The sequence below is a fragment of the Vibrio sp. RM-41-2B genome (assembly GCF_024744415.1).
Classification (GTDB): Bacteria; Pseudomonadota; Gammaproteobacteria; order Enterobacterales; family Vibrionaceae; genus Vibrio; species Vibrio diabolicus.
In genome coordinates this window covers 1-52,041 of the sequence record NZ_JAMQWD010000028.1, presented here as the reverse complement: position 1 = coordinate 52,041, position 52,041 = coordinate 1, and the positions used below count along the sequence as shown (strand labels likewise).

The following is a 52,041-nucleotide window of genomic DNA, read 5'->3' as shown; positions in this document are numbered from 1 at the left end:
ACCGAAGTATCTAATTGGATTATCATCAACGAGTGCCCACACAGATTGATAGGTCTATATTGTTAAAGAGCAACTCTTCTTTGTGATTAACATCACTTCGGAAGAGGCGGCCATTCTAGCGAGATAATCTATTGTGTCAAACACTTTTTTTAAATTATTTCGTTTTTCTTTTCAGCCTTATCAACTTCGCTTAAACCCTTGTGAGCCCTTGCCCTGTCGACGAGGAGGCATTATAGAGATCGCGCTCACATTGGCAAGCGTTATTTTTCAAAAATTGCAAAAATAATGGTTAAGCGATGAGTTTTCGATCAAAGCTTTATTTATTCAACTTTACCCCAAGAACTCGCACAACTTACCCACAGAGTTATTCTATAAAGCGTGTTTTTCAAGTGCTGTAAATGAAGAAAGCTGCAATAAAGCAGCTTTCTTTATTTACTCTAAACTCGATTTAAAGGTCATTATGGTTATATGCCGGACCCATCTTGTTCTGAACCATCATCTTCATGTAAACCACACTCTCGTTTTAAACCAAAGAATCGAGTTTCTTCCTCTGACATTCCCGGCTCCCATTTACGAGTGGTATGTGTATCACCAACTGAAAGGTAACCTTCATCCCACAATGGGTGGTATTTAAGGCCGTGTTGTTCTAAGTAGTAATGGACGTCTTTATTAGTCCAGTCAATTACTGGCAAAAACTTAAACACACCGTTCTGAATTGATAGTATCGGTAAACCTGCTCGTGATTTACTTTGCTCTCGACGCAGTCCAGAAAACCACGTTCCAACATTAAGCTCTTTTAACGCTCGACGCATCGGCTCCACTTTATTGAGCTTGTTGTATTTTTCAATTCCCTCTACGCCCTGCTCCCATAATTTTCCATATCGAGCTTCTTGCCAATTCGCACTTTCTTTGGCTCGATAAACTTTTAAATTTAGGTTGAGAGCATCTGTCAGCTCATCGATAAATCGGTACGTCTCAGCAAATAGGTAACCGGTATCGGTTAGAATGATGGGGATGTCCGCTTTGACTTGAGTCACTAAATGAAGCATAACCGCGGCTTGAATACCAAAACTAGAAGAAACCGCGAACTCGCCTTCTAGATTATCTAAAGCCCACGCTACTCTCTCTTGTGCTGAAAGCTTTTCGAGCTCGACATTAATTTGAGCAAGACGGAGGATTTGCTCCGTCTTTGTTAATGTCAGTAACTCTGTGAGCTCCAGCTTGGATGCTACAGAATCAAGCATGAAAGTCCCTCTTTGATACGAGCACTTCTTGGATAATGCCAGCACGAATAGTGAAATCGCCGAAGGCTTCGCCTTCTTCACGCTCTTTCGACCATCGAGCCACCAGCAGATCAATCTCTTCTAATATTTGCTTATCCGTGATGTTCTCTTTGTACATTTTTGGTACTCGAGTACCAGCACGGTTACCACCTAAATGTAGGTTGTAACGACCTGGCGCTTTACCAACTAAACCAATTTCAGCCAACATGGCACGACCACAACCGTTTGGACACCCAGTTACACGCAAAATGATGTTGTCATTTTCTGGTAGGTTGTGCTTTTCCAAAATCCCCTCCACATCAGTAACAAACTGAGGAAGGAAACGCTCTGCCTCTGCCATCGCTAGCGGACACGTTGGAAAGGCAACACACGCCATTGAGTTTTTGCGCTGCTCACTGATATTGTCATCCATCAAGCCATGTTCACGAGCGATCTTTTCGATCTTCGCTTTTTCGCTTTTAGGTACCCCCGCAACAATTAAGTTCTGGTTGGCAGTCATACGGAAATCGCCTTTATGGATTTTGGCAATTTCAGCAACACCCGTTTTAAGTGGTTTACCTGGGAAGTCCAGCAGACGACCATTTTCGATGAAAAGTGCTAAGTGATGTTTACCATCAATTCCTTCTACCCAACCAATACGGTCACCACGTTCCGTGAACTCATATGGACGACTTTGCTCAAACTTAACACCAGCACGTTTCTCGACTTCCGCTTTAAAGACATCGCTACCTACACGATCCAATGTGTATTTGGTTTTTGCGTTCTTACGGTTTGAACGGTTACCCCAGTCGCGCTGAGTTGTGACAACCGCAGCCGCCACATCAAGTGTTTTTTCTAGTGGGATGAAACCGAAATCGTCAGCGCGGCGTGGGTAGGTTGACGTATCGCCATGCGTCATCGCTAAGCCGCCGCCGACCAGGACGTTAAAACCAACCAGCTTGCCGTTATCTGCAATCGCTACGAAGTTGAGATCGTTAGCGTGTACATCTACGTCATTTTGCGGTGGGATCACCACTGTGGTTTTAAACTTACGCGGTAAATAGTTTTTACCCAGAATAGGTTCATCTTCTTCAGTGCTTTCTACTTTCTCACCGTCCAGCCAAATCTCAGCGTAAGCACGTGTTTTTGGAAGCAGGTGTTCACTGATCTTCTTCGCCCATTCATAAGCTTCTTGATGAAGTTCTGATTCGACCGGGTTAGTGGTACACAACACGTTTCGGTTTACATCACCCGCGGTTGCAATCGAATCAATGCCAATACTGTTGAGCGTTTGATGCATCAACTTAATATTCGGTTTCAATACTCCATGAAACTGGAACGTTTGGCGCGTCGTTAGACGAATACTTCCATATAAAGAGTGCTCCGTTGCGAACTTGTCGATCGCTAACCATTGCGTTGGCGTGATGATGCCTCCAGGCATGCGAGCACGAAGCATCACATTATGTAATGGTTCCAGTTTTTGCTTTGTGCGTTCATTACGGATATCACGATCGTCTTGTTGATACATACCGTGGAAACGAATTAACTGGAAGTTGTCGGCAGTAAAGCCACCAGTAATACGGTCCTGTAAATCTTGCTCAATGGTGCCACGTAATAAGTTACTTTCTCGCTTCAGGCGCTCGTTATCAGATAGCGGCCCTAACTCTTCACCTAATACAACCTGCTTATTATTGTCCGTAGAAAAAGTCATTAGTACACATCCCTCTGATAACGTTTCGCTTTACGTAGGTCATTAATAAATTGTTCCGCATCGTCACGCGGCATCTTGCCTTCTTGTTCAGCAACGATAACCAGTGCGTCGTGCACATCTTTTGCCATACGAGTGGCATCACCGCAGACATAGATATAAGCGCCTTCTTGGATCCACTGCCACACTTGAGCTGCGTTTTCTAAGATGCGATGTTGTACGTAAACTTTTTCTACTTGGTCACGACTAAAAGCAACATCCAATCGGCTTAGTACTCCTGACTTGAGGTACTTTTGCCATTCAACTTGGTATAAGAAGTCTTGAGTGAAAGTACGATCACCAAAGAACAACCAGTTTTTGCCTTCAGCATCGAGGTTTTCACGTTCCTGAATAAAGCTACGGAATGGTGCGATCCCTGTGCCTGGACCAACCATGATAATTGGAGTGCTATCATCTTCCGGCAGTTTAAAGTTGTTGTTATGCTCAACAAATACTTTAACTTCATCTCCCTCTTCGAGACGCTGTGCTAAGAAGCTCGACGCACCACCATATCGTTTTTCGTCGTTTTGTTCGTACTCAACCAAAGCAACCGTTAGGTGTACTTCTTCATCGACCTCTTCTTGGCTTGATGCAATAGAGTAAAGGCGAGGAGTAAGACGACGAAGCAAACTAATCAACTCATCTGCGGTTAACTTGGTTTTCTTCTCTGCCAATACATCAACAATTTGAGTATTTGCAGAGTACTCGCGAAGTTTATCTTTATCGTCAACCAGCTTTTGTAGCTTCTTGCTACCGGATAACTCGGCAAACTTTGTAATGAGCTGAGGGTTAGATGTTGTGATTTCATATTTACTCACGAGAGCACTATGGATTGACAAGCTTTCACCATCAACATCAACGGTTTCAACCCCAGACAAACCGACCTTACCAAGAATGGCATTAGCAAGTTCTGAACTATTTTCAAACCACACACCTAGCGCATCACCAGGCTGATACGTTAACCCCGAACCTTCCAAGTCAATTTCTATATGACGAACATCCTTTCCAGAATCACGACCCGTGATTTTTTGACTGGTCAGTAACGTCGCTGTGTATGGGTTTTGTTTATTGTAAGGAGAGTGCGCGGTCGCCGCCTGACCCACTGGAAGTTGAACCACATCCGCTTCAGTGCCAGAAGAAAGCGTATCTTTTACCTTACCTAACGCATTCTTACGCCATTCAGCTGCTGGTGCTTCATAATCCACATCGCAATCAAGACGATCGATAAATGGGGTCGCGCCTAACTTTGATAGGTAAGCGTCGAAGTCTTTACCGGTTTGGCAGAAGAATTCGTAGCTCGAGTCACCCAGAGCAATAACGCCATATTGAAGGTTTGACAGCTTAGGAGCTTTCTTAGATTGCAAAAACTCGTGTAGCTCTATAGCGTTATCTGGTGCTTCGCCTTCGCCATTCGTCGATGCCACAATAATGACATGTGTTTCTTTGGCTAAGTTTTTACCTTTGTAATCACTTGCATCAAAAAGTTCGACAGCAATTCCTTCTGCTTTTGCTTCCTGTTCTAGAGCTTCAGCAACGCCTTTAGCGTTGCCAGTTTGGGAAGCAAAAATAATACTCAACTTACCTGCAGGCTTCGCTGATACGGCTGCCGTCGCTTGTGCAATTGGCGTTACCGCTGTATTTGGTTGATTTTGAGCTAATCCCCAAAAATACCCACTGACCCAAGCAAGTTGCTGTGAAGACAACTCAGAGACAGTTTGTTGGAGTGAGCTAATTTGTTGGTCATTCAGAGGGCTTGCGATTGGAGGATTTCCTCCTTGCCCATTATTATCTTCAGACACATTCTTGTGAGAATACTCATTCTTTTGAAAAGACATTATCACGACATCCCTATTCATTGCGTGACGATAGAGTACCCACTCTCCTTAATAACAAGAAAGAATAGAAGTGAATGTTTTATAACTTTTTGGAAGTAAGAACGGCTTACTTTTTGCTCATCGATCTTCAATGCGGACTTGTTGAAAGCCTACTGCCATTGCCGATTTTGACGCTGCATCCAAATCTTCATAAAGACATTCTTCACCATGACTGTCCGTCAGAAAAACAAAACCACCGCGCGCATGTCTGAACTCCACAACCCAACCACCCTCTTGGATTGCAGGTTCAATAATCGCTTCGACAAGCTGGTTTTCACGGAATAGATGTCTTAGTTCGTTTATTGTCATCGCTATCCCTGCTTTAACTTTCACATTGCTCCTAGGTAAGCATGGTCTAAGTCAGCAAAATAGGCAGAAAATTCGATTGGATATAATGAAGTGATATAAAAAAACGCCGCTTATAAAGCGACGTTTTAAAAAATCGAGTATCTAATCTGGCTGCATTTAGAATGCGTATTCTGCACTCACAAAAAAGCCGTTAGCAAAAATAAACTCTTTCCCTAGATCCGACATGAATTTCTCGGACTCCAAATCAATCACGCGGTAACCACCACGAAAAGCCAGTTGAGCTTTTTCGAGCGGTACATGGTATTGAACACCGGCCATGAAATCAGTGCTTTTGATACCTTTGTTGTCACCAAAGTTTATCTCACCAATCACATCAAAATTTGTGTCCGGAACTTGAATCTCTGCGTAACCGTACCAAGCCCAAATCAGCTCATCAAACTCTTCTATACGCTTGTTTGAGCCAGCATCAATGTATTTAGTGTCACTTAAATTACTGAATGTAACACCCGCATCAAAATGCAATAAATCATGCTCCAGAACTTGGTAGTACATGGTGAAATCGAGCTTATCGAACCCCATGTAATCCGCATCAATGCTCGAGTAACGAAAACGCGCATTAGGAACGTATTTCACATCATGCTCAATCGCCGCGTAAAATGCGCCTGTTGTGCTGCTATCTCGTCTTACTTCATTTACTTTAGTGTCAGCAGCCCAGATCTCTGCGCCGACTTTCGTCGATACAGAATATTCTGCAAAAACAGGAAAAGATACTGCCAACGATAATGCTGTTAAAGCGATGGTCGCTTTATTTGTCATGTAGTGTGTACTCCGAGATAGCTGATGTTCACGTTGAAGACGTGAGAGGAAATATACCATACTCTCACGTCTCTCTATCAACTAAATCATGTCACTCGTTATTTATAGCGGGGCTGGGCAACGTAATTCTTGAAGAACCAAACACCCAATGCAATCACGATTAACCATGGCAATAGTTTGAGTACCGCTCCGACCATTCCTAGTAAAAACATCACAACTAACGCGATACCGGTTGCTGCGAATACGGTCATCATTGTGATACCGGTAACCAATAGGGTCGCCGCAAAGACTAAAATAAAGATTAGCTCCAACATAATCACTTCTCCATTTGTTTTTAATAAACACAGCAGTTTCCATACCAACTTGCCAAGATGACGATAACACATTGATTTTATTCAAAAATAAAGCCAGAGGCATTTCTGCGCTCTGGCTTTATCATTCTTTAGTTGGCAATTTTAGCCAACCACTGGTGAATTTTACACATTCAATTCTTTTGGAATCTTCGCTAACGCGTCTTGCAGCACTTCTAAACCAGAACCCGGCTTGTGCGCATTTTCACTGATATGACGACGCCATTGACGAGCACCTGGCATGCTTTGGAATAAACCTAACATATGACGGGTAATATGACCAAGGTACGCACCTTTCGCTAATTGCGCTTCAATGTATGGGTACATTTCTTCAACAATTTCGCTGCGTTTCTTCACTGGAGCATTAGAGCCAAATAACTCTTGATCTACCGATGCCAGTAGATATGGGCTTTGGTAAGCCTCACGACCAATCATCACACCGTCAAGATGCTGAAGATGTACTTTTGCTTCTTCTAATGATTTCACGCCACCGTTAATCGCAATGGTTAAGTGAGAAAAATCTTGCTTCAATTGGTAAGCTCGTGGGTAATCCAATGGTGGGATCTCGCGGTTTTCTTTTGGGCTTAAACCACTTAACCAAGCTTTACGAGCATGGATAGTGAACTGCTCACAGCCACCCTTTTCTGAAACAATAGAAATGAAATCCGTTAGGAACTCGTAAGAATCTTGATCATCAATACCAATACGAGTCTTGACTGTCACAGGAATATCAACCACGTCCTTCATTGCAGCGACACAATCCGCAACCAACTGTGGTTCCGCCATTAGGCAAGCACCAAAGCGACCGTTTTGTACACGGTCAGACGGGCAACCCACATTGAGGTTAACCTCATCATAGCCACGCTCTTGAGCCAGTTTGGCACACTTTGCCAAGTCTTCTGGGTTTGAACCACCCAACTGAAGGGCCAACGGATGCTCTTCTTCGTTGTAAGCTAGGAAATCTCCTTTTCCATGAATGATCGCACCTGTCGTCACCATTTCAGTGTACAGCAGGGTTTCTTTGGTCATTAAGCGATGGAAGTAGCGACAATGACGATCGGTCCAGTCGAGCATTGGTGCTACGGAGAGCCTGCAAGAATGAGTCATGATATAAACACCCGTTTTTATGTTGCCAAGGTCGAGCGCAGCAGTACGCTCAAAAAATAAGTCGGGTATTGTATACCCAAGCACCTCTAGGTGCTAGTTTCAGCGAGAATGATTTGGTTGGCTGGCTAGCCAAATGCTTAAGAATATGCAGCAGTAATACGAATTCGTCACTCGTTGATTCATTCTGTGATGACTATTCCGACTTCACACCACCACCGACTTGCTTTAATTCATGATTTTCGTTCTGATAGTGGGTAAAATGAAGCATTTCTAAACGAACTTCGTATAGAAATGATTTATCATAGAGCACGTCCGATAGTTATGGTGAAAGGTTTGAACCCAACAATCATTGAACAAATTGAAAGTATCTGCGCAGAGCGTGGAGTACGATTGACTCCGCAACGCCGACGCGTATTTGAACTCATTTGTTCTAATCGCCGCGCCTCAAGTGCGTATGAGCTATTGGAGCAACTAAAAGAGAGTGAGCCTCAGGCTAAGCCTCCCACTGTTTATCGAGCATTAGATTTTCTCCTAGAGCAAGGCTTCATCCACCGAGTGGAATCGACAAATAGCTTTATTACTTGTTGTTCTTTCAATACTCAGCAGCACTTTTTCCAATTACTAATTTGCGATAAATGTGGTGATGTCGTTGAACTCGAAGATGAGACGCTGATATCCTTGTTAGCCGAAAACGCCGAGAAGCATGGATTCAAACTGACCAACCAAGTTATTGAAACTCATGGTGAATGCCAGGCCTGTTCCTCCGAGACGAAAGAAAAAGTATAGAAGAACGTTATGCGCGCTGAATTTGTAAACCCGTTTTTAGCTTCTTTAATGAACGTGCTAAAAACCATGGCTTCTCTTGAGCTGAAGCCACAAAAACCGCGAATCAAAAAAGATGAGATCGCACGAGGTGACGTTTCTGGTCTGATTGGCATGGTAGGTCCACAAACTCGTGGTTCAATGTCGATTACCTTTGATGAAGCGCTAGCTCTAGAAATCATGCAGAACATGCTTGGTGAGCGTCCAAATGGACTCAATGAAGAGGTCACCGATATGGTGGGTGAGATCACCAACATGGTTACTGGTGGTGCGAAACGCATTCTGGCGGAAAGTGGTTTTGATTTTGATATGGCAACACCGGTAGTGGTTTCTGGCCGAGGCCATACCATTCGCCACAAATGTGAGGGCTCAATCATCATCATGCCTTTCTCTTCCCAGTGGGGAAATGCCTTTATCGAAATTTGCTTCGAATAAAAGAGAAAAAATAGGTTGGCACTGGCCAACCTATTTTGTTTTTGCCTCAGGCAATAAAAAAGGTCAGCATTTGCTGACCTTTTCTTTATCTATTCAAACCAAACATTAAGCTTTGAACGCTTTAAATGCGTTGATTAGACCATTTGTTGAGCTGTCATGCGAGCTGATTTGAGACTCGTCTGCAAGCTCAGGTAGGATTTGGTTAGCCAGTTGTTTACCTAGCTCCACGCCCCATTGGTCAAAGCTGAAGATGTTCCAGATAACACCTTGTACGAAGATTTTGTGTTCGTACATTGCGATCAAGTTACCTAGCGTACGAGGCGTGATTTGCTTCACTAGAATAGAGTTTGTTGGACGGTTACCTTCAAACACTTTGAATGGCGCAATCGCTGCCACTTCTTCAGCATTCTTACCTACTTTCACCAACTCTTCTTTCACGGTTTCTTCATTTTTACCAAACGCTAGAGCTTCAGTTTGCGCGAAGAAGTTAGACATCAGTTTTTGGTGATGATCGCTAGCTGGGTTGTGGCTGATTGCAGGTGCAATGAAGTCACATGGGATCAACTTAGTGCCTTGGTGAATTAGCTGGTAGAACGCGTGCTGACCGTTGGTACCTGGTTCCCCCCAAATAATAGGGCCCGTTTGGTAATTCACGGCATTGCCTTCACGGTCAACGTATTTACCGTTTGATTCCATGTTACCTTGTTGGAAGTACGCCGCGAAACGGTGCATGTACTGATCGTAAGGTAAGATAGCTTCTGATTCCGCACCGTGGAAGTTGTTGTACCAAATACCGATAAGCGCAAGGATCACAGGGATGTTGCTTTCTAGGTCTGTTGATACGAAGTGCTTGTCCATCTCGTGAGCACCTTCAAGCAGCTCAACGAAGTTGTCGTAACCTACCGCTAATGCGATTGATAAACCGATTGCAGACCATAGTGAGTAACGGCCACCAACCCAGTCCCAGAATTCGAACATGTTCGCGGTATCGATACCGAATTCAGACACGGCTGTCGCGTTCGTTGAAAGCGCAGCAAAGTGCTTAGCCACGTGCGCTTGATCACCCGCAGACTCTAGGAACCAATCACGAGCAGTGTGCGCGTTAGTCATGGTTTCTTGCGTTGTGAACGTCTTAGACGCGATCAAGAATAGCGTCGTTTCTGGGTTAACTTTCTTCAACGTTTCAACGATGTGAGTACCATCAACGTTAGATACGAAGTGAAGGTTTAGATGATTTTTGTATGGTGCTAAAGCTTCCGTCACCATGTAAGGACCAAGGTCAGAACCACCGATACCGATGTTCACGATATCTGTAATTGCTTTACCTGTGTAACCTTTCCACTCACCGCCGATAACGCGTTCAGTGAATGATTTCATTTTTTCTAGAACCGCGTTCACTGCTGGCATTACGTCTTCGCCGTCTACCATTACTGGTGTATTCGCGCGGTTACGTAGTGCAGTGTGAAGAACAGCGCGACCTTCTGTTTGGTTGATCGCTTCGCCACTGAACATCGCTTCAATTGCAGATTTCAGCTCAGTCTCGTTCGCAAGAGCGAACAGGTGCTTCAGAGTTTCCTCATTGATGAGGTTCTTTGAGTAATCGACTAGGATGTCTGAGCCGAAACGTGCAGAGTATTTGTCGAAACGCGCTGCGTCTTGAGCAAATAACTCTTTAAGATCCATATCTTGTGCAGATTCGAAATGCGCAGTTAGCGCTTTCCAAGCTTGTGTTTGCGTTGGATTGATATTTTTCAACATGGTCTTTATCCCGATGTTACAGTAGGTTCCATTCCTTACAGTCTAGCGAAAACTGTGGAATCCCCGATTTAGCAAATAGAATATTAATTAGATGTTTGGGCGAATTGCCACAAAACAAGTCTTTGTAATTTTTTTTCAGGTGCCAATTATGACTGAGAGATTTTACACTCACATTGAGTTAGGTCACGTTCCCTGCCCTGAAAATGAACAATTCATTTACGATGACAAGAATCATATCACTTACTAATGACAGGCTCTAATTGGAATAGGATAGACGCCAATTTATAAATTTCCAAAGGAACACGTATGTGGGCACAAAAAACACGGCAATTAAAAGCGAGAAGCCGCGGTTTTCACCTAATAACTGATGAAATTGAACAACAATTACCACAAATAAACGAGCTTTCAGTAGGTTTATTACACCTATTTATTCAACATACCTCCGCCAGTTTGACCTTAAATGAGAATGCTGATCCAACCGTGCGTATGGATATGGAAGCGCACTTCAATAAGTTTGTGCCAGAGCGTGCTCCTTATTATCAGCATACCTATGAAGGTGATGACGACATGCCAGCACACATTAAAGCATCCCTACTTGGCAGTAGTGTGACGATACCAATCCAAAATGGTCGATTAGCTTTAGGAACATGGCAGGGCATTTACTTGGGTGAGCACCGAGACTTTGGCGGCGGCCGCCGCGTTATTGCTACGATTAACGGTGAGTAGATAAAACAAAGGCTAACCTTAGGTTAGCCTTTCGCTGTTTATTTTGAGTACTCCATCTCGACGCGAGGCGTTAGCTTAGTCACGAGTTCATACGCAATGGTACCAATGTGACCCGCCACTTCTTCTACTGGGAGCTCTTTCCCCCAAAGAATCGCTTCGTCGCTGACTTTATCCGTTGCATCTGGTCCCAAATCGACCGTCAGCATATCCATAGAGACTCGACCTGCGATAGGTACTTTACGACCATTTACCCAAACCGGAGTGCCGTTCGGGGCACTTCTTGGGTAACCGTCGCCATACCCTACTGCGATGACACCGACTTTTGTATCTCGCTCACTGGTCCACATACCGCCGTAGCCAACACTTTCGCCCTTCTTAACTTCACGTACCGCAATAAGATGGGATTTAAGTGTCATCACGGGTTGATACCCCAGATCTTGTGCGGTCTTGTCATCAAATGGCGATACACCATACATGATGATGCCCGGACGAACCCAATCCAAATGGCTTTGAGGCCATGCCAACAACCCCGCAGATGCCGCAAGTGAACGCTCCCCCTGACAACCAGAGGTCAACGACTTAAACAACTCAATCTGTTGGGGAGTAATATGGCTATCCAGCTCATCTGCACAACCAAAGTGACTCATGTAACGTAACGGCTTGGCTACGTTTGGACACTCTTTCAACCGCGTGACAAACTCATCATATTGCTCAGGGCGAACGCCAAGACGGTGCATCCCACTGTCAATCTTAAGCCACACGACAACCGGAGTTTCAAGGTCGGCTTGCTCCAAAGCGATAAGCTGCTCTTCACAATGCACCACGGTTTGGATGTTGTTCGTCACAAGAACAGGTAAGTCACCTGGAGAGTAAAAACCTTCTAGCAATAGAATTGGCTTTACCACGCCACAAGCGCGCAGTTGCAACGCTTCTTCAATGCGCGCAACACCAAAGGCATCCGCATGGTTGGCATGTTTTGCAACGTGACGTAATCCGTGACCATAACCATTGGCCTTCACTACAGCCATCACTTTACTTTGGGGCGCTTGCGCTTTCACGCGCTGTAAGTTGTGCTGCAACGCAGACAAATCAATGCACGCCTTGGCCGCTTTCATATAGCTCATGGTGTTACTCATCATCAATATCGAATGCAGGACCCGCGTAGTTGTCAAAGCGCGAGTGTTGACCTTGGAAGGTGAGACGTACAGAGCCGATAGGGCCGTTACGTTGCTTACCAATGATGATTTCTGCCGTGCCTTTGTACGGGCTATCTGGGTGATACACCTCGTCACGGTAGATGAACATGATCAAGTCGGCATCCTGCTCGATAGAGCCCGACTCACGCAAGTCCGAGTTTACTGGGCGTTTATCTGAACGTTGCTCTAGGGAACGGTTAAGCTGAGACAGCGCCACGACGGGCACATTCAGCTCTTTTGCCAGCGCTTTCAGAGAGCGCGATATCTCCGCAATTTCCAGCGTACGGTTATCAGAGAGTGCAGGCACGCGCATAAGCTGAAGGTAGTCGACCATGATCATCGACAGACCGCCATGTTCACGTGCGATACGGCGAGCGCGTGAACGCACTTCGGTCGGAGTTAGACCGGAACTGTCATCAATGTACATGTTTTTCTTCTGCATCAAGATACCCATAGTAGAAGAAATACGCGCCCAGTCTTCGTCATCCAACTGACCCGTACGGATCTTGGTTTGGTCAACGCGAGACAAAGAGGCCAACATACGCATCATCAACTGCTCGGCCGGCATCTCTAGCGAGAAAATAAGCACAGGTTTCTCTTGTTGCATGGCCGCATTTTCACACAAGTTCATCGCAAAGGTCGTTTTACCCATCGATGGACGCGCCGCGACAATCACCAAATCAGAACCTTGCAAACCTGCGGTTTTCTTATTGAGGTCAGTGAAACCTGTGTCGACACCCGTTACACCATCTTGCGGTGTTTTATACAACAACTCGATACGTTCTAACGTCTTTTCGAGGATGTTGTCGACGTTTTGTGGCCCTTCGTTTTCACTGGTTCGTGACTCAGCGATGGCGAAAACTTTGCTCTCCGCCATATCAATCAGATCTTCCGAACTTCGACCTTGAGGATCGTAACCCGCATCCGCAATCTCATTCGCGACACCGATCAAACCACGGACAATCGCACGTTCGGCAACAATATCAGCGTACGCATTAATGTTAGCGGCGCTTGGCGTGTTTTTCGCCAAATCTGCAAGGTAAGCAAAACCGCCCACATCTTCTAATTGCTCGTGACGCTCCAGGTATTCCGATAAAGTAATAAGATCGAGAGGCTTGCCCGCTTCAAGAATGGTTTTTACACCTTCAAAAATTAGGCGATGCGGACGACTATAGAAATCACTGCTTACAACACGTTCGGCAACTGTGTCCCAACGTTCATTGTCCAGTAAAAGACCACCAATTACTGATTGCTCGGCTTCTAGTGAGTGAGGTGGCACTTTGATTGCGTCGACCTGACTGTCTGAAGGTTTGCGATTTCTGTTTTCCGCCATGACTTTGCTCGATAACTACTATTGACCCACGATTATAACCTTAACCTAACTGAGATGCTTCCCCGAAGCGACAATTACTTGTTAAGAAATCAACATGCGAACCGCACAAGTAATAGCCTGGTTCTTCCGCCCAGCTCTAATAAAAATTAACCTACCATTGACCCAACAAAATATCTGTATCAGTATCATGCCCCTCCTTTTTAAATACGTTCGAGGTTGATGTGTCCCGATACTGGTTACTTAGCTTTAGCTTACTATGCGCTAGTGCATCGTATGCTGACGAATCAGTACAGCCAGAGCAAAATATTGATGTGCCCGACCCATTAAAAACCGAGGTGGAGTTCGGCTATCAAGCTCACACAGGTAACACGGACTCTCGTTCCCTGAATGCTCGTTTGAGTGCTGAATATACGTCAGGTCGACACCGTTCTAATGGTGAATGGAAGTACTACAACTTGTACAAAGACGGTGAAGAAGACAAACGCTCATCCACCTACGCCCTACAGAGTGACTACAAGTTAGGTCCTAAAACGTATTTGTATGGCAGCTTTAAAGGGGTGGATTCTCGTTACAGTGCCTATTTTAAAGACTACACCTTATCAGGTGGTTTGGGTTACCAGTTTTCCTACACTGAAAACTTCATTTTAGAGGTAGAAGTCGGTCCTGGTTTTCGTTATCAAGAACCAAATTTAGATGAGATAGATGATGACGACATTGTCTTTCCCGATATCGTTCGAGAAGGCATTTTTCGAGGGAATATCAATACGACTTGGCACGCACTAGATAATCTGAGTTTCGCGGCTGATATTACGTTGGTAACAGGTAAAAGTAATACACGGGCCGATAGTGAGCTCAGCGTGACCAATGATATTACTGAAGATATCGCACTAAAGCTGGCACACTCTCGTCAGTATCACGATAAAGTGCCTGAAGGCTTAAGCAAAGCGGATAGCGTATTTTCCGTTAATTTACTCTTCGCTTTTTAACCCGTTTTTTTCCCCAGTTTTAGAAATAAAAAAAGCACCTCCGAAGAGGTGCTTTTTAGTATTTCGTCTTGATACTGAATTACTCAGCAGCAACAACTTGTAGGTTCACAGTTGCGAAAACTTCAGAGTGAAGTTGAACGCTGATCTCGAACTCACCAGTTGTACGTAGAGCACCTTCAGGAAGGCGAACTTCGCTCTTAGCAACTTCAACGCCTGCAGCTGTGATAGCGTCAGCGATGTCACGAGTACCGATAGAACCGAATAGTTTGCCTTCGTCACCAGCTTTAGAAGCGATAACTACAGCTTCTAGAGCGTTAACTTTCTCTGCGCGAGCTTCTGCAGCAGCTAGTTGCTCAGCAACTTTAGCTTCTAGTTCAGCACGACGAGCTTCAAACATTTCAACGTTAGCTTTAGTTGCCATAACTGCTTTACCTTGTGGGATAAGGAAGTTACGAGCGTAGCCAGATTTAACGTTTGCAGTATCGCCAAGACCACCTAGGTTACCAATTTTATCAAGTAGAATAACTTGCATTGCTTAATCCTCTTTCTTAATAAAATGAACCGATTACTGATGCTTGTCAGTGTACGGTAGTAGAGCTAGGTAGCGTGAACGCTTGATAGCACGTGCTAGTTGACGCTGGTACTTAGCGCTTGTACCAGTGATACGGCTAGGTACGATTTTACCAGCTTCAGTGATGTAGTTTTTAAGAGTTGCTACGTCTTTGTAATCAATCTCTTGTACGCCTTCTGCAGTGAAACGGCAGAATTTACGACGACGGAAGAAACGAGCCATGGGCTATCTCCTGATCTTAAATTTGAGTAATGTTGTCGGCGTGTAACACTAATTTTCCCACGCCATTTCGGCCGGTTTGATAAGTGACAAAACCACTTACCTTAATGTTACTGCCTTGAACTAAATTCTGAGTTAGTGCTTGTGACCCAAGCCCGCTGACGACTACCGGCATACGACAATAAACTTGTCGAGGTAAGTCAGCTTCGATAATAGTAGAGCGATGCTCCAGCCAAAACCGACAGTGTTCAATGCCACCAGGGCTTTTACTACGAATGGGCGGTTTGGCTATGGTGCCGCTCAGCTCCATTCGATTGGCCATAAGAAAACTTACTCAGCAGCTTCTGACTTAGCTTCAGGCTTAGCTTCAGAACGCTCTTCACGACGTGGAGCACGCTCTTCTTTTTGCTTAAGCATGATAGATTGCTCAGTGATCGCTGCTTTAGTACGCATGATCATGTTACGTAGAACTGCATCGTTGAAACGGAAAGCAGTTTCTAGCTCATCAATTACAGCTTGGTCAGCTTCAACGTTCATAAGAACGTAGTGAGCTTTGTGAAGCTTGTTGATTGGGTAAGCCAGTTGACGACGGCCCCAGTCTTCTAGACGGTGGATTTTACCGCCAGCTTCAGTGATTGAACCAGTGTAACGCTCGATCATGCCAGCAACTTGCTCGCTTTGATCTGGGTGCACCATGAATACGATTTCGTAATGACGCATTGGTTGCTCCTTACGGATTATTCAGCTTCCACAAATGGCTCAGTCGTCCAGAGGAAGCAAGGAACTAAAGATAATTGACTGAGTTTAAGGAGCACGAATAGTACAGAAAGGGCGCAAAATAGGCAAGTGATTATTTGCTCAACGCAGGGGATATTTTATTTCATCCAACGCTAGAAATAACAAAGGCTGCCAATAAAGTGACAGCCTTTAAAATCAGGGCATTATCGCGCGTATATCGGGACTTATTTTACTTCAGCCAGTTCCGTGCGCATTTGGTCGATCACTTGTTTGTAATCTGGCTGACCGAAAATCGCCGAGCCTGCAACAAACATGTCTGCGCCCGCTTCTGCGATTTCACGAATGTTGTCAACCTTCACACCGCCATCAATTTCTAAACGGATATCGCGACCAGACTCATCGATCATCTTACGAACTGCACGCAGCTTATCTAGTGTGTGAGGAATGAATGATTGACCACCAAAGCCAGGATTAACCGACATCAGTAGAATCATGTCGACTTTGTCCATGATGAACTCAAGGCTCGCAAGTGGCGTTGCTGGGTTTAGTACCACACCAGCCTGACAGCCGTGCTCTTTAATTAACTGCAGTGTACGGTCTACATGATCAGAAGCTTCCACATGGAATGTAATCATCGACGCACCCGCTTTTGCGAAATCAGGAATAATGCGGTCAACCGGTTTCACCATTAGGTGAACATCGATTGGTGCTGTGATGCCGTAATCGCGTAGTGCTTTACACACAGGTGCACCAAAAGTCAGGTTTGGTACATAGTGGTTATCCATAACGTCGAAATGCACCACATCCGCACCCGCTGCGAGTACTTTCTCAACATCTTCACCGAGACGAGCAAAATCTGCCGATAAAATGGATGGAGCAATAAGAAAATCTTTCATACCTGACCTCAGTAGTAATGAGCAAACAATCTGCGCGCAATTCTACCGAAGCCAGTGGGGAGATCCACTATTTAGATTTAATAGTGTGAGAACTAAGAGCTTGGTTTATCCATCTCAGGGGCATGAAAAAGCGCAAGCAGCTCATCGACTTTATTACGACCGCTGCCATTGCGGCTAATGGTGCGCTTTACTTTTACTACATTGAGATCCGCACCGTGATACAACCGACGCGTCAGCGTAGTGTCGTGGTTAGAAATCAGAACCGGAATACCACGCTCAGTCGCCGTTCTTTCAGCAATGTCGGCTAATGCAGCCTGATCATCCAACGTGAAACCATTACCTGCGTATGAGGTGAAATTTGCCGTGTTTGAAAGCGGTGCATAAGGAGGATCGCAATACACCACACTCCCCTTACGTGCTCGACGAAAAGTTTCTGGATAACCTTCACAAACGAACGTGGCTTTCTTGGCTTTTTCGGCAAAAAACTCCAATTCCGCCTCTGGGAAGTAAGGCTTTTTATATGAACCGAACGGAACGTTAAAACCGCCTTTTTTGTTGTAACGGCATAAACCATTAAAACCAAAGCGGTTCATGTACAAAAACGCTAAAGAGCGGTACATCACGTCATCGGTTTTATTAAACTCAGCGCGAATGTGTAAGTAGGCTTCTTTACGGTTATTCTCGGCAACAAACCAACGCTTCGCTTCAGAGATGTACTCTTCCGGGCGCTCTTTTAGTAGGTTGTACAGATTGATCAAATCTGGATTGATATCTGCCAGTAGGTAATGGTCATAGTCGGTATTCAGAAACACTGAGCCCGCACCAACAAAAGGTTCAACTAGCTTTCGAGCCGGTGGTAAATGACGTTGGATGTCTTCAACCAGTCCGTATTTTCCTCCTGCCCATTTAAGAAAGGCTCGTTGCTTTTTCATCTACTGCTCTATCTATCGACCAAAAATTAAGGCTGCGGAATGTAACATATTTTTCAGCGAAGCTCAGGTTTATTTCACGCGATCAATTTCGCGATGAACCTGACGGAGTGATTTTGCCCAAGGACTCACCGACTTAACCGAATCAGGCAAGCTTGCAACGGCATCGCGAGCCATTTGAATTGTCGGATAGTCTTGGTATGTGATGATATACCACTCGGTGTCATTGCGAACGGTAGGATAAATTCGTACTTGATCATTCAGCTGATGCTCATCGAGGAAGGCTTGTACATCGTCCATTGACGTCATAGCAGCAAGCTGCAGTGTATAGGCTCTTGGTGATAGTGCTTTTAATTCTTCGCGAGCAAATGAAAACTTAACCACAGACAGCTTCGCACCGTCTTCTTCTGGCTGAGCAGAAGTTTGCGTCATACCTTGATTTGGTTTTACGACTTTTATTAGGGGTGAGCTGGTTTCATCAGTGGCGTCTTGATTCTCAACGCCCACGACATCATCAATCGCTTTTGTGTCTGCTGAATCAGCTTTACCTTCAAGCAATGCATCGACCACATTCGACTCAATCACCACTCTCTGTTGATTGTCATCACTGCCAACGCTCGCCACTTCTTCCGTTACTGCTGGCGGTAATGAATCAGAATCATCAATCTCGCCAGAGCCATCAAGGCCACTGCTAGTGTCATCAGTCACAGATTGTAGTGAAGACTGCGCAGCACTGATTCCTGACTCTTCAAAAGTTGGAATAGCCGTTTGCTCTAAACTACCAGCAATTTGCTGCGCTTTATCATCAGGGCTTGGTTGATTATACATCCACCAATAGCCACCAGCAGCAAGCAACAGTAATGCTAATACCACTAACGCAATATTCAGCGGTGAACCGACAATCGAGCGGATAATGATCCTTTTTTCCACTTTCATCTCTCCTAACGCCATGATGTCACCCGGTACTGGGTCAACTTTTTTAAATGCATCTCGAACCCGCTTCTCCGCCTCATCATCAACATAGCGCGCAACAAGTGATTCAAAGAAACGACGGGCTTCCACTTCGGACAACATATCAATATCAAGCTCAACAGGCTTTATCTCTTGTCCGTAACTGAGACGTGACAGCAATCCTTCTAAGCGCCCAGACTGCGTAAATAATAAGACATTGATGGTCCAATTCGGCTTATGATGCGCCTCTAAAACCAGCATCCAAAGCTCAGAAACGAGCGTCTCACTTAATAAATGCGCATCATCAACCACAATCGCGATATCACAAGGCTCATCACCCAATAGTCTTTCGAGGCTATCAAGTAAAGGCTCTTGCTGATTAAACAATGCGTCCGAAACTAGTTGACTCAAAATAAGGATGCGGCGCTGCACATCATCTTGATTAGAATGACAAAGTAACAAACATTGATTCTTGTTACTGGCACCCACTTCAAGGTATCGCTGCGCTAACCAAGATTTTCCATAACCATCATGACCATTAATCGCAATGAAATTGGAACCAAAATTAGTCAGCAATCCTAACCTATCAAGCAACTCGATTTGAGAACCTAATTCCAGAACGTGAGCAACACTCATCTAATAACCTTAATACACTACAAGAATGACGCCCAAAGGCGCCATTACAAGGTTAAATATCGCGACCGAAGTCTATCGCCTGTTTGAGTACGTCTTGTGTCGTATCAGCAATGACCTCGGCACTACCAATGCCTGTAGGTAGAACTAATCTTAATTGACCAGAGAGGACTTTTTTATCTCGCATCATATGTTTGAGGAAGTCATCGAAGCTCATACTTTCTGGAGTATGAACAGGCAGTTTGGCACGACGCAAAATCGCAACAATACGCTCAAATTGCTCTGCTGAGATAAGACCGCGCAGATGCGAAGTTTTGGCCGCCATAACCGTGCCAGCAGAAACCGCTTCACCATGCAGCCAATTGCCGTAGCCAAGCTCAGCTTCAATCGCATGACCAAAGGTGTGACCTAAGTTGAGCAGAGCGCGGATGCCCGATTCTTTCTCATCCTGAGCCACCACTTCCGCTTTTATTTCACAGCAACGTGCAATGGCATAAGTTAGCGCTTCTTCATCCAACGCGTACAAGCGTTCAAGGTTTTCTTCCAACCATACAAAAAAGTCTGCATCGTAAATGATGCCGTACTTAATGACTTCTGCGATACCTGCTGCGAATTCACGCTCAGGCAACGTCGATAAACAGTTGGTATCGATGATCACGGCTTTAGGTTGGTAAAACGCACCTATCATGTTCTTACCCAACGGATGGTTAACCGCGGTTTTTCCACCCACCGAAGAATCCACTTGAGATAGTAATGTCGTTGGTATTTGAATAAAGTCGACCCCACGCTGGTAACAGGCAGAAGCAAAACCCACAAGGTCGCCAATAACGCCACCACCTAACGCGATGATCACAACATCACGAGCGTAATTCCCCTCGAGGAGGAAGTTCATCACTTGGTTAAACACATCCAAGTTTTTGTACTGTTCGCCGTCAGGCAATTCTAACAAGGATGCACTACAACCGAGCTGCTCGAGTTGCTTTAAAATTTTGTCAGCATACAAAGGCGCCACTGTGACATTACTGATCACAACAACTTTTTGTTTTGCATTTTTGTTTGAGAGAACTTGAGAGAGGTACGCCGGGTCCTCAAATAACCCGGCGCCAATAGAGATTGGGTAGCTACGCTCAGCTAGGTTGACCGTAATCCGTTCCATCGGTTTGCTCCAATTAAAAAAAAGATAAAAACTTATCTCTCTTCTAGCATTTTTACGATCTGGTTGGCTACCACTTTTGCACTCTGATCGTCAGTGCGAACAGTGTAATCCGCTACTTCTTCATACAGAGGATTACGTTCTTCAGCTAATTGCTCCAATACTTCGCGAGGGTTGTCCGTTTGAAGTAGAGGACGCTTCTTGTCACGGTTTGTGCGCGCAAGTTGCTTTTCAATCGTCGTTTCTAAGTAAACAACAACACCACGTGCCGAAAGACGATTACGGTTTTCTTTGCTCTTAACAGAGCCACCGCCAGTCGCAAGCACGATGCCTTGCTCTTGTGTTAGGTCTTCAAGTACCGCTTCTTCACGCTTGCGGAAGCCTTCTTCACCTTCTACATCAAAAACCCAAGAGATGTCTGCACCAGTGCGTTCTTCGATCACTGTATCGGAGTCAACAAACTCCATATGCAGTTGCTGTGCTAGATGTCTACCAATTGTACTTTTGCCGGCGCCCATTGGGCCAACAAGGAAAATATTACGTTTCTCAGCCATGTTTAGCAGTAATTTACAACATTGATTCAATAAGATCGCCACAAGAAAACACAGCTAAATCGCTGTTCTACAAGGCTTGTGGCACCAGTTCCTCACAGATAATTCGTGATAAGACCCGAAATTATCCAAGCATGGTGCCACTATTGCAACTTTATTTTTGATTTAATCAGTTTTTCACGAGGTAGAACTACTGAATCACCACCTTAGGGGTGACGAAAATTAACAGCTCACTTTTGCCAACATTTTCATAACTTCGACGGAAAAGCGCACCTAATAGTGGCAGATCGCCTAACAAAGGCACTTTGTCCACCGAGTTAGTAATGCTGTGCTGGAAAATACCACCAAGAACGACGGTTTCACCGTTATTTACTAACACTTGCGTCCCGATACGCTGAGTATCAATCGCAACGGCTTCACCAGTACCTGTTTTCACGACTTGTCCAGGTCTATCTTGCGTAACGCTTAAGTCCAACACAAGACGGTTATCCGGTGTAATTTGTGGCGTCACCTTCAAACTCAATACTGCTTTTTTGAACGTTACCGTCGTAGCACCACTTGATGAGGACTCTAGATAAGGTATCTCGGTACCTTGCTCAATATAGGCAGGCTTCTTATTAGTAGTGATCAAACGTGGGCTTGAGATAATCTCAGCTTTGGACTCTTGTTGCAGCGCAGAAAGCTCGAGGTCTAACAAGGTGTCTGAGCCTAATTTTGCAACCTGAAAAGCAATGCTGGTCGCGTTTGGACTGGTTGCAGCTAAGTTTACGTTTAGGAAGTCATCGATACCTACTCCATCACCGTCACCACCGTCTTCTCCTTCACCACCACCGTTATATAAACCGATCGTGGCAAGGTTGTTTTCGATAGAGCCACCAACCGTGTTATTGCCATTAATAGAGGTAAAGCCCCAGCGAATTCCCAACTCGTCCATGTTGCCTTCATTAATGGTCACAATACGCGCTTCAATTTGAACCTGCTTCACCGGGATATCCAAAGATTCAATAATTTCTCGAATCACTTCAATGTTTTCAGGTAGCTCACGAATCAATAACGAGTTAGTCCGCTCATCAATGGTCATACTGCCTCGCTCAGACAACATACTGATGTTCCCCTCTCCGTTGATCATTTCTGCAATATCTGATGCTTTGGCGAAGTTTACCTTGATAATTTCAGACGAGAGCTCTCCCATCGTTTGTTCTAGCTGCTGCTTTTCGAGTTGCTGTTTTTCGCGCAGATCAAGCTCATCTGTTGGAGCAACCAGAATCACGTTGCCATCAACACGCTTATCTAACCCCTTAACTTGCAAAATAATATCCAACACTTGCTGCCACGGAACACCATCAAGACGAAGTGTGAGGTTACCTTCTACGGAGTCTGAGACAACCAAGTTGAACTGGTTGTAGTCAGCAATCAGCTGTAACACGTTACGTACAGGAATATCTTGGAAGTTAATTGAAATGAGCTTGCCTTCTTTTTCTAGAATGCTTTTATCCGGGGCTTTCTCATTGGGTTTGATCTTAGCCACTTTGATTTCCAAGAATCGCCCCGTTAAACGGTAATCATGCGTATATTCTTCATTAATGTGCGCAACCAAGCGCGTAGTTGAGGTATCGCGAAACACCTCTACACTTTCAACCACAGTCGAGAAATCTTTTACGTCTAGGAGATACAGTTGCTCGTCTTTTACCGAAGTATTAAGCAAATCGATACTTAACCCTTCCTGTACGCGTTTGACATCAACAATCGCGGCAGGTGACGCCAGTTCAACGACAATAACGGCGTCTTTATCTTTATTAGTGCGAAAATCGATACTCTTTAAGGCATTAGACGATACTTCTTCTGCTGCCACTAAAGGGGCTAAAAATACAAACAACCATAAGGAGAAGAGCCCAGTTAGTATCCTTGGTGTACGTGTTAATCCTTGTCTCATTTTCATTACTCAATATCAAAAATAAATGGGGCTATCTCAAAGCCAACTTAACTTTACGCTTCTGCCAACACCCTAAGCCGTCGGGCAACGTTTCATTAATTAACAAATAGGAATGGCTGACATGGGTCACTTTGCCATTGTTGCGTCCGAGGTATTGCCCCGGCTTCACTTTATAAACGGTGCCGTTGGGTGCCTGAACGAGACCAGAAACCGTATTACCCATGCCCATAACTCCTTTCAAACGCAATTGGCTTAATGGGAATTTTTCTAATTTGCCAGTGCGCCCTCTTGAAGGCGGTTGCCAGCAATCTTTTCTTGCAACGGGCTGAGTGGCGATCGTGGCTTCTTTTGGTAACTCAAAGGGCGCACGCTGTACTTCAGGTGCGTACGTGACGGCAACATACTTATCTGCAGGCTTAAGTTTCTCGACATCTCGACGCGCCTTACTCTCCACCCCTCGAATAAAATCCGTTAATGACTCATCATTCGCCTGACATCCAAGTAGCAGAGACCCCATCAGTACCAGTAACAAATGCTTACTTGTCATTGTTCGTCTCCTCTGGCTTAAACTGATAGGTATTGGCTCGTACCCTAAAGTGCAGAGTTTCACTTTCTTGGCTGACACGCTGCCAAGTCACATCTTTAAACGTGATGATTCGAGGTAGCGTTGCTATCGCCTGAGAAAAATGTCCGATGTCATGAAAATCTCCCGTTAACTCAATGTTTAAAGGAAGACGATAGAGGAAATGCTCTGATTGCTTTTCACCCCAGTCGATACGGGTAAAGGTCAACTTATTGTCGATACCGAGTTCATTCACCGAAGCGAGCATCGTAGCCAACTCTTTTTGCGCGGGCAGTTGTTGTAGCAATAACTCGTAACGCGTGGTGAGTTCATCCAATTGAGATTGAAGCTGAGGCAATGCAGCTACTTTGTTCGCTTTGATCTTCAGTGCTACCTTGAGCGTCTGCTCCTGCTGGACCAAGTTATTCAATTGCTCTTCTTTTGGCTTAAGGTAAAACCAATAGCCAAAACCTTGAATGAGGAAAATCAGCAGCGCGATAACCACAAGCTGAGGCAACAATGGCCACTCTGCCATTTCATCTATTTCGAGATCCTGCCAATCAACCATGCTGGGCCTCCGCTTTCTTCTCCGGCACTTTGAACATGAAAGACACTTTGAACGTTTGGAACTCTTTTCCAAAACGCGCTTTTCCGTGAACGATGGAGTGCATTTCTACATCATTCAACTTGGCCGAACGCTCCATGTTGTCCAGCATCGTGGCAAGTTTTGGTGTGCTATCAGAGATCCCTGAGATCTCAATTTCCAGATCATTCATTTTGATCTTGTCGACATATACACCTTCAGGAATGACGGCTGGCATCAAGTTCATAAACTCGGTCGTTTTGTTTCTACCGTTTTGTAACCCTTCAACCACTTTTAAACGTTCGAGGATTTTGCTGTGCTCTTGCTCGGCGATTTTCATTGCTTCAATACGCTGGTCGAGCTCAGCAATGTAGTGAGTAAGGTAATCAAGCCGCTCCTGCTGCTGATCTTGTTGGTACTCAAAAAACTTTCCAATACCCCATTGAATACCAATGGCAACCAACATGCCTAACGCGACCAAGCTAATGAAACGACGTCGGTGCTCTTCTCTTTGGTTCTCTCTCCAAGGAAGTAAATTAATGCGATAAAGCACGCGCACCTCCTAGCCAATGAATGCCACAAATCGCGAGTCCTGCGGCTGTAGAGAAATGCTGCCAATCCGCGGCACGACGTTTACGTTTGGACACCTTCATCTCAAATAGCCCTAGCGGGTTTAGCAATTCACACTCTAGTGACAGTTGCTGAGATAACTCTTCCGCGAGCATTGGTGTCGAAGCTCCTTCCCCTGATAACCAGATACCTTTGATATTTTGCGAGCCATTAATTGAAGTGTAGAGCTGCATCTGACGTTTCACCCGTTCCACGATTTGGCGATTAAACAGCTCTGTTTTCTCCTGAGCATCATCGGACATCAAATCATCTTGAACAGGGCTGTTTGCTCCTCGAGTGCCGCAAGCAAACTCTTTGTGAAACAGCTCACCTTGTTCGGTAAACATGGTAAAGGAGCTCGATGAGGTGCCAATATCGAGTAAGCAGTACTTATTTTTGTCAGGAAAGCGATCGGCGGTGAGCTTCCAGATATGACCAAGACTTTGTGAATGCACGTCCACTAAAACGGGTTTTAGTCCGGATTTTTGTAATGCATCCACGCGACTATCGACCACATCTTTTCTTGTCGCAAACACTTGATAGTTATCAGTCCCACGCAACCCATCTTCGGCACGAAGACGGACGAAGTCTAAACTCAGCTCTTCGACAGGGAATGGCGATTGATGAGAAAATGCCTGAATCACAGCAAACTCAACTTCGCTATCTTCAAGGTTTTGTTCTATTTGCAGTTTTTTACTGATCACCGAATTATCAGGCACTGAAATTGCGACCTTTTTAGCACCAAAAGGCAGTTCTTTTTTAATCAGCTTTAGGGTCTTTACAATTTCTTGATGATTTATAGTGTTATTTTCAGCGACAATACCTTCCTTTAGTAATATTTCTTTGTAACCCAACAGAGCGTAATTGTTGCCTGTGGGTTTAAGTACTACGGCTTTGAGGCTGTTATGGCCTATATCGATGCCGGTAACGATTAGCTTATCCATCTCTTACTCTCGCTCCGAAATTTCTTCGTGCAAAGGTTGTTATTAGCACCCAAATAAGAGTTAATATCTCTATGTGCTAAATTTTTGACCTAAGAGTACAAGGGTTTGCCGTTACACAGCCTCAACCAATCAGGGATTCTCCGGTGAAGTTCATAAAGCGTTTATTATTTTTAACATTGATTTGCATAATTCTTGGAGTCACCACAATATTTGGCTTCTATCAGTACGTGAAGCCTGAATTGCCAGATGTTGCAACTCTAAAAGACGTTGAATTACAAACACCTATGCAGGTGTTTAGTCAAGACGGGAAGCTGATCGCACAGTTCGGTGAAAAGCGTCGTATTCCTGTTACTTATGATGAAATTCCTCAAGACTTAATTCATGCGCTAATCGCAACCGAAGATAGCCGTTTTTACGAACACCCAGGTATCGATCCTATCGGCATCACTCGTGCAGCCGTTGTAGTTGCGATTTCAGGTTCCGCTAAGCAGGGCGCAAGTACCATTACGCAACAGCTAGCGCGTAACTTCTTCTTATCTAATGAGAAGAAGATCATGCGTAAGATTAAAGAGATTTTCATTGCTATCCACATTGAGCAGCTTCTGAGTAAGCAAGAAATCATGGAACTTTATGTCAATAAAATCTTCCTTGGTTACCGCTCATATGGTTTTGGTGCGGCCGCTCAAGTTTACTTTGGTAAGAGCCTTGATGAATTGACGTTAAGCGAACTTGCGACACTCGCAGGGATGCCAAAAGCGCCATCAACGATGAACCCAATTTACTCTCTTGAGCGTGCGACAAAACGCCGTAACGTCGTGTTAATGCGAATGCTTGATGAAAAATACATCACGCAAGAACAGTATGACGAAGCACGCAACGAACCTATCGTGGCACGTTACCACAGTGCTGAAATTGAACTTTCAGCTCCTTATGTGGCGGAACTAGCTCGTGCATGGGCCGTGAAAGAGTACGGTGAAGAAGAAGCCTATACCTCTGGCTTGAATATCTACATGACGGTGGACTCTAAACTGCAAGATGCCGCGAATACATCCGTGGTAAATAATCTGCTGTCATACGATGAACGTCACGGCTACCGCGGTGCGGAAAAAGTGCTTTGGAAAGAAGGTGAAACCGCTTGGAACAGCGAGCAAATAGAAAAGCATCTTAAGAAGCAACCAACTTATGGTGACCTTTATCCTGCCGTCGTGACAAAAGTCGATGATAAGACTGCACAAGTTTGGGTTAAAAACCATGAAGAGCAGACCATTCCTTGGACTGGAATGCATTGGGCACGTAAATACATCACCGAAAACCGCCAAGGCTCAACACCAAAATCAGCGCATGATGTGCTAGCGACGGGTCAACAAATTTGGGTTCGCGAAGTGAGCGAAGCCAATGAAGATGACAACACGACACAAAGCTGGAAACTGAGCCAAGTGCCAACAGCGAACACCGCGTTTGTCGCGATGAACCCGGAAAATGGTGCGATATTGTCGTTAGTGGGTGGCTTTAACTTTGTTCATAGTAAGTTTAACCGTGCCACTATGTCAGTGCGTCAGGTTGGCTCAAGTATCAAACCATTTATCTACTCAGCAGCAATTGACAAGGGACTTACCCTAGCCACTCTGATCAACGATGCGCCGATTAACAAATGGGACGCAGGTTCTGGTTCGGCTTGGCGACCTAAAAACTCACCACCAACCTATGGCGGTCCAACTCGCCTTCGCCTCGGCTTAGCTCAGTCAAAGAACGTGATGGCAGTGCGTACGCTGCGTGAAGTAGGCCTTGATGAAACTCGTCAGTACCTTACTCGTTTTGGTTTTGATATTAACCAAGTACCACGTTCAGAGACCATCGCGCTCGGTGCTGGTAGCTTAACACCAATGAAAGTGGCACAAGGCTACTCTGTATTTGCGAACGGAGGTTATTACGTCGAACCGTTCTACGTAGAACGCGTGGAAGATGCATTCGGTGAAGTGCTGTTTAAAGCGAATCCAAAGAGCGTTTGTCATAAGGATTGCCCACAAATGAGCGCTCAGCCAGACAATCGCTATGCCGATGAGTTTGGCGAACAAGACGTCGCGATTGATGGTTTGGCAACAGACAACGCACTGGAAAATGATGAACCTCAATATGCTCCACAAGTTATCTCTGAGCAAAATGCATTCTTGATGCGTGAGATGATGTACAGCAACATTTGGGGTGGTGGTAACTGGCGTGAAGGTACGGGGTGGAACGGTACTGGCTGGCGTGCACAAAAACTGGGGCGTCGTGATATCGGTGGTAAAACGGGTACAACGAATGACTCCAAAGATGCTTGGTACAACGGCTATGGTCCTGGTGTTGTTGCCATTGCTTGGGTTGGTTTTGATGATCACTCACGCGCCCTTGGTCGCACAACGGTTAATAGCAACCTAGGCAAAGGCCAAATTTCTGGTGCTGAATCGGGTGCGAAAACCGCAGAACCCGCTTGGATTGACTTTATGCGCGTTGCACTAGAAGAAACACCTGAGCAAGGTAAAAATATTCCAGATAACATCATTCGTGTTCGTATTGATCGCAACACTGGCATGCTAACGCACAAAGTAGACAGCACATCGATGTTCGAATACTTTGAAAAAGGCACTGAGCCTACCGAATACGCTGGCGACCGTTTGGAAGACAGTATTTATTCTTCCGGCTCTGGCGCAGAAGAGCTGTTCTAAATCACTAAAGCAAAAGGGAGAGCATTCGCTCTCCCTTTTTTTATGTCGGCTTTTACGCCGCGGCGTTCAATGAAGGATAAGAAGCCAATACTTCTTTAATCTTCGCCGCCAAAGCTTCAAACCTTGCACGCAGTGGTGAGCCCGGGCGATATACAAGGACTATATTGCGCGAAGGCGTAGGGTTAACGGCTGGTACATAGCACACGCCATCTTTTTGCTTCTCATTAGGGATAGAAAGCTGAGGCAATAACGTAATCCCAGCACCAGCAGCGACCATATTCCGCAGTGTCTCCAAACTGGTTGCCTTAAAGCGTTCATCGTCTTTCGCTCCGGCAGCAAAACAGAAACCTAACGCTTGATCACGCAGACAGTGGCCGTCTCCTAGCGCTAAAACGGTTTTACCATTCAGCTCCAACATATCAACATGGTCGAGAGAGGCCCACTCATGATCACATGGCACCGCAACGCTTAACGGCTCGTTATACACTTCGATTTCTTTAAAAGGTGCCGTTTCATCAACCGAAGCCAAGACCAAGCAGTCCAATTTACCTTCTTCTAATTGACGCACCAACTGATGTGTTTGAGCTTCGTGCAGGAACAGCTCCAGTTCAGGAAATGCTTCTTTTATCTGCGGCAGAATTTTGGGTAGTAGATACGGACCTACCGTCGGGATGAAACCGATATGCATAGGCCCAGTCATTGCTCCGCTCTGACCACTCGCCATATCTTTAAAAGTTTTCACTTCACTTAAGATACGCTTAGCTTGCTCCACCAACTGCAACCCTGAATCGGTAAACAAAACGCGACGGCTGCTTCGCTCTAAAAGCGTGGTACCGAGTTCATCCTCTAGCTTACGAATTTGTCCACTCAATGTTGGTTGGCTAACAAAACATGCTTCTGCCGCTTTGCGAAAGTGCTTATGTTCCGCAAGTGCAACTAAGTACTCAAAATCTCGAATATTCATAACTCACAATTCGCTTCTTTTAACAATAGCTAATACCTATCAAAACCATAACACCAAACGATTAGAGCTATCAAAGGATTTTTACAATAATGGGCTCAACAGAACGAAACAGAGCAAAGAAAAACGCTAAGCTCTATACGCATAATTTAAAATAGTTAAAGGAAATCATTATGTTTGTATCTAAAGAAGGTCAACAAGTCCCTCAAGTTACTTTTCCAGTTCGTCAAGGTGACTCTTGGATGAATGTAACGACTGATGAGCTATTTAAAGGTAAGACCGTTATCGTATTTAGCTTACCGGGTGCATTTACTCCAACCTGTTCATCAAGCCATCTACCTCGTTACAACGAATTGTTCCCTGTATTTAAAGAGCACGGAGTGGATGAGATTATTTGTGTCTCAGTCAATGATACGTTCGTGATGAATGCATGGAAACAAGACCAAGAAGCAGAAAACATCACCTTCATTCCTGACGGTAATGGTGAGTTCACCGATGGCATGGGCATGTTAGTGGATAAAAACGACATCGGCTTTGGCAAACGTTCATGGCGTTACAGCATGCTAGTAAAAGATGGCGTAGTGGAAAAAATGTTCATTGAGCCAAACGAACCTGGCGACCCATTCAAAGTGTCAGACGCAGACACCATGCTGAACTACATTGCGCCAGACTACAAAACGCAAGAGTCCATCACGGTATTCACTAAGCCAGGCTGCCCTTTCTGTATGAAAGCGAAACAAAACCTGATTGACCACGGTCTTCAATATGAAGAAGTGATTCTGGGTAAAGACGCAACGACAGTTAGTCTACGAGCTATATCTGGTCGCACAACTGTTCCACAAGTCTTTATCGGTGGCAAGCACATCGGCGGTAGCGAAGAGCTAGAAGCGTATCTAGGCTAAGCTGTCCATAGCCTACACCCTCGGTCTCCGGTGCCTTTGGCTCGGAGGCCAACCCTAACTCACTTCTTCTACTAGTCTAGATAAGTAGTCGTCTACCGATAAGGTGACTCCTTATACAGATTCAACGACCCAATTCACTCTCCAAGCTCAATGTAGCTAGCTTGGCTTAAAAACAAAAAGCGAGAGTTCACGATGAAACAAGTTAATGTCGACGTAGCGATTATTGGTGGTGGTACTGCTGGTCTTGGCGCTTATCGAGCAGCAAAAGCTCATACTAATAGCGTAGTAATGATTGAAGGCGGCCCTTACGGAACAACCTGTGCTCGCGTCGGTTGCATGCCCTCTAAGCTGTTGATTGCGGCCGCAGAAAGTGTCCACCAAATCGAAAAAGCGCCTGGATTTGGGATCCATCCGCAAGGTGAAATACGCATTAACGGACAAGAAGTCATGGATCGTGTAAAACGCGAACGTGATCGTTTTGTTGGCTTTGTGCTTGAAAGCGTCGATGATATTCCCGCAGAAGACAAGTTATCAGGTTACGCGAAGTTTGCCGATGATCATACACTTATCATAGATGACCATACTCAAGTCACCGCAAAACGGATTGTGATCGCGACGGGCTCTCGTCCTGCCTATCCAGCAGCTTGGAATGAGTTGGGTGACCGTCTCGTAATTAATGATGATGTCTTTGATTGGGATGATTTGCCTGAGTCCGTTGCGGTATTTGGCCCCGGAGTGATCGGACTTGAACTCGGTCAAGCATTGCACCGCCTAGGGGTGAAAGTGAAGCTCTTTGGTCTTGGTGGTCAAGTTGGTCCACTGACAGATCCAGAGGTGATGGCTTACGCAGATAAAACTTTTAAAGAAGAGTTCTATCTTGATGCCGATGTAAAAGTAGAAAGCATGAAGCGCATACCATCATCGAATGCAGCAGGCGCTGACAAAGTTGAGATCCAATTCATTAACCACGACGGTGAATTAGAAACCTTTATTGTTGATTACGTTTTAGCATCCACTGGACGACGTCCAAACGTAGATAAGCTGGCGATCGAGAACACCAATATTGCCCTCGATGAACGCGGTGTACCAACCGCAGATCACTACACATTGCAAACCTCCGTTGAGAGTATTTTTATTGCGGGTGATGCAAGTAACCAAGTTCCATTGCTGCACGAGGCCGCTGACCAAGGTCGCATTGCTGGTGATAATGCTGGTCGTTTCCCGGATATTCGTGCAGGTCTGCGTCGTTCGCCAATTTCAGCTGTATTCTCCGATCCGCAAATAGCTATGGTCGGTGAAACTTTCAAACAACTGGAAACTCGCTTAGGAAGCTGTGGTTGTTTTGTTACTGGCGAAGTCTCGTTTGAGAATCAAGGGCGTTCACGCGTCATGCTACGAAACAAAGGGATGTTACATGTCTATGGCGAGCAAGGTACTGGACGCTTTTTAGGTGCAGAGATGATGGGGCCGAACGCAGAACACCTCGCGCATCTTTTGGCTTGGGCACACCAAAATAGAATGACGGTTTCTGAGATGCTAGATATGCCCTTCTACCATCCAGTGATCGAAGAGGGTGTCCGCACCGCTCTACGTGATTTGAATGCAAAACTACACTTAGGGCCAGAAATGGTGAAACATTGCCTTGACTGTGGGCCTGGTTGCTAACGATTTCATGCTCAATCGAGCCAGTCTTTACATACCAAACAAAACAGAAAGCCTCGTGATTAACGAGGCTTTCTGTTGACTACTTTGAGGCGATTACATAAGTACTACACAGCCATCATTGCGTAACGACTTACCATGATGATCGCGACTATACCGATCGTAAAAAAGCCACCAGCGATACTCAGCGCAAATTTCAATTCTGTCGACATGATTATTTTTCCTATTAAAGACTGACAGCGCACCATACATCAATCACGTGCCACATAAGCTCTACGAAGCTAACTTTCCATTTTTGGTTGTGTTCCTGCGCTCTAAGCTGCTACAAAAAACGCTTTCTCTCTTCGTGTTGGGTATATAATCTGAAGCAACACTGATGCCTTGGAAAACACTATGACTTGTCGCCGTTGCGAGGAACATTGGTTTTGGAAAAAGCTTGGGCGTTGCCAACGATGCTTGGATCAGTTAACGGTGCTTTCGGTACTGTGCTGGATTGTGTGGTGGTTTGCGTTCAAAGATGATCCACAAAGCATCGAGTCGATCGCTTTGATCTTTGCTGGTTTCGCTTTCAATATTTTATTGTTTTTGCACTTATGGATGCGTTTTGTCATCTTGCCGTGGCAACGTCGGCGAGGACGAAAAGAGACGGATAAAAAAGAGTAAAGTGGCAGATAGAAAAAAGCCCCAAAACCAATATCAGTTCTGGGGCTCTCTTAGATTCTTCTAAGAAAAAGCAGTGGTACTTTAATAGACCGAGCTTCCTCTCAAAGGTTCCAAATTTTTTCGATTTTTTTAGCAAATACTGATGTAAGTGAATCAGAAAATAACTATGTCATTGAATGCTAATAAAATCACTCCGAAATTTCAGCTCATGCCACATGCGATTTTTGGATCACTTGCTCCATTAAATTGATCTCTAGCGCCACTTCATCACATGCGTGCTGACGTGGACACTGATCGCAATCTTTCAAGACTTTTTCTGGCAACAGCGACTTCGATGTTGGTAAGAAGCTCTGCTTCATAAAGAACTCTGGCGTTCGAGTGAGGACAAAGACCTTCTTGATCGCCATTTGACGTGCTTTCTCAACCAAGTGATTTACGATTGCACTGCCCTGCCCTTGGCCTTGCCAGCCCGCTTCGATACCAAGAGAGCGTATTTCAGCCAACCCTGAGTCATACACATATAGAGAAGCGCAACCTGTCACTTCACCATGATGCTCAGCCACCGCGAAGGAGCCAATATCTCTCACGAGCTCATTACGAGAGCGGGGTAGATTCTCACCGAGGTTCGCCCAATAAGCCACCATGCCCTCTAGTGTTTCAATGTCCGTCAAACGTGCAGGACGCACTTTCACTGCCGAGCTGTCACGCTGGCTCAGACGTTTATCCGCTTGCTCTACCGCATAAGCGACTTGGTGAGGCGAAACGCCACCCAGCGCACAACGTTTTTCCAAACAAGACTCTATTGTCAGAATGTCATACACATCATCTTCAATCACCTCAGAGAAGGCTTTTAGCTCTTGCAGAGACAATTCTTCCAGCGCACAGCCTTTGTCAATTGCCCCTACCACCGCTACGCCCACAATATGGTGCGCCTCACGGAATGGGATGCCTTTCGCCACTAAGTAATCAGCTAACTCAGTCGCGTTCGCATACCCTTGCTTCGCAGCTTCAAGCGTACGCTCACCATTTACTTTAATGCCATCAAAACACAGCGCTGCCATTTCCATGCAATCATTCCATGTGTCTAACGCATCAAACAACCCTTCTTTATCTTCTTGCATGTCTTTGTTGTACGCCAATGGTAAGGCTTTCACTGTCATCATCATGCTCGATAATGCGCCATAGACACGCCCTGTCTTACCACGGATCAACTCAAGTGCATCTGGGTTTTTCTTCTGTGGCATCAATGACGAACCAGACGTCACCGTATCCGCTAACTCAATAAAGTTAGACTCCCCTGAGTTGTAGAAGATCATATCTTCTGCAAGACGAGAAAGGTGCAACATAGAAATCGAGGCCACCGACATCAGTTCCATCACATGATCACGATCCGAAACCGAATCGAGTGAATTACGCGTAGCGCGGTGGAAACCAAGGTTATGAGCTAACTGTTCACGATCAATCGGATAAGCCGTGCCAGCTAAAGCACCCGAGCCAAGTGGACAAGTGTCGAGGCGCTGTAAGGCATCATTCAGACGAGAGTAGTCACGCTCGAACATTTCAACATAAGCCAAACACCAGTGAGCAAAGGTGACAGGTTGAGCGCGCTGAAGATGAGTATAGCCAGGCAATACAGTGCCTTGGTGCTGCTTAGCAACATGAACCATTTGCGATTGCAGACGATCTAAAGCAATCAACAGTTGCTGGCCTTGCTGACGACACCAAAGTTTTAGGTCTGTCGCTACTTGGTCATTACGAGAACGCCCAGTGTGGAGTTTTTTACCTAAATCTCCCACTTTACTAATCAGCTGCTGTTCAACCCACGAGTGGATATCTTCTGCATCTGAGCGAAGAATTTGATGAGGATCTTCCATCACTTCTAACTTCAGCTCGTTTAAAGCAAGTTCCAGCTTTTGCTGTTCTTCTGCCGATAGAACATCTACAGAAAGCAGAGCTTTAGACCATGCGATTGAACCTACGATGTCTTGCTCAGCCAATCGGTAGTCAAAACGCAACGAATCGTTAAACTCTTTAAATCTAGTGTCTGCCGCTTGGGTAAATCTTCCGCCCCATAATGCCATTGCGTTTCTCCTGATGACTATTGCTTACTCTAACGTTCTCGAATGAGTAGTAACCAATTTGATGGTCATTTGCTCACTTTTTCTTATGGGTCAACGTTACGGCAATTTCGACAAAAAATAAAGTATAAATTCAATATTTTTACATATATATTCAAACAGGATGCATTTGCATCTTTGTACTCATAGACGTAAGCCAACAAAAAAGACCTGCTATCCAATAGCAGGTCTTTACTCAATCCGAGATGTGGAGAGATTATTTCTTCTGGCTGTTCAACGCACGGATACGGCTTGATAGCGAGTAAAGACGGATGAAACCACCCGCATGGCTTTGGTCGTAAACCTCATCTTCACCAAAAGTCGCGAACTCTTCTGAGTACAAGCTGTTGTCAGAACGTTTTTGCGTTACCGTGGCTTGGCCTTTGTAGAGCTTAACAACCACTTCGCCATTCACGTCTTGCGCTAGCTCTTCTGAAGCGGCAAGGATCGACTTACATAGTGGCGTAAACCAACGGCCATCGTACACAAGGTGAGACGCTTTTAGACCTAGCTCCTCACGGAATTCGAATGATGACTTGTCTAGCACAAGCTGCTCTACAGCACGCAGCGCTTCCATCATGATGGTGCCTCCCGGTGTTTCGTAGCAGCCACGAGATTTCATTCCTACAAGACGGTTTTCAACGATATCGATACGACCAACACCGTGCTTCGCACCTTTTTCGTTTAGATACACCAACGCGTTGTATGGTGTCATCGCTTCGCCATCAACTTCGACCACTTCACCTTTTTCTACTTTCAGCGTGACGTATTCCGCTTCGTTTGGTGCTTGCTCTGGGTCTACAGTCCATACCCAGCAATCTTCGTTTGGTGCGTTCCACGTATCTTCTAGGACGCCACCTTCAGTAGAAATGTGCCATGCGTTTGCATCACGTGAGTAGATCTTAGTAAGAGACGCTGAACAAGGAATGTTACGCTCAGCTAGGTAATCCAAACATTCTTCACGGCTCACTAGGTCCCATTCACGCCAAGGGGCAATCACTTGTAGATCTGGTGCTAGTGCTGCGAATGCGCCTTCGAAACGAACTTGGTCATTACCTTTACCTGTACAGCCGTGACACAATGCGTCCGCGCCCACTTTACGTGCGACTTCAACCTGTGCTTTAGCAATAATTGGACGCGCCATTGATGTACCCAGCAGGTACTTACCTTCATAGTACGCGCCGGTTTTTAGCGTTGGGTAAATGTAGTCTGCGACCATTTCTTCTTTCAAGTCAGCGATGTAACACTCAGAAGCACCTGAAGCTTTTGCTTTCGCTTCAATACCTTCTAGCTCTTCTGCGCCTTGACCAACATCGGCAACGAAAGCAACGACTTCACAATCGTAGTTCTCTTTTAGCCACGGGATAATTACTGAGGTATCTAGACCGCCTGAGTATGCGACTACCACTTTATTTACGTTCACTTTGCTCATCTTTCTTCTCCAAACTTAACTGGCGCTGCGCTCGGCGGTCAGTGCCAACTACTACTTCCTAATATTGAATTCTTTTGCTGATGCTTATTGAGGCAAAAATTGCGTTCCAATACTTTCACCAGCGAATAGCTGTACTAATTTTTCTGGGTAACGCCAGGTCGCGACTTCGATAGGGCGACCAAGATCATTGGCCGCCTCCAAAGCAGCTTTAACTTTGACGATCATGCCGTCTGTGATCACTTGCCCTTTGATCAATGCATCGGCTTCTTGCTCAGATAGCGTTTTGATCAAATGCCCTTTGCCATCGAGTACGCCACTCACATCTGACAACAGGACTAATTCAGCATCGAGAGCACCTGCCACCGCGACTGCGGCTTGGTCAGCATTCACATTCATCATCTGGCCATCTGTGGTTAAGCCAATTGAACTGATGATCGGCAGTGCGCCTGTGTTTAGTACCGCTTGTAATAGCGTTGAATCACCCGGTGATGCTTTACCTACCGCGCCGAGTTCTGGGTCAAGTTCTTCAACAAGACACAAACCACCATCCGCAAGGCTAAGACCCACAGCGTTAAGACCGTCCGCAATCGCTTGACCTTGAAGCAGCTTGTTTGCGGTACCTGCAAGCGCGCCTGCAATCACCGGAATTTGATCGTAAGGCGTTACGCGTAAACCGTTTTTCTTTACGGTTTCAAGCTGAAGCTTTGCCATCAACTCATCAACTAGGTAGCCACCGCCATGAACGATGGCGATTTGTCGCTGTGCCGATTTTTGGTAAGCCGCAATGGCACCAAAAAGTTGGCTTAAGGTTTGAGTGCAAGATAGAGCTGCACCGCCTAGCTTAATGACTAAAGGAGCTTGATTGGTTTGCGTCATCGCATTTCCCTCTTTCAACGACTACAGCAACGCTGTCAGTTCTGGGTAACCATAATGAATATTGAGACATTGCATCGCTTGACTTGATGCACCTTTGAGTAGATTGTCGATGGCTGAAATCACAATGATGTGTTCGCCTTGTACCTTCCAGCCGATATCGCAGAAAGGGGTATTTTCGACATCCTGAATACGTGGAATGCCATCGCCTTTTAAACGCACGGCTGGCTTTCCTAGATAAGCTTGTTCAAATGCTTGAGCGACTTGTTGCTCTGTAACGCCTGATGCTAGCTTCATCGTGATCGTGGCAAGAATGCCGCGTTTAAAGTTGCCTAGGTGCGGAGTAAAAATCACATCGCAACCTAAGTGCTGAGCAATTTCTGGTTGGTGACGATGAGTAAATACACCATAAGGTTGCAAGCTCACTTCACAGAAACTGTTCACCATAGAAGCTTTACGCCCAGCTCCGGACACACCGCTGGTCGCGTTAATGACAGGCCATTGATTGGTATCCACTAATGCATTTTCGAGTAGAGGTTTGATGGCTAACTGCGAAGCAGTCGGGTAGCAACCTGCTACAGCAACTAAGGGAGCAGTTTGAATTGATTCCTGGTTCCACTCTGCTAAGCCGTATGCAGCTTTATCTAGCCAGTTATTATGTTGATGCTCGAAGCCATAAAAGGTGTTGTAAAAACCTTCACTTTGGACGCGGAATGCCCCCGATAAATCGAATACCTGACAGCCTGCCTCCAAGAAAGTTGGGGCTAGATCGTGGCTCACCTCATGAGCCGTTGCTAAAAACACCACATCCGATTCTTGAGCGATTTGCAGTGGATCCGTTAGTGGCGAGACCGGCATATCAATGATGCCTGCTAACTTACCGTGCAGCTGCGCAATATTCTTTCCTGCATCAACACTGTTGGCGGAAACGTATAAACCTGATAGCGTGAGTTGTGGGTGTTTATTAACCATTAACGCTAACTCTGCGCCGGTGTAACCGCTGGCTCCAATAATCGTGGTTTTTAGCATTGTGTGACATCCATATACTTAAAGGCTCAAATGACTATTCATATTTAATTTTTGCTTTATTTTGATTTTTTATTCATTAAATATGATTTAATATGTGTTTTACATTTTTGTGGTCTGTCTGTCAACAGGAGATTTGAAGAATCCATGCAATTACCAACTTTTCTAGAGGTCTATGAAGGACTCATCAGCACCTCTTCTATCAGCTCCACGGATCCGAGCTGGGATCAAGGCAATGCAAAAGTCATCGAAAAACTCGCATCTTGGTTTAAAGATCTGGGCTTCAACGTTGAAGTGATCGAGGTGGAGCCAGGCAAGCACAATATGATTGCACGTATGGGAGAGGGTGAAGGCGGCCTTTTACTTGCTGGCCACAGTGATACCGTGCCATTCGATCAAGGGCGATGGAACTTTGATCCACATAAGCTGACTGAAAAAGACAACCGCTTTTACGGTTTAGGCACGGCAGACATGAAAGGCTTTTTTGCCTTTATTTACGAAGCCGTCAAAAAAGTCGACTGGAGCAAGCAGACCAAGCCGCTATACGTATTAGCCACTTGTGACGAAGAAACCACAATGTTGGGTGCACGACATTTCACCGTAAACGCCCCTTTTAAGCCGGATTACTGCATTATTGGTGAGCCTACCAGCCTCGTTCCTATTCGCGGCCACAAAGGTCATGTGGCGAATGCAATTCGGGTCACGGGTAAGTCAGGCCATTCATCCGATCCTGCCTTAGGCGTTAACGCGATTGAGATCATGCATGAAGTGATGTTTGCCATGATGCAACTGCGCGATAAATTGGTGAAAGAATACCACCATCCGGGTTTTGCCATTCCAAGCCCTACCCTAAACCTTGGACACATTCACGGCGGTGACAGTGCTAACCGTATTTGTGGTTGCTGTGAGCTGCACTATGATGTTCGCCCACTACCAGGGATTAGCCTGGATGGCCTAGAAAATATGCTGCGCGGAGCATTAAAAGAAGTCGAAGCAAAGTGGCCTGGACGCTTGGAGATAATTCCGTTACATGAACCAATTCCGGGTTACGAATGCCAACATGACCACCCATTTATCGGTGGTGTTGAAGAGATCTGCCAAACCAGTTCAGAAACCGTGAACTACTGTACTGAGGCGCCCTTCTTACAACAGCTCTGTCCAACCTTAGTTCTTGGTCCGGGTTCAATTGACCAAGCGCACCAACCGGATGAGTTTCTCTCATTTGATTTTATCGATCCCACAATTGATGTGCTTTCAAAGGCAATGGTCAAGTATTGCTGTTAATACGCGAATAAACTCAAAAGTCAGTGCAGCTCGATTGAGCTGCATCTTTTTATCTTCACAATTTAGCGCTAGCCTTAACACTTCTTTAACTTGTTATTTTGTAATTAATTTTCACTTCTTATTCTACAGCTGCCGTAAATTTGCTCTAAATCAGGAGACAGCGGAATAATTGCAAACTTAGTCTGCTTTATTTGACTATAACTGGTGCTTTTCGCTAGATTGGAGTCTTAACAAGGACAATGGATGTAGTTTTTTTACGAGGCAGGACGACAATGAACGAGAAATACGCCGCACTCAAAAGCAATGTGCGCATGTTAGGCCACTTATTGGGTAACACCATTCGCGATGCCCATGGCGAAGAAATCTTCGAGAAAGTGGAAACCATTCGTAAATTATCCAAATCGGCTCAAGCAGGTAATCAAGCAGACAGGGAAAGCTTGATAGAAGAAATCAAACACCTACCCGATGAGCAACTAACGCCCGTTACCCGTGCGTTTAACCAATTTCTAAATCTCACCAATATTGCTGAGCAATACCACACGATTTCACGCCACTGTGAAGAACACATCTGTGAACCAGACGCGATTAACTCGCTGTTTTCTAAACTGGTACAAAACGATGTGAGCAAACTGGACACTGCGCAAGCGGTTCGTGATCTGAATATTGAATTGGTATTGACGGCTCACCCAACGGAAATCACGCGTCGCACGATGATCAACAAATTGGTCAAGATCAACGAGTGCTTATCAAAGTTGGAACTGAGTGATCTTTCTTCTAAAGAGCGCAAGAAAACCGAGCGTCGCTTAGAGCAACTTATCGCACAAAGCTGGCATTCTGACGTAATTCGTCAACAACGCCCTACTCCATTGGATGAAGCGAAATGGGGTTTTGCCGTAGTAGAAAACTCACTGTGGGAAGCAGTGCCAGACTTCTTACGTGAAATGCACGATCGCTTGAAATCTTACTTGGGTGAAGGTTTACCAATTGATGCTCGCCCTGTGCACTTCTCTTCTTGGATGGGGGGTGACCGCGACGGTAACCCGTTTGTCACTCATAGCGTGACACGTGAAGTATTGCTTCTGTCTCGTTGGAAAGCCGCAGATCTTTATCTCAATGACATCAACGAGTTGATCAGTGAACTGTCTATGACGGTTTCAAACGATCAAGTTCGTGAACTTGCTGGCGAAGATCAGCACGAACCATATCGTGCGATCCTGAAACAACTTCGCTCACTATTGAACGAAACCAAAGATATTCTCGATGCTAAAATCCATGGTCAAAAACTGGCCGTTAAAGCTCCGTTGCAAAAAGTCGAGCAACTTTGGGAACCTCTGTATGCCTGTTACCAGTCGCTAAATGAATGTGGCATGGGTGTGATCGCAAATGGCTCTCTACTAGATACATTGCGCCGCGTAAAAGCATTTGGTATTCATCTTGTTCGCCTTGATATCCGCCAAGAGAGCACGCGTCATTCAGACGTATTGTCTGAATTAACCCGCTACTTAGGCATTGGTGATTACGAACAATGGAGCGAGCAAGATAAGATTGCTTTCCTAACCAACGAACTCGCATCTAAGCGTCCTCTTCTGCCTCGTGATTGGGAACCATCAGAACCTGTCAAAGAGGTTTTGGACACCTGTAAGATTATTGCAGCACAACCGCGTGAAGCATTCGGTGCCTACGTTATTTCTATGGCACGCACTGCATCGGATGTGTTAGCAGTCCACCTACTTCTGCAAGAAGCTGGCTGCCCATATCGTATGGATGTTTGCCCATTATTCGAGACGCTAGACGACTTGAACAATGCAGAATCGGTCATCAAACAGCTGATGGGTATCGACCTATACCGTGGCTTTATCCAAAACCACCAAATGGTCATGATTGGTTACTCTGACTCAGCGAAAGATGCGGGTGTCATGTCTGCAGGCTGGGCTCAGTACCATGCGATGGAATCGTTAGTAAAAGTGGCGGAAGAAGAAGGTGTTGAACTGACTCTATTCCACGGTCGTGGCGGTACAGTAGGCCGCGGTGGCGCGCCAGCACACGCTGCACTTCTGTCTCAACCACCAAAAAGCTTGAAAGGTGGTTTGCGCGTAACAGAACAGGGCGAGATGATCCGCTTTAAACTGGGCCTTCCAGATGTCGCCGTAAACAGTTTTAACCTTTACGCGAGCGCGATTCTAGAAGCCAACCTATTGCCACCACCAGAGCCAAAACAAGAATGGCGCGACTTAATGGAAGTGCTATCAGAAGTTAGCTGCGAGTCTTATCGCAACGTAGTTCGCGGCGAGCCTGACTTTGTGCCTTACTTCCGTCAAGCGACACCAGAGCTCGAGCTCGGTAAGTTGCCACTTGGCTCTCGTCCTGCAAAACGTAATCCGAAGGGCGGAGTAGAAAGCTTACGTGCAATCCCGTGGATCTTCTCATGGAGCCAAAACCGTTTGGTACTTCCTGCATGGCTAGGTGCGGGTGAAGCGATTCAATACTCGATCGATAAAGGTCACCAAGCGCTGCTCGAAGAGATGTGTCGTGAATGGCCGTTCTTCTCGACTCGCCTTGGCATGTTAGAAATGGTGTACTCGAAGTGTAATATCGATATTTCTCGCTATTACGATGAGCGATTGGTGGATGAATCACTCCGTCCACTCGGTGAAAAGCTTCGCGCTCAGCTTCAAGAAGATATCAAAGCAGTACTGAATGTAGAGAACAACGAAAACTTGATGCAGCATGACCCTTGGGGACTCGAATCGATTCGCTTGCGCAACATCTACGTTGAGCCATTGAACATGCTACAAGCCGAGTTGCTATACCGTACACGCCAAACCGAAGAAGCATCTGCAAACCTAGAAGAAGCGCTAATGGTGACAATTGCTGGTATTGCAGCTGGCATGCGCAACACAGGCTAATCGCTTCATTTGTAATAAAAAAGCTGAGCAAGTGCTCAGCTTTTTTTTGGCGCTGGATAATTGCGCAACCAAAAGGCAGTTTAATAAACTATAAAAAACCCAAAAATTACCACACAAAAAGAATAAAAAACCACAAGTTAACACTATTGATTATTATGTTAGTTTTTTAGGGTAATTTTGTCCTACTATTCCACTTCATGCTTATTATTTATATACTACTTGCCTGCTGAGAGCTCATAAATCCAATCATACCTGCTCCAGCCATGATGGGACTCCCCATCTCTCTAGGTGATAAACGGCTTTAAGGTGACAGGACCAACATTGTTGGTGCTACTTATACATTAAAAAACTCAAGTGCCAGAAAGAGCACAGCTGAAAGTATAAGTAGCTTGTTTACAAGTTTATTGACCATTTGGATTGAAGACATGTCATTACCACACGTAATCTTAACTGTTCTTAGCACTCGCGACGCAACCGGTTACGATATCACTAAAGAATTCTCTGCTAGCATCGGTTACTTCTGGAAAGCAAGCCACCAACAAGTGTACCGTGAACTCAATAAAATGGCCGAGAAAGAGCTGGTTACTTGCGTATTAGAACCCCAAGAAGGCAAACCAGACCGTAAGGTTTACTCCATCACAGATGCTGGTCGCAGCGCTTTAGGAGAATGGTTTGATCAACCAACTGCACACCCGACTGTTCGTGATGAATTTTCAGCGAAATTGATGGCATGTGCCGTTCAACCATCAACACCTTTCCGTGATCAACTCGCCGAACTGGTTGAAGAGTCTCGCAAACTGGTTTCTCACTACAAAGAAATTGAAGCGGCTTACTACGCAACGCCGTCAACTTTAGACAAACAAGCTCGCCTAGAGCGTTTAACGCTTCGTCGTAACCTACTGTTACGTGAAACGTGGATCACGTGGGCTGAAGAAGTCCTAACAGAACTTGAAGTGATTGGTTAATTTCCTTTTACTTTGATACAACGAAAAAGGCTTGCCACTCGGCAAGCCTTTTGTCTTTTTGAAACCCGATTTATGCACCTACTGCAGCGCGAGGACGAACGCCTAGCGTATGACATAAAGCGTAAGTCATCTCTGCACGGTTTAGGGTGTAGAAGTGGAAATCCTTAACGCCTTCACGACTAAGTACGCGCACCATATCAATAGCTTGGCTTGCTCCCACAAGCTGACGAGTCACCGGATCATCATCCAAGCCTTCGAACTGTTTACTCATCCAGCCTGGTACTTTCACATTGTTCTGCGCAGCAAAGCGAGAGGCTTGCTTAAAGTTCGACACTGGCAAAATACCAGGGACAATTTCCACATCAATTCCTGCCGCCACACAGCGATCGCGGAAACGAAGGTAAGACTCGACGTCAAAAAAGAACTGAGTAATTGCACGGTTTGCGCCTGCATCAACCTTACGTTTTAGGTTCAATAAGTCAGACTGCGCACTTTTAGCTTCAGGGTGAACCTCAGGAAACGCGGCTACTGAGATATCAAAATCGTGACGTGATTTCAGCAGCTCAACCAGATCCGAGGCATACATGTCAGGCGCACCGCCACCAGGAGGAATATCACCACGCAGAGCAACGATATTTTCAATACCATTATTCCAGTAATCATCGGCAATATTAATTAACTCTTCGCGAGTCGCATCAATACAAGTGAGGTGAGGAGCAGCAACCAATCCGGTTGTTGCTTTGATTTCTTTAATGATGGAGTGCGTTCTGTCACGCTCGCCAGAGTTAGCGCCGTAAGTCACAGAAACAAATTTAGGTTGGAGCGTTTTAAGACGGTGCACTGAATTCCAGAGTGTCTCTTCCATCTTAGCGCTGCTTGGTGGAAAAAACTCAAATGATACATTGATGTTGTCTGACAACTCAGCAATATTCTGGTTCAAGGCGTCAATATGGCCTGCGTGCGTGTATCCCATCTTACTCTCCCTGTGGCACTCCGCCACGAAAACAAATTCCTTAAATCGACGTTTAGACGTCTATATGTCTACAGAATGTATTGAATACGATTTAATGTCAACCTTGTAATTATGAATTTTTCTCAAGTTAATAATGAGGATAGTTCAAGTTATTGCTTGAACGTTATTTCACCACTTATCACAAGCCGATACTTCAGTATGGCACTGAAGGAAAAATAAAAAACCCTGGTCGGGTTCCAGGGTTTTAGGTATCTCGCAACTTTAGAATAAACCGGCTAATCGGTTGAGGTCGGATTGAATCGCGCCGGCTGTCACTTCTCTTCCTGCGCCAGGCCCTCGAATAACGAGTGGGTTATCTTTGTACCACTTACTTTCAATGGCAAAAATGTTGTCGCACGGCAGTAGGTTGGCGAGCGCATGTTCACGAGATAACGCTTCTACTCCCACCGTCGCTTTACCATTTTTTTCTAAACGAGCAACGTAGCGAAGCACTTGGTCGTTTCTCTGTGCTTTTGTCAGGCGCTCTTGCAGTATTTCACTCAACAGTCCTCCGTTATCGAAGAAGTCATCGATGCTAAGTTCTGTTAATTCTTCTGGTACCAGAGATTCAACCTTAACGCTGCCCGGCTCAATATCGAGACCAGACTCTCGAGCCAAGATAACCAGCTTACGCATCACATCTGAACCATCTAAATCAGAACGAGGATCAGGCTCTGTTAAACCTTGCTGCCAAGCGAGGTCGACTAAATCATTAAATGGTACTGAGCCGTCAAATTGTTGGAATAACCATGATAACGTCCCTGAGAAAATACCCGATAGAGCAACGATCTCATCACCACTTTCACGTAGATCTCGCACGGTATGGTTTATCGGTAACCCCGCACCAACCGTCGCGTTGTACAGCCAATAACGACCAATTTTAGCGAATGCATCTTGAACCTGATGGTAATACTGGCTATCTGCCGAACCCGCCACTTTGTTAGCGGAAATCAAATGAATGCCCTGCTGCGCAATTTCTACATAGCGCTGAGCTAAGTCTTTACTCGCTGTCACATCAAGCACTACGGCTTCATCGTAATTTTTTAGCGCTCCTAATTGAGTCAACCAAGACCCATCGTTTGCTAGGCTTTCATCATCAAATCGTTCAGCAACACTTGCTGCATCAATACCTTGCTCATCGAACCAGTAGGTTTGACTATCCACGACCGCGACAAGGTCGAAGCTCATGCCATGACGTTTTTCGAGCTCACCTTTTTGAGTTGCAAATAAATTTAACCAACTAGAACCAATGTTGCCCTTGCCACATAAAGCCACCGCCACGCGCTTTTGCGCTTGGAACAACTGGCTATGAATCGTTTGAACCAACACTTCGGTATCAGTACAACGCAAAACGGCGACTAAACTCAGCCCCGACTCAGTTTCAGAAATAAATTCAACCGGAGAGTGTTTTAACTTCTGATAAAAACCAAAACAATGGTTGGCGTTTTTCGTAACGCCAGCGCCTACCGCCGCTAAGAGAGAGTAGCCTTCTTTGAGCTTAATCTCCGCTTCAACCGCAAGCTCTTGTAAGTGTTTCAGTGCGCCACCGGCAATTTCTGCGGTATACGCCAAGCGCAACGTGTGTTGATCGGGCTGTGCCTCAAATGCCAATGGCTCCAATTGCGCTCGCTGCAACGCTTGTAATACATCATTCTGTGTTTTTTCGAAGTCGTGCCCATGCATGAAAGACAGCTGTACCAATAAAACATCATCCAGCGAGGTAATAATTTTAGCGCCACGGCCAGACGCTAAGACACGCTCAATACGAGTAGAGCCCGATTCCGGCAGATAGCTACACTTGAGGTTGAGATCCATAGTACTTTGCGCCACAGGCTGAAGTGTACGACTGTGTAGGACTGGGGCGGCTAAACGGGCGAGTTCGCTGGCTTCATCCAATCGAAGTAACGGTAACAGACACGCGTCTGCCACCAAACGCGGATCGGCACTATAGACACCGGCAACGTCACTCCAAATGGTGACCGTGCTCACTTCAGCCAGAGCACCGATGACAGTTGCAGAATAATCAGAGCCATTACGACCAAGTAAAATGGTTTCGCCCGCCTCGTTCTGAGCCATAAAGCCAGTAATTACCACACGTTTATGATTGTGTTGCGCGAGAACTTCTTTTATCAAAGGATATGAACGAGCGCGATCAACTTCAGGTTGAGTCCCGGCTTCCGCACGTAAAAACGCTCGTGCATCTTGTGCGACAGCGGGGATAGAACGTTGAGATAATAACGCGGCGAATAGGCGAGCAGACCAAACTTCTCCGTGTCCTAGTACCGCGGCTTTTTGCGCGCCAGTGAGTGGTGCTGTCAGCTCAGATAAGGTACTGAACTCATCATGCAGTAACGCTAATAGCTCTTCTTGTACTTCATTTTCCAACAAGTTTTCTATTAGCTCAGTTTGGAACTGTCTTAGGCTTTGAAGTGCTTCATGCGCGATTCGGCCATCTTTGTCTAACCCTTCTAGGAACTCAATCAAGCGGTTAGTGGTTTTTCCTGCCGCCGAAACGACCACAAGATCATTTTCCGTCGAATACTCCTTAAGAATATCCACAACGCGTAAATAGCATTCTGGGTTTGCTAAGCTACTGCCACCAAACTTATGCAGCTGACGTTGTAAAGTCATTATTATCGTCTCCTATTGTTGGACAGCTTTAGCGAATGCTTGCTCTAAATCTGTGATGAGATCTTGTGCATCTTCCAAGCCGACAGACAAACGCAATAGTTGATGCGACACCCCCGCTTCTGCAAGTGCTTCCTCTCCCATAGCGCGATGCGTCATGGATGCCGGATGACAAATCAAGCTTTCAACTCCACCTAATGACTCAGCCAATGAAAACAGTTGGAGCTCTTTAACGAACACTTTTAACTGCTCAAACGAACCGGCAAACTCAAAGCTCAACATAGAGCCAAAACCAGTTTGCTGCTTTTTAGCAATGTCATGACCTGGGTGCTCCGGCAGGCTTGGATGATAAATGGTTTTAACTAACGCTTGCTTCTGGAGATAAGCCAGTACCTGCTGTGAACTCTCTTCATGCACTCGCATGCGAGCACCAAGTGTACGAATGCCTCGCAACGTCATATAACTATCGAAAGGTGTGCCAGTCGCACCAATGCAATTTCCCCACCATGCAAGCTCTTCTGCATGCGCTTCTGTTTTGGTGATGATCACGCCACCAATCACGTCTGAATGACCGTTGATGTACTTCGTTGTGGAGTGGATAACAAAATCCGCACCTAGCTCTAAAGGTTTTTGGTACACGGGTGTCAAAAAGGTATTGTCCACCGCAACTAACGCGCCGACTTGTTTCGCTTTTTCACAGGTAGCTGCAATATCCACTACGCGAACCAGAGGGTTTGACGGAGTTTCTAGCAAAATGAGTTTTGGTTTTTGTGCTAATGCTGCATCCAAAGCTTGCTCGTCTGATTGATCGACAAACTGAACCTTAAAATCGCCTTTGTTGGCTCGGGTATTAAAAAGACGATAGGTGCCGCCATAACAATCGTGAGGAGCAATAATGAGATCATCAGGGCCAAGAAAAGCGGACACCCATAAATTTAATGCAGACGTACCGCAGTTCGTGACAACCGCTCCTTTTCCAGACTCGAGTTCAGATAACGCACTTTCCAACAGTCCGCGGTTTGGATTTCCAGATCGCGTGTAATCATACTTAGGTACTTCACCAAAGGCAGGGAAACCATAGTTAGTGGAAAGATAAATAGGTGGAACGACAGCGTGATATTGGCTGTCTGATTCAATACCAGTGCGTACTGCAATGGTCGCAGGTTTGCGAGAGATCATGGGTGTATCCTTTCACGGGTAATGACTTCTAAATAGGAATGCGCTATATCTAATGAGTAAAATAAAGTGATCAACACGCTTCCTTTGCTGTTCTGTTCACTTTACTCGTCAAAAAATGAGACGTCAACACTTCTAGACGTCTATATGTCTTTGCTTATGGCGGTAAATGCAGCTAAAATCAGCACCTAAATTATTTTTAACCGATTACATAAATGAAGGTGTGCAATGGCTGACTGGAATGGCGAATACATTAGCCCATATGCAGAGCACGGCAAAAAAAGCGAACAAGTAAAAAAAATTACCGTCTCTATCCCGCTAAAAGTTTTAAAAGTGCTAACTGATGAGCGTACTCGCCGTCAGATCAATAACTTACGCCATGCAACCAATAGTGAATTACTATGCGAAGCATTTTTGCACGCGTACACAGGTCAGCCACTTCCAACAGATGAAGACCTTCGTAAAGACCGTCCAGATGATATTCCAACAGAAGTAAAAGCACTGATGACGGAAATGGGCATCGAATTTGAGTCGTTTGACGAAGAGTAAAAAAGCGAGGCTGGAGGCTTCAGATAGCAATTCTTATCTCGAGCCAAAAGAATGATATAAAAAATGGGACGCGATTGCGTCCCATTTTTTGTACATCACATCTAATAGATATATTACTCTGCCATGTAGTTTTCAGGCATCTCGATACGAGCAACACCTGAATCAACTGCCGCCTGAGCCACAGCTTTTGCAACACGTGGTAGTAAACGTGAGTCCATTGGTTTTGGAATGATGTAGTCTGCACCAAACTCAAGCTTATCGACGCCTGCGGCCTTCAATACAGTTTCAGGTACAGGCTCTTTTGCTAGCTCACGAATCGCCTCAACGGCTGCAAGTTTCATTTCATCATTGATTTCACTTGCGCGCACATCAAGAGCACCACGGAAGATGAATGGGAAACACAATACGTTATTTACTTGGTTCGGGTAATCACTACGGCCAGTCCCCATGATCAAATCATCACGAACAGCGTGGGCAAGTTCAGGCTTAATTTCAGGATCTGGATTCGAACATGCAAATACGATTGGCTTATCTGCCATCAGCTTCAACGCTTCCGCTGGCAATAGGTTTGGACCAGATACACCTAGGAACAGATCCGCGCCTTCAATCACGTCTTCTAATGTGCGTTTGTCCGTGTTGTTTGCGAATAGCTGCTTGTATTCATTAAGATCATCACGACGAGTGTGGATTACACCTTTACGATCCAGCATGTAAATTTTTTCGCGCATTGCACCACATTTAATCAGCAGCTCCATACACGCAACGGCTGCAGCGCCAGCGCCAAGACAAACGATCGTTGAGTCTTCAAGCTTCTTACCTTGAAGTTCGATCGCGTTCAGCATGCCTGCCGCTGTTACAATCGCAGTACCGTGCTGATCATCGTGGAATACTGGTACATCACAACGCTCAATTAGACGCTTTTCAATCTCAAAACAATCTGGTGCTTTAATATCTTCAAGGTTGATACCACCAAAAGTGTCTGCAATGCTTGCAACAGTATCAACAAATTCATCGATCGTGCGGTGCTTAACTTCAATATCAATCGAGTCAAGGCCAGCAAAACGTTTAAACAGTAACGCTTTACCTTCCATCACTGGCTTAGATGCAAGTGGACCTAGGTTACCTAGACCCAGGATAGCGGTACCGTTAGAAATAACAGCAACCATGTTGCCTTTCGCTGTGTACTTGTACACGTTATCAGGGTTTTGTGCGATTTCACGCACTGGTTCTGCAACACCTGGGCTGTAAGCAAGGGCAAGATCACCCGCCGTTTCCGCAGGTTTTGTCAATTCGACAGCAATCTTCCCTGGAGTTGGATAAGCATGGTAATCCAATGCTTTTTGGCGATGTTCTTCTTCTGGAGTGGCTGCTTGGCGATTGTCTTCAGACATGGACGTTTCTCTTTTTTATTTTTAGGTAAGGGGGGATAAATTCTATCGGATAGAAATCAAACTTCATAGGCAAGATTGCGAGCAATATCCTTAAAAAGCCGATAATAAAAGAGATTAGACCAGATAGCGGGGATAAGCACCTGATTTTCGAGTCAGGTGCTCTTTTCTTCTTACAATTGAAGTACGCAAAATCCTGGAAGCTATTACTCTTCGTCTACGTATTGCGCTTGGAGGTAGTTCTCAATGCCAGACATTTCAATCAAGCCAAGTTGCGTCTCTAGCCAGTCAACATGCTCTTCTTCATCTTCAAGAATATCTTGAAACAGATCGCGAGACACATAGTCTCTAATGTCTTCAGCATAGGCAATCGCATCTTTTAAATCTGGAATGGCGGCCATTTCAAGCTTTAAGTCACACTCGAGCATTTCTTTAGTGTCTTCACCTATCATCAACTTGCCTAAATCTTGTAGATTCGGTAAGCCCTCAAGAAACAAAATACGCTCAATCAGATGATCGGCATGTTTCATCTCATCGATAGATTCGTGATATTCCTTATCTGCTAGGTGCTTTAACCCCCAGTCCTTATACATTCGAGCATGAAGAAAATACTGATTAATAGCGATGAGCTCATTTCCGAGCACTTTATTGAGATGTTGGATGATGATTGGATCGCCTTTCATGACAAAAACCTCCTCTTTAGCTTCATTTAAATGTAGAAGCAAATGAGAAAGTGTCAAAACGCTAGGCAAATAATTACTTAATTACCGCATGCTCACCGTAATTAGCTAGCTTGTTTGAATACCGTGTAACTGGTTTCCGCTAAAATATCCTTGGCCTGTCTGATGCACTTACCACATTGGCTACCCAATGCTGTGCATTTTTTGATTCCTTTAATATCCGTTACGCCTTCATCTATCGCCAACTTCCTAATTTTCTTGTCGGAGACCCCATGGCAAAGACAAACGTACATACTCAAAAACCTATTAAATTAACCTGTGGCAACCAATATAAGCAAGAATAGTTCTTGTTACCAGTCGCATTGATGGGCCTGTTCAGAATATTTTGTTATATAGATTTGGTGACAGTAGGCAAAGATCAGAGGGTTAGGTGTTACGACTAAAGGTGTTGAAAAATAGAGCCGGTAATATTCTGTTTTTAAATTAAAAAATTAACGTATTTCCTACGAACACTTATAACCAAATATAATTTAGATATAAAAAAGGGAAGCCTAAGCTTCCCTTTCTCGATGCGCTTTCTTCATAAAGAAGAAGAGTGCAAGATTTCGTTTAATTCGTTATGAATTAGTCGAAGATCTTAGCAACAACACCAGCACCTACTGTACGGCCACCTTCACGGATCGCGAAACGTAGACCTTCGTCCATTGCGATTGGTGCGATTAGCTCAACAGTCATCTGTACGTTGTCACCTGGCATTACCATTTCTACGCCTTCTGGTAGCTGGATGTCACCAGTTACGTCAGTTGTACGGAAGTAGAACTGTGGACGGTAGCCTTTGAAGAATGGAGTGTGACGACCACCTTCATCTTTAGACAGTACGTATACTTCTGATTCGAACTTAGTGTGTGGAGTGATTGAACCAGGCTTCGCTAGTACTTGACCACGTTCAACTTCGTCACGCTTAGTACCACGTAGAAGTGCACCAACGTTCTCACCTGCACGGCCTTCATCTAGAAGCTTACGGAACATCTCAACACCAGTACATGTAGTAGTAGTAGTGTCTTTGATACCTACGATAGCAACTTCGTCACCTACAGTTAGAATACCACGCTCGATACG

48 protein-coding genes are annotated in these 52,041 nt (G+C 45.3%); 12 read left to right on the top strand and 36 right to left on the bottom strand.

The genetic code is table 11. From position 1 onward, the window contains the following. Positions 1 to 464 precede the first annotated feature (464 nt). The 7 genes from NB463_RS16005 to dusA all read right to left on the bottom strand — a co-directional run bounded on the left by NB463_RS16005 (position 465) and on the right by dusA (position 7,465). Positions 465 to 1,244 carry a phosphoadenylyl-sulfate reductase gene (locus tag NB463_RS16005; protein ID WP_047009932.1) on the bottom strand — a complete coding sequence of 260 codons (780 nt, stop codon included), beginning with the start codon at positions 1,242 to 1,244 and terminating at the stop codon, positions 465 to 467. Continuing rightward, positions 1,237 to 2,973, bottom strand: a complete 1,737-nt coding sequence (gene cysI, locus NB463_RS16000; RefSeq protein WP_047009933.1) for an assimilatory sulfite reductase (NADPH) hemoprotein subunit — start codon at positions 2,971 to 2,973, stop codon at positions 1,237 to 1,239. The genes NB463_RS16005 and cysI overlap by 8 nt, the downstream gene beginning before the upstream one ends. After that, positions 2,973 to 4,844, bottom strand: a complete 1,872-nt coding sequence (locus NB463_RS15995) for an assimilatory sulfite reductase (NADPH) flavoprotein subunit (protein WP_047009934.1) — start codon at positions 4,842 to 4,844, stop codon at positions 2,973 to 2,975. Before NB463_RS15995 ends, cysI begins: the two co-directional genes overlap by 1 nt. A gap of 117 nt (positions 4,845 to 4,961) precedes the next feature. Further along, on the bottom strand, positions 4,962 to 5,192 hold the full coding sequence (locus tag NB463_RS15990; protein WP_005455817.1) for a hypothetical protein: 231 nt from the start codon (positions 5,190 to 5,192) through the stop codon (positions 4,962 to 4,964). A 156-nt stretch (positions 5,193 to 5,348) separates the two neighbouring features. Continuing rightward, positions 5,349 to 6,008 carry a TIGR04219 family outer membrane beta-barrel protein gene (locus tag NB463_RS15985; RefSeq protein ID WP_164667082.1) on the bottom strand — a complete coding sequence of 220 codons (660 nt, stop codon included), beginning with the start codon at positions 6,006 to 6,008 and terminating at the stop codon, positions 5,349 to 5,351. 98 nt (positions 6,009 to 6,106) lie between these two features. Beyond that, entirely contained in the window at positions 6,107 to 6,322 is a 216-nt protein-coding gene (gene pspG / locus NB463_RS15980) for an envelope stress response protein PspG (RefSeq protein ID WP_005398086.1), read from the bottom strand. A gap of 162 nt (positions 6,323 to 6,484) precedes the next feature. Next, positions 6,485 to 7,465: a tRNA dihydrouridine(20/20a) synthase DusA gene (gene dusA / locus NB463_RS15975; RefSeq protein WP_258431577.1), complete on the bottom strand. Its 981-nt coding sequence runs from the start codon at positions 7,463 to 7,465 to the stop codon at positions 6,485 to 6,487. Between the two features lie 321 nt (positions 7,466 to 7,786). Here dusA and zur point away from each other — a divergent pair, with 321 nt between their 5' ends. Then, entirely contained in the window at positions 7,787 to 8,251 is a 465-nt protein-coding gene (gene zur, locus NB463_RS15970) for a zinc uptake transcriptional repressor Zur (RefSeq protein WP_005381268.1), read from the top strand. 9 nt (positions 8,252 to 8,260) lie between these two features. Then, entirely contained in the window at positions 8,261 to 8,722 is a 462-nt protein-coding gene (locus NB463_RS15965; RefSeq protein WP_005381269.1) for a chemotaxis protein CheX, read from the top strand. A 105-nt stretch (positions 8,723 to 8,827) separates the two neighbouring features. Here NB463_RS15965 and pgi read toward each other — a convergent pair whose 3' ends face one another. After that, a complete protein-coding gene (gene pgi / locus NB463_RS15960; protein ID WP_258431576.1) occupies positions 8,828 to 10,480 on the bottom strand; it encodes a glucose-6-phosphate isomerase in 1,653 nt (550 codons plus the stop codon). Between the two features lie 306 nt (positions 10,481 to 10,786). On the opposite strand from pgi, the gene NB463_RS15955 reads away from it, so the two are divergent. Further along, positions 10,787 to 11,206: a secondary thiamine-phosphate synthase enzyme YjbQ gene (locus NB463_RS15955; RefSeq protein WP_258431575.1), complete on the top strand. Its 420-nt coding sequence runs from the start codon at positions 10,787 to 10,789 to the stop codon at positions 11,204 to 11,206. A gap of 38 nt (positions 11,207 to 11,244) precedes the next feature. On the opposite strand, the gene alr is transcribed toward NB463_RS15955, so the two are convergent. Both alr and NB463_RS15945 read right to left on the bottom strand, forming a co-directional pair. Beyond that, entirely contained in the window at positions 11,245 to 12,321 is a 1,077-nt protein-coding gene (alr, locus tag NB463_RS15950) for an alanine racemase (protein ID WP_114324107.1), read from the bottom strand. A gap of 13 nt (positions 12,322 to 12,334) precedes the next feature. Then, entirely contained in the window at positions 12,335 to 13,735 is a 1,401-nt protein-coding gene (locus NB463_RS15945) for a replicative DNA helicase (protein ID WP_005395704.1), read from the bottom strand. A 221-nt stretch (positions 13,736 to 13,956) separates the two neighbouring features. On the opposite strand from NB463_RS15945, the gene NB463_RS15940 reads away from it, so the two are divergent. Beyond that, positions 13,957 to 14,721, top strand: coding sequence for a DUF481 domain-containing protein (locus tag NB463_RS15940; protein ID WP_006743223.1), 765 nt, complete (start codon positions 13,957 to 13,959; stop codon positions 14,719 to 14,721). Positions 14,722 to 14,800: 79 nt separating this feature from the next. Here the strand turns inward: NB463_RS15940 and rplI are convergent, their stop codons facing one another. From rplI to pilM, 14 genes are all read right to left on the bottom strand, one after another. Further along, positions 14,801 to 15,253: a 50S ribosomal protein L9 gene (gene rplI, locus NB463_RS15935; RefSeq protein ID WP_005381278.1), complete on the bottom strand. Its 453-nt coding sequence runs from the start codon at positions 15,251 to 15,253 to the stop codon at positions 14,801 to 14,803. 33 nt (positions 15,254 to 15,286) lie between these two features. Continuing rightward, positions 15,287 to 15,514, bottom strand: a complete 228-nt coding sequence (gene rpsR / locus NB463_RS15930; protein WP_000090472.1) for a 30S ribosomal protein S18 — start codon at positions 15,512 to 15,514, stop codon at positions 15,287 to 15,289. Between the two features lie 16 nt (positions 15,515 to 15,530). Beyond that, positions 15,531 to 15,833 (bottom strand): primosomal replication protein N, encoded by a 303-nt coding sequence (priB, locus tag NB463_RS15925; RefSeq protein WP_005381298.1) that lies wholly within the window; start codon positions 15,831 to 15,833, stop codon positions 15,531 to 15,533. A gap of 8 nt (positions 15,834 to 15,841) precedes the next feature. Further along, positions 15,842 to 16,231, bottom strand: coding sequence for a 30S ribosomal protein S6 (gene rpsF, locus NB463_RS15920; RefSeq protein ID WP_005381299.1), 390 nt, complete (start codon positions 16,229 to 16,231; stop codon positions 15,842 to 15,844). A 242-nt stretch (positions 16,232 to 16,473) separates the two neighbouring features. After that, complete coding sequence (rpe, locus tag NB463_RS15915) at positions 16,474 to 17,145, bottom strand: ribulose-phosphate 3-epimerase (RefSeq protein WP_005395709.1); 672 nt, start codon at positions 17,143 to 17,145, stop codon at positions 16,474 to 16,476. 92 nt (positions 17,146 to 17,237) lie between these two features. After that, complete coding sequence (locus NB463_RS15910) at positions 17,238 to 18,077, bottom strand: Dam family site-specific DNA-(adenine-N6)-methyltransferase (RefSeq protein WP_047009939.1); 840 nt, start codon at positions 18,075 to 18,077, stop codon at positions 17,238 to 17,240. 69 nt (positions 18,078 to 18,146) lie between these two features. Further along, positions 18,147 to 19,661, bottom strand: a complete 1,515-nt coding sequence (locus NB463_RS15905; protein WP_258431573.1) for an SPOR domain-containing protein — start codon at positions 19,659 to 19,661, stop codon at positions 18,147 to 18,149. 52 nt (positions 19,662 to 19,713) lie between these two features. Continuing rightward, positions 19,714 to 20,814, bottom strand: a complete 1,101-nt coding sequence (aroB, locus tag NB463_RS15900; RefSeq protein ID WP_046874636.1) for a 3-dehydroquinate synthase — start codon at positions 20,812 to 20,814, stop codon at positions 19,714 to 19,716. 32 nt (positions 20,815 to 20,846) lie between these two features. Continuing rightward, positions 20,847 to 21,365, bottom strand: coding sequence for a shikimate kinase AroK (aroK, locus tag NB463_RS15895; RefSeq protein ID WP_005381319.1), 519 nt, complete (start codon positions 21,363 to 21,365; stop codon positions 20,847 to 20,849). A gap of 187 nt (positions 21,366 to 21,552) precedes the next feature. Beyond that, positions 21,553 to 23,301, bottom strand: coding sequence for a type IV pilus secretin PilQ (locus NB463_RS15890; RefSeq protein ID WP_006742777.1), 1,749 nt, complete (start codon positions 23,299 to 23,301; stop codon positions 21,553 to 21,555). 25 nt (positions 23,302 to 23,326) lie between these two features. Further along, positions 23,327 to 23,842, bottom strand: a complete 516-nt coding sequence (locus tag NB463_RS15885; protein WP_258431572.1) for a pilus assembly protein PilP — start codon at positions 23,840 to 23,842, stop codon at positions 23,327 to 23,329. Then, positions 23,832 to 24,425 carry a type 4a pilus biogenesis protein PilO gene (locus NB463_RS15880; protein WP_012841351.1) on the bottom strand — a complete coding sequence of 198 codons (594 nt, stop codon included), beginning with the start codon at positions 24,423 to 24,425 and terminating at the stop codon, positions 23,832 to 23,834. The genes NB463_RS15885 and NB463_RS15880 overlap by 11 nt, the downstream gene beginning before the upstream one ends. Beyond that, entirely contained in the window at positions 24,418 to 24,993 is a 576-nt protein-coding gene (locus tag NB463_RS15875; RefSeq protein ID WP_005395717.1) for a PilN domain-containing protein, read from the bottom strand. Before NB463_RS15875 ends, NB463_RS15880 begins: the two co-directional genes overlap by 8 nt. Continuing rightward, entirely contained in the window at positions 24,977 to 25,993 is a 1,017-nt protein-coding gene (pilM, locus tag NB463_RS15870) for a type IV pilus biogenesis protein PilM (protein ID WP_258516013.1), read from the bottom strand. Before pilM ends, NB463_RS15875 begins: the two co-directional genes overlap by 17 nt. Before the next feature lie 143 nt (positions 25,994 to 26,136). On the opposite strand from pilM, the gene NB463_RS15865 reads away from it, so the two are divergent. After that, the gene (locus tag NB463_RS15865; RefSeq protein WP_047009943.1) at positions 26,137 to 28,698 is read left to right on the top strand and encodes a penicillin-binding protein 1A; all 2,562 of its coding nucleotides are present in this window, start codon (positions 26,137 to 26,139) and stop codon (positions 28,696 to 28,698) included. A gap of 52 nt (positions 28,699 to 28,750) precedes the next feature. Here the strand turns inward: NB463_RS15865 and oxyR are convergent, their stop codons facing one another. Continuing rightward, the gene (gene oxyR / locus NB463_RS15860; protein ID WP_005395720.1) at positions 28,751 to 29,662 is read right to left on the bottom strand and encodes a DNA-binding transcriptional regulator OxyR; all 912 of its coding nucleotides are present in this window, start codon (positions 29,660 to 29,662) and stop codon (positions 28,751 to 28,753) included. A gap of 170 nt (positions 29,663 to 29,832) precedes the next feature. On the opposite strand from oxyR, the gene NB463_RS15855 reads away from it, so the two are divergent. The 3 genes from NB463_RS15855 to NB463_RS15845 all read left to right on the top strand — a co-directional run bounded on the left by NB463_RS15855 (position 29,833) and on the right by NB463_RS15845 (position 32,886). Continuing rightward, on the top strand, positions 29,833 to 30,561 hold the full coding sequence (locus NB463_RS15855) for a redoxin family protein (RefSeq protein ID WP_005395721.1): 729 nt from the start codon (positions 29,833 to 29,835) through the stop codon (positions 30,559 to 30,561). A 192-nt stretch (positions 30,562 to 30,753) separates the two neighbouring features. Then, positions 30,754 to 32,226 (top strand): dihydrolipoyl dehydrogenase, encoded by a 1,473-nt coding sequence (locus NB463_RS15850; RefSeq protein WP_047009944.1) that lies wholly within the window; start codon positions 30,754 to 30,756, stop codon positions 32,224 to 32,226. A gap of 390 nt (positions 32,227 to 32,616) precedes the next feature. Next, positions 32,617 to 32,886 (top strand): DUF3624 domain-containing protein, encoded by a 270-nt coding sequence (locus NB463_RS15845; RefSeq protein WP_012841349.1) that lies wholly within the window; start codon positions 32,617 to 32,619, stop codon positions 32,884 to 32,886. A gap of 206 nt (positions 32,887 to 33,092) precedes the next feature. On the opposite strand, the gene argH is transcribed toward NB463_RS15845, so the two are convergent. From argH to argC, 4 genes are all read right to left on the bottom strand, one after another. Then, positions 33,093 to 34,967, bottom strand: coding sequence for an argininosuccinate lyase (gene argH, locus NB463_RS15840; RefSeq protein WP_046874629.1), 1,875 nt, complete (start codon positions 34,965 to 34,967; stop codon positions 33,093 to 33,095). Between the two features lie 253 nt (positions 34,968 to 35,220). Continuing rightward, positions 35,221 to 36,435, bottom strand: coding sequence for an argininosuccinate synthase (locus NB463_RS15835; RefSeq protein ID WP_017821738.1), 1,215 nt, complete (start codon positions 36,433 to 36,435; stop codon positions 35,221 to 35,223). An 84-nt stretch (positions 36,436 to 36,519) separates the two neighbouring features. Then, complete coding sequence (gene argB / locus NB463_RS15830) at positions 36,520 to 37,311, bottom strand: acetylglutamate kinase (protein WP_046874627.1); 792 nt, start codon at positions 37,309 to 37,311, stop codon at positions 36,520 to 36,522. Between the two features lie 21 nt (positions 37,312 to 37,332). Next, positions 37,333 to 38,337: an N-acetyl-gamma-glutamyl-phosphate reductase gene (gene argC, locus NB463_RS15825; RefSeq protein WP_104969866.1), complete on the bottom strand. Its 1,005-nt coding sequence runs from the start codon at positions 38,335 to 38,337 to the stop codon at positions 37,333 to 37,335. 144 nt (positions 38,338 to 38,481) lie between these two features. Here argC and argE point away from each other — a divergent pair, with 144 nt between their 5' ends. The 3 genes from argE to NB463_RS15810 all read left to right on the top strand — a co-directional run bounded on the left by argE (position 38,482) and on the right by NB463_RS15810 (position 43,489). Then, positions 38,482 to 39,618, top strand: a complete 1,137-nt coding sequence (gene argE, locus NB463_RS15820; protein WP_114324094.1) for an acetylornithine deacetylase — start codon at positions 38,482 to 38,484, stop codon at positions 39,616 to 39,618. Between the two features lie 272 nt (positions 39,619 to 39,890). Further along, complete coding sequence (gene ppc, locus NB463_RS15815) at positions 39,891 to 42,524, top strand: phosphoenolpyruvate carboxylase (protein ID WP_074191330.1); 2,634 nt, start codon at positions 39,891 to 39,893, stop codon at positions 42,522 to 42,524. Between the two features lie 425 nt (positions 42,525 to 42,949). Then, entirely contained in the window at positions 42,950 to 43,489 is a 540-nt protein-coding gene (locus NB463_RS15810; RefSeq protein ID WP_005395734.1) for a PadR family transcriptional regulator, read from the top strand. A 70-nt stretch (positions 43,490 to 43,559) separates the two neighbouring features. Here NB463_RS15810 and metF read toward each other — a convergent pair whose 3' ends face one another. The 3 genes from metF to NB463_RS15795 form a co-directional block, all read right to left on the bottom strand. Continuing rightward, entirely contained in the window at positions 43,560 to 44,462 is a 903-nt protein-coding gene (gene metF, locus NB463_RS15805) for a methylenetetrahydrofolate reductase (RefSeq protein WP_046874624.1), read from the bottom strand. A 261-nt stretch (positions 44,463 to 44,723) separates the two neighbouring features. After that, complete coding sequence (locus NB463_RS15800; protein WP_258431571.1) at positions 44,724 to 47,132, bottom strand: bifunctional aspartate kinase/homoserine dehydrogenase II; 2,409 nt, start codon at positions 47,130 to 47,132, stop codon at positions 44,724 to 44,726. 12 nt (positions 47,133 to 47,144) lie between these two features. Next, positions 47,145 to 48,308, bottom strand: a complete 1,164-nt coding sequence (locus NB463_RS15795; protein ID WP_258431570.1) for an O-succinylhomoserine (thiol)-lyase — start codon at positions 48,306 to 48,308, stop codon at positions 47,145 to 47,147. 225 nt (positions 48,309 to 48,533) lie between these two features. Between NB463_RS15795 and metJ the strand changes: the two genes are divergently transcribed. Further along, a complete protein-coding gene (gene metJ / locus NB463_RS15790) occupies positions 48,534 to 48,854 on the top strand; it encodes a met regulon transcriptional regulator MetJ (RefSeq protein ID WP_005381353.1) in 321 nt (106 codons plus the stop codon). Between the two features lie 113 nt (positions 48,855 to 48,967). Here the strand turns inward: metJ and NB463_RS15785 are convergent, their stop codons facing one another. From NB463_RS15785 to NB463_RS15770, 4 genes are all read right to left on the bottom strand, one after another. Then, the gene (locus NB463_RS15785) at positions 48,968 to 50,245 is read right to left on the bottom strand and encodes a malic enzyme-like NAD(P)-binding protein (protein WP_006742766.1); all 1,278 of its coding nucleotides are present in this window, start codon (positions 50,243 to 50,245) and stop codon (positions 48,968 to 48,970) included. A 203-nt stretch (positions 50,246 to 50,448) separates the two neighbouring features. Beyond that, the gene (gene bfr / locus NB463_RS15780; RefSeq protein ID WP_005395745.1) at positions 50,449 to 50,925 is read right to left on the bottom strand and encodes a bacterioferritin; all 477 of its coding nucleotides are present in this window, start codon (positions 50,923 to 50,925) and stop codon (positions 50,449 to 50,451) included. 101 nt (positions 50,926 to 51,026) lie between these two features. Continuing rightward, positions 51,027 to 51,215, bottom strand: a complete 189-nt coding sequence (locus tag NB463_RS15775) for a (2Fe-2S)-binding protein (protein ID WP_031780493.1) — start codon at positions 51,213 to 51,215, stop codon at positions 51,027 to 51,029. 331 nt (positions 51,216 to 51,546) lie between these two features. Further along, the coding region (locus tag NB463_RS15770; RefSeq protein WP_031780494.1) for an EF-Tu/IF-2/RF-3 family GTPase at positions 51,547 to 52,041 on the bottom strand (495 nt) is incomplete at its 5' end.

What these genes read in the sequence shown, in the direction of transcription:
- NB463_RS16005 (WP_047009932.1), bottom strand. Translation starts at nt 1,244, where the DNA reads ATGCTTGATTCTGTAGCATCCAAGCTGGAGCTCACAGAGTTACTGACA.
- cysI (WP_047009933.1), bottom strand. Translation starts at nt 2,973, where the DNA reads ATGACTTTTTCTACGGACAATAATAAGCAGGTTGTATTAGGTGAAGAG.
- NB463_RS15995 (WP_047009934.1), bottom strand. Translation starts at nt 4,844, where the DNA reads ATGTCTTTTCAAAAGAATGAGTATTCTCACAAGAATGTGTCTGAAGAT.
- NB463_RS15990 (WP_005455817.1), bottom strand. Translation starts at nt 5,192, where the DNA reads ATGACAATAAACGAACTAAGACATCTATTCCGTGAAAACCAGCTTGTC.
- NB463_RS15985 (WP_164667082.1), bottom strand. Translation starts at nt 6,008, where the DNA reads ATGACAAATAAAGCGACCATCGCTTTAACAGCATTATCGTTGGCAGTA.
- pspG (WP_005398086.1), bottom strand. Translation starts at nt 6,322, where the DNA reads ATGTTGGAGCTAATCTTTATTTTAGTCTTTGCGGCGACCCTATTGGTT.
- dusA (WP_258431577.1), bottom strand. Translation starts at nt 7,465, where the DNA reads ATGACTCATTCTTGCAGGCTCTCCGTAGCACCAATGCTCGACTGGACC.
- zur (WP_005381268.1), top strand. Translation starts at nt 7,787, where the DNA reads ATGGTGAAAGGTTTGAACCCAACAATCATTGAACAAATTGAAAGTATC.
- NB463_RS15965 (WP_005381269.1), top strand. Translation starts at nt 8,261, where the DNA reads ATGCGCGCTGAATTTGTAAACCCGTTTTTAGCTTCTTTAATGAACGTG.
- pgi (WP_258431576.1), bottom strand. Translation starts at nt 10,480, where the DNA reads ATGTTGAAAAATATCAATCCAACGCAAACACAAGCTTGGAAAGCGCTA.
- NB463_RS15955 (WP_258431575.1), top strand. Translation starts at nt 10,787, where the DNA reads ATGTGGGCACAAAAAACACGGCAATTAAAAGCGAGAAGCCGCGGTTTT.
- alr (WP_114324107.1), bottom strand. Translation starts at nt 12,321, where the DNA reads ATGAAAGCGGCCAAGGCGTGCATTGATTTGTCTGCGTTGCAGCACAAC.
- NB463_RS15945 (WP_005395704.1), bottom strand. Translation starts at nt 13,735, where the DNA reads ATGGCGGAAAACAGAAATCGCAAACCTTCAGACAGTCAGGTCGACGCA.
- rplI (WP_005381278.1), bottom strand. Translation starts at nt 15,253, where the DNA reads ATGCAAGTTATTCTACTTGATAAAATTGGTAACCTAGGTGGTCTTGGC.
- rpsR (WP_000090472.1), bottom strand. Translation starts at nt 15,514, where the DNA reads ATGGCTCGTTTCTTCCGTCGTCGTAAATTCTGCCGTTTCACTGCAGAA.
- priB (WP_005381298.1), bottom strand. Translation starts at nt 15,833, where the DNA reads ATGGCCAATCGAATGGAGCTGAGCGGCACCATAGCCAAACCGCCCATT.
- rpsF (WP_005381299.1), bottom strand. Translation starts at nt 16,231, where the DNA reads ATGCGTCATTACGAAATCGTATTCATGGTGCACCCAGATCAAAGCGAG.
- rpe (WP_005395709.1), bottom strand. Translation starts at nt 17,145, where the DNA reads ATGAAAGATTTTCTTATTGCTCCATCCATTTTATCGGCAGATTTTGCT.
- NB463_RS15910 (WP_047009939.1), bottom strand. Translation starts at nt 18,077, where the DNA reads ATGAAAAAGCAACGAGCCTTTCTTAAATGGGCAGGAGGAAAATACGGA.
- NB463_RS15905 (WP_258431573.1), bottom strand. Translation starts at nt 19,661, where the DNA reads ATGAGTGTTGCTCACGTTCTGGAATTAGGTTCTCAAATCGAGTTGCTT.
- aroB (WP_046874636.1), bottom strand. Translation starts at nt 20,814, where the DNA reads ATGGAACGGATTACGGTCAACCTAGCTGAGCGTAGCTACCCAATCTCT.
- aroK (WP_005381319.1), bottom strand. Translation starts at nt 21,365, where the DNA reads ATGGCTGAGAAACGTAATATTTTCCTTGTTGGCCCAATGGGCGCCGGC.
- NB463_RS15890 (WP_006742777.1), bottom strand. Translation starts at nt 23,301, where the DNA reads ATGAAAATGAGACAAGGATTAACACGTACACCAAGGATACTAACTGGG.
- NB463_RS15885 (WP_258431572.1), bottom strand. Translation starts at nt 23,842, where the DNA reads ATGACAAGTAAGCATTTGTTACTGGTACTGATGGGGTCTCTGCTACTT.
- NB463_RS15880 (WP_012841351.1), bottom strand. Translation starts at nt 24,425, where the DNA reads ATGGTTGATTGGCAGGATCTCGAAATAGATGAAATGGCAGAGTGGCCA.
- pilM (WP_258516013.1), bottom strand. Translation starts at nt 25,993, where the DNA reads ATGGATAAGCTAATCGTTACCGGCATCGATATAGGCCATAACAGCCTC.
- oxyR (WP_005395720.1), bottom strand. Translation starts at nt 29,662, where the DNA reads ATGAATATTCGAGATTTTGAGTACTTAGTTGCACTTGCGGAACATAAG.
- NB463_RS15855 (WP_005395721.1), top strand. Translation starts at nt 29,833, where the DNA reads ATGTTTGTATCTAAAGAAGGTCAACAAGTCCCTCAAGTTACTTTTCCA.
- NB463_RS15850 (WP_047009944.1), top strand. Translation starts at nt 30,754, where the DNA reads ATGAAACAAGTTAATGTCGACGTAGCGATTATTGGTGGTGGTACTGCT.
- NB463_RS15845 (WP_012841349.1), top strand. Translation starts at nt 32,617, where the DNA reads ATGACTTGTCGCCGTTGCGAGGAACATTGGTTTTGGAAAAAGCTTGGG.
- argH (WP_046874629.1), bottom strand. Translation starts at nt 34,967, where the DNA reads ATGGCATTATGGGGCGGAAGATTTACCCAAGCGGCAGACACTAGATTT.
- NB463_RS15835 (WP_017821738.1), bottom strand. Translation starts at nt 36,435, where the DNA reads ATGAGCAAAGTGAACGTAAATAAAGTGGTAGTCGCATACTCAGGCGGT.
- argB (WP_046874627.1), bottom strand. Translation starts at nt 37,311, where the DNA reads ATGACGCAAACCAATCAAGCTCCTTTAGTCATTAAGCTAGGCGGTGCA.
- argC (WP_104969866.1), bottom strand. Translation starts at nt 38,337, where the DNA reads ATGCTAAAAACCACGATTATTGGAGCCAGCGGTTACACCGGCGCAGAG.
- argE (WP_114324094.1), top strand. Translation starts at nt 38,482, where the DNA reads ATGCAATTACCAACTTTTCTAGAGGTCTATGAAGGACTCATCAGCACC.
- ppc (WP_074191330.1), top strand. Translation starts at nt 39,891, where the DNA reads ATGAACGAGAAATACGCCGCACTCAAAAGCAATGTGCGCATGTTAGGC.
- NB463_RS15810 (WP_005395734.1), top strand. Translation starts at nt 42,950, where the DNA reads ATGTCATTACCACACGTAATCTTAACTGTTCTTAGCACTCGCGACGCA.
- metF (WP_046874624.1), bottom strand. Translation starts at nt 44,462, where the DNA reads ATGGGATACACGCACGCAGGCCATATTGACGCCTTGAACCAGAATATT.
- NB463_RS15800 (WP_258431571.1), bottom strand. Translation starts at nt 47,132, where the DNA reads ATGACTTTACAACGTCAGCTGCATAAGTTTGGTGGCAGTAGCTTAGCA.
- NB463_RS15795 (WP_258431570.1), bottom strand. Translation starts at nt 48,308, where the DNA reads ATGATCTCTCGCAAACCTGCGACCATTGCAGTACGCACTGGTATTGAA.
- metJ (WP_005381353.1), top strand. Translation starts at nt 48,534, where the DNA reads ATGGCTGACTGGAATGGCGAATACATTAGCCCATATGCAGAGCACGGC.
- NB463_RS15785 (WP_006742766.1), bottom strand. Translation starts at nt 50,245, where the DNA reads ATGTCTGAAGACAATCGCCAAGCAGCCACTCCAGAAGAAGAACATCGC.
- bfr (WP_005395745.1), bottom strand. Translation starts at nt 50,925, where the DNA reads ATGAAAGGCGATCCAATCATCATCCAACATCTCAATAAAGTGCTCGGA.
- NB463_RS15775 (WP_031780493.1), bottom strand. Translation starts at nt 51,215, where the DNA reads ATGTACGTTTGTCTTTGCCATGGGGTCTCCGACAAGAAAATTAGGAAG.